This window comes from Pseudonocardia sp. Ae505_Ps2, assembly GCF_001932425.1.
In the GTDB taxonomy this organism is placed as follows: domain Bacteria; phylum Actinomycetota; class Actinomycetes; order Mycobacteriales; family Pseudonocardiaceae; genus Pseudonocardia.
Genome location: NZ_MCIP01000001.1, coordinates 4,262,714 through 4,318,333 on the forward strand (window position 1 = coordinate 4,262,714; position 55,620 = coordinate 4,318,333).

The following is a 55,620-nucleotide window of genomic DNA, read 5'->3' on the forward strand; positions in this document are numbered from 1 at the left end:
GGCTACGAAGGCGAAGCCGACCGGCTCACCGTGCCCATCAAACTCGCCCCCGGCCGCGGGCAGACGGTCAACCAGCGCACCGTCAACACCCTGCACTCAGCCCTTCGTGCTCTGGCCGAACGCGGAAACGCCCTGCTCAAGACCACCTTCGCCGCGTTGCGGCGAGTCACGCTATGTCCCTGGCGCACCGGCGCGATCACCGCAGCTGCGCTCGTACTACTCCACACCGAGTACGACCGCACGACATGATCAACCCGCTACTGAGAACACCTCAGTGAGCGACCGTCACGAGAAGTGTCGGCCGAGATGGGGGTATCAGCAGGCAGCGGCCAGAGAAGGCGGCTCGCGCCGCAGGCCGGTCAGGCTCTGCGGGAACAGCTCGGAAAGATCAACAGACCGAGGAGGAGACGCGACAGAAATCGACGTGTGCGCGCGATGTCAGCGGCAGTCGAATCGTCACGCCGCGACGCTAACCGACGCGCAGTAGTTGGGGCAACCGTCGAGTATGTGCGGCGCGCCTCACCTCGATTCGGTGAAGCTGTTCCGGTGATCGGGCTTCCTGTTCGGTCGGAGTCACCCGAAGATCGGCAGCGGGTATCGCTCTCGGATCACGGGTACCTCGCGGGCCGGGACGGCGACGAGCCACGAGAACTTGTCGGGCGCACCGCGGGTGACAGCGTGACTGCGCGGATGGCACCTCGACGCCCCGGAGGACACGGGATGGTGGGACGGGTCGTCGTGGTCGGGGGCGCCGCGCGGCACCGCTGGCGAACTCACCGCACTCGCGGAGCGGCTGGGAGGGATGTCGGCACGTGGCCGGCTGGCCTGCCGTCCGGACGTCTGCGCCGTTCAGCGAACGGGTCTGTGGGCGGGATCGGCTTGACATCGGGTGCGGCGCGGAGGTTGGGTGAAGTCGTCCATCCAGAGCGGCCGAGAGAACCGGCTCGACGACGCCGCAGCAACCACGTCCCCACGGGCGCAGGTGCTTCCGCCGGAAGCGATGGGGGAGCCGTGCGCCAGTGGATCCGGGGTGTCTGGTCCCGGCGTCGGCACGTGGACTACTGCCGGACGGGGACCGCGCTCTGTCGGTGAGGACCGACCTCGACCCGCCCGTCCTCGGCGAGCTGGTCGTCGCCGAGGTCGCGCACCGCCCGGCCGCCGCGCGGTCCGTTCTGCTGCGGACCCCGCGGGTGCGTCCGGCTGTCTGACTCGTTCCCGTCCTGCCGATCTGTCGACAGACCGGCGGGACACGACACGTGAGGTCGCCATGACCGACACCCTCCCCGTGATCGACCTCTCCCGCTTCCGCGCCGGCCCCGGCGAGCGTGCCGCCGTGCTCGCCGAGCTGCGCTCCGCGGCGCGGGAGGTCGGCTTCTTCTACGTGACCGGACACGGAGTCCCGGACGAGGTCACCGCCGGGATCGACGCGCTGGCGCGGCGCTTCTTCGCGCTGCCCGTCGAGCAGCGGCTGGAGATCGAGAACGTGCACTCGCCGCAGTTCCGCGGTTACACCCGCACCGGTACCGAGCACACCGGCGGCACCGCGGACTGGCGCGAGCAGATCGACATCGGCCCCGAGCGGGAGCCGGTGACCCAGGGCCCGGGCGACCCGGACTGGGTCCGGCTGATCGGGCCCAACCAGTGGCCCACCGCGCTGCCGGAGCTGCGCGAGACCGTGCTGACCTGGCAGGCGGAGGCGCTGCGGGTCAGCCGCGAGGTGCTGCGCGCGCTCGCCGCCGCGCTCGGGCAGGACGAGGGCTACTTCGACGCGTGGTTCGACGAGGAGTCCTCCCTGCACGTCAAGATCGTGCGGTACCCCGGGCGCCCGGAACCGGACTCGGACCAGGGCGTGGGTGTCCACAAGGACTACGGCTACCTCGCGCTGCTGCAGCAGGACGCGGTCGGCGGACTGCAGGTCGAGGGCCCGGACGGGCGCTGGATCGACGCCACCCCGGTCCCCGGTGCGTTCGTGGTCAACATCGGCGAGATGCTGGAGATCGCCACCCAGGGCTACCTGACCGCGACCCGGCACCGGGTGGTCAGCCCGCCGGTCGGGGTGGACCGCTTCTCGGTGCCCTTCTTCCTCGGCCCGCGGCTCGACGCCGTCGTCGAGCCCCTGGAGCTGCCCGCCGAGCTGGCGGCGCAGGTCCGCGGGGTCAGCGAGGACCCGGACAACCCGCTGCACGCCCAGTTCGGGGAGAACGCGGTCGTCGGATGGCTGCGCTCGCACCCGCGGGTGGCCGAGAAGTACTGGTCGGACGTGCTGGCGAGGCGCGCGTGACGTCGTTCGCCACGAGGCAGCTGCACGCGGGGGCGGTCCCCGACCCCGCCACGGGCGCCCGGGCGGTCCCGATCTACCAGACCACCTCCTATCGCTTCACCGACAGCGCGCACGCCGCGGCCGCCTTCGCGCTCGAGGACCTGGAGAGCCACGCCTACACCCGGCTCTCCAACCCGACGACCGCGGTGGTGGAGGAGCGGCTGGCCGCCCTCGAAGGGGGCGCCGCGGCAGTGGCGGTGAGCAGCGGGCAGGCGGCGACGTCGCTGGCGCTGCTGAACCTGGCCCGCGCCGGGGACCACGTGGTCGCCGCGGCGAGCCTCTACGGCGGCACTCATACCCTGCTCTCCTCGACCTTCGCCGACCTGGGGATCTCGGTGACCTTCGTCGAGGATCCCGACGACCTCGACCAGTGGCGGTCCGCGATCACCGCGCGGACCCGGGCCCTGTTCGGCGAGAGCATCGGAAACCCGCTGGGCAACGTCCTGGACCTCGCCGGGGTCGCCGCGGTCGCCCACCAGGCCGGGCTCCCGTTCGTCGTCGACAACACGGTGCCCACCCCGTACCTGCTGCGCCCGATCGAGCACGGGGCGGATGTCATCGTGCACTCGACGACCAAGTTCCTCGCCGGACACGGGACCGCGATCGGGGGGATCGTGGTCGACTCCGGGCGGTTCGACTTCGGCCGCCATCCCGACCTCTGGCCGGGGCTCACCGCACCGGACCCCACCTACGGCGGCCTGTCCTTCCACGCGCAGTTCGGTCCGCTCGCCTACGCCCTGCGGCTGCGGACCCGGCTGCTGCGCGACCTCGGTCCCGCGCCCTCGCCGTTCAACGGGTTCCTGCTGCTGCAGGGGATCGAGACCCTCGACCTGCGACTGGCCCGGCACGTCGAGAACACCCAGGCCGTGGCCGAGTTCCTGGAGGCGCACCCGGCGGTGGAGGCCGTGCACTATCCGGGTCTGCCGTCGAGCCGCTGGTTCGAGGCCGGTCGCCGGTACCTGCCCGCGGGCGCGGGCGCCATCGTGGCGTTCGAGATCCGCGGGGGCCGCGAGGCGGGCGCCCGGTTCGTCGACGGGCTGCGGCTGTTCACCCACCTGGCGAACATCGGTGACGTCCGCAGCCTGGCCATCCACCCGGCGTCGACCACCCATGCCCAGCTCGACCCGGCGGCCCAGCTCGCGAGCGGGGTCACCCCCGGCCTGGTCCGACTGTCGGTGGGCATCGAGGGGATCGCCGACCTGCGGGCGGATCTCGAGCACGCTCTGGAAGGGCGAGAATGAGCACGACGGTCGTCTGGCACCAGGAGTCCCGGCTCGCGGGTCGGCGGGGTGAGCTGCACGTTCACCGCTGGTCGCCCGCCGAGAGCCCGCGGGCGGTGCTGCTCCTGCTGCACGGGCTCGGCGAGCACGCCGGGCAGTACGCCTCGCTCGCCGAGACCGCCGCCGGGGAGGGGATCGAGACCTGGGCCCCGGACCAGGCCGGACACGGTCACAGCGCGGGGGTCCGGGTGCTCGTCGAGTCGGTCGACTACCTGGTGGCGGATGCCGAGACCGTCCTCGCCGAGGCGCGGCGCAGCAGGCCCGGGCTGCCGGTCATGGTGGTCGGGCACTCGCTCGGCGCGGTCGTGGCGGCCCTGCTCGTCGGCGAGATCCGGGGCCGCGGACGCGCCGACCCGGCCGCGGACGTGGCCGGGCTCGTGCTCACCGGATCCGCGCTGCGCGGCGGTCCGAGCCTGCCGCCCGGGATCGACCCGTGGCTGCTGCGCAAGGACCCCGGCGAACTCGTGCGCGATCCGGACCAGGCCGCGCGGGTGCGAGCGGACCCACTGGTGTGGGCGGGCGGGCTGCGCCGCGAGACCCTGTCCGCGCTGGTCGCGGCCACCGCCCGCACCGCGCCGCTGCTCGCCGAAGGCGCGCTCGACCACCTGCCGGTGCTGCTGCTGCATAGCGAGGCGGACGACCTCGCCCCGGTCGCGGGCGCGCGTGAGGTGGCGGCCGCGCTGCCCCGCGGGCGGATCGTGACCTACCCCGAGGACCGGCACAACGTGCTGCACGAGCTCGACCGCGCGACCGTCCACGCGGAGCTGCTGCGCTTCGCGCACAACCTGATCGGAGCATCGCCCGCATGAGACTGGCCCGACTCGTCCCCGCCGCGGCTGCCGTGCTGCTGCTCGCCGCCTGTGGTGGTGGGCCCGCCGAGAGCGCGGCGCCGAGCACGGACACCACCGTCGACGTCCGACTGGTGCTGGAGCCCACCAGCCTCGACCTGACGACGGTGTCGGGCGCGGCCCTCGAGCAACTGCTGCTCGACAACGTCTACCAGGGACTGCTCACCCGCTCGCCCACGGGCGAGGTCGTCCCGCTGCTGGCGCGGGAGGTGCAGACCTCGGCGGACGGGCTCACCTACACCTTCCCGCTGAAGCCGAACCTGACCTTCGCCGACGGCTCCCCGCTCACCGCGGCGGACGTCGTGTGGTCCTACCAGCGGGTCCTCGCGCCGGACTCGAGGAACCCGAACAAGAAGGACTTCGCCGCCGTCGCCGGGGTGTCCGCCCCGGACCCGAACACCGTGGTGCTCACCCTGTCGAAGCGGGACGCCAACCTCACCTACGCGCTCACCAACCGGGCCGGCGCGGTGTACAAGACCGGCACCGACCCGGCGAGCCTGGCCGCCACCACGAACGGCAGCGGCCCCTACACCGTCGCGCAGTGGAACCGCGGCTCCACGATCACCTTGGCGCGCAACGAGAACTACTGGGGCGAGAAGGCCAAGGTCGCCTCGGTGGTGCTGCACTACATCCCCGACCCCAACGCCGCCAACAACGCGCAGCTGACCGGTGAGACGGACGTCGAGACGGCGGTCCTGCCGACCCTGGTGAGCACCTTCGCGGGCCGCGAGGGGCTGCGCGTCGCCGAGGGGATCACGTCGGACAAGTTCGTCCTCGGGTTCAACAACTCCCGCGGTCCGCTCGCGGACCAGCGAGTGCGCTCGGCGATCCGGCAGGCCATCGACAAGAAGGGGCTGCTCACCATCCTCGGCGGGGCGGGCCAGGTGATCGGCAGTGGGGTGGCGCCGACCGACCCGTGGTTCTCCGACCTCACCGCGATCGACCCGTACGACCCGGAGGCCGCCAAGCGGCTGCTGGCCGAGGCGGGCGTGGGCAGCGGGCTCACGCTGTCCCTGCAGGTCCCGAACATCTACCCGGAGACCATCGGCACGTACGTGGCCTCGCAGCTCGCGCAGGTCGGGATCACGGTGAACGTTCAGCCGGTCGAGTTCGCGACCTGGCTGGACAAGGTCTTCACGCAGGCCGACTACGACCTGAGCATCGTCGACCACGCCGAGGCTCGGGACATCGCCAACTACGCCAACCCGCAGTACTACTGGCGCTACGACAGCCCGGTGGTGCAGGACCTCGTGGCCCGCGCGGGGACCGCGGCGAGCGACCGGGAACGGGACGACCTGTACAAGCAGGCGGCCCGGCAGATCTCCGAGGACGCGGCGAGCGACTGGCTCTACAACCCGGGCGCCCGCACCGTGATCCGCGACGGGGTGGAGGGCTTCCCGACCAGCTCGACCAGCTCGCGGCTGGACCTGTCCGCCCTGTCCGCCACGGAATCGTCGTGACGTGATCGCCTTCCTCGTGCGCCGCACGGTGCTCCTGCTGCTGTCGCTGCTGGTGGCGAGCCTGCTCGTGTTCGGCCTGCTACGGCTGCTGTCCGGGGACATGGCGCAGGTGGTCGCGGGGGTGCAGGCCACGCCGGAGCAGGTAGAGCTGCTGCGCCAGGAGCTCGGGACCGACCGGCCCTGGGTGGTGCAGTACCTGGACTGGATCGGAGGCGCTGCGACCGGGGACTTCGGCCGGTCGGCGCTGTCCGGGGTGTCGGTGTCCGCCGAGCTGGGCGCGAAGCTGGCCGTCACGGCGCCGCTCGTCGCGGGCTCGATCCTGCTGTCCGTGCTGGTGGCGGTCCCGCTCGGGGTGCTCGCCGCGGTCCGGCACCGCAGCCGGGTCGGCCTCGGCATCACCGCCGTGTCCCAGCTCGGGATCGCGCTGCCCACGCTGTGGGTGGGGCTCGTGCTGGTGATCGTGTTCGCGGTGCTGCTGGGTTGGCTGCCCGCGCAGGGCTTCCCGACGGCAGGCTGGGCGCAGCCGGGTCGGGCGCTGCGCAGCCTCGTGCTGCCGTGCGTCACGCTCGCGCTGGCCGAGGGCGCGGTGCTGCTGCGGTTCGTCCGCACCGCCACGCTCGGCGTGCTGCACCAGGACTTCCTGCGCACCGCACGGGCGACCGGACTGACCCGCACCGGCGCGTTGCTGCGCCACGGCCTGCGCAACGCCGCCCTGCCCGTGGTGTCCGTCCTCGGGCTGCAGGCGGCCGCGCTCCTGGTCGGCGCCGTCGTCGTCGAGCGGGTGTTCTCGCTGCCGGGCGTCGGGTCGATGCTGCTGACCGACGTGGGAAACCGGGACCTGGTCAAGGTCCAGGGCGAGGTCCTGCTGCTCACCGGTGCCGTCCTGGTCATCGGATTCCTGGTCGACGTCGGGCACCGGCTGGTCGATCCGCGGCTGCGGGTGGCCCGGTGAACGGCCCGGTGAACAGCCCGGTGGACAGCTCGGTGATCCGGCGGGTGCTGCGCGAGCCGGGGGGTGCGATCGGCGCCGCCCTGGTCGGTCTGCTCGTGCTCTCCGCGCTGGTCTCGCTCGTGTGGACGCCCTTCGACCCCACCCTGGTCGACCCGGCTGCGGCGTGGGCCCCGCCGCTGACCGGCGGGCACCCGCTCGGGGCGGACGGCAGCGGGCGGGACCTGTTCAGCCAGCTCCTCGCCGGCGCCCGGATCACGGCGGTGGCGGCGCTCGCCGCGACGGTGGTCGCGGGCGTCGTCGGGGTGGGACTGGCCGCGGCGGTCGCGGTCGGGCGGCGCAGTGGCGACGTCGTCTCGCACCTGATCGACGTCCTCGTCGCCTTCCCCACGCTGCTGCTGGCGATGGTGCTCGCCGCGGTCTACGGCGGCTCGGTGGCCACGGCGGTGGTGGCGATCGGTATCGGCACCGGGGTGAACGTGGCCCGCGTCGGGCGCGCGGAGATGAGCTCGGCGCTCGGGACCGACTACGTCCTGGCGGCGCGGGCGAGCGGCGCCTCCACCTGGCGGATCGTGCGCACGCACGTGCTGCCGAACGTCGCCCCCGTGCTGCTCGTCCAGCTCTCCCTCACCCTGGCCCTCGCCGTGCTGGCCGAGGCCGCGCTGTCCTACCTCGGGTTCGGCACCCCGCCGCCCACCCCGTCGTGGGGCCGGATGCTGCAGGACCTGCAGCAGTACGTGACCGTCCACCCGTGGGCCGTGTTGTGGCCGGGCCTGGCGATCACCGCGGCCGTGCTCGGGTTCTCCCTGGTCGGCGACGCGCTCCGGGACGTCACCGATCCCCGGCTGCAGCGGGAGGTGGTCGTGTGACCCTGCTGGAGATCACCGACCTCACCGTGCGGTTCGGTGACCGTCCCGTGGTCGACGGGGTGTCGCTGCACCTCGGCGCGGGGGAGCGGCTGGGGCTGATCGGTGCCTCGGGGTCGGGGAAGTCGCTCACGGCGTTGGCCGCGGTCGGGCTCGCGCCCGAGGAGGCGGTGGTGAGCGGGAGCGTGCGACTCGACGGGCGGGAGATCCTCGGGCTGCCCGACGGCGAGCTGGCGCCCCTGCGGGGCGGCTCGGTCGGGGTGGTGTTCCAGGAGCCGCAGACCGCGCTGGACCCGTTGATGCGGGTGGGGAGCCAGGTCGCCGGACCCGTTCGGCGGCTCCGCGGCACACCTCGTCGGGCGGCGGCCGAGCGGGCGGTGGAGCTGCTGACCGCCGTCGGGCTACCGGACCCCGAGCACCTCGCCCGCGCCTACCCGCACCAGCTCTCCGGGGGCCAGCGCCAGCGCGTCGGGATCGCGATCGCGCTGGCGGGCGAGCCCGCGCTGCTCATCGCCGACGAGCCGACCACCGCGCTCGACGTGACCGTGCAGGCCGACATCCTCGCCCTGCTGGACCGGCTGGTCCGTGAGCGCGGCACGGCGCTGCTGTTCATCAGCCACGACCTGGCCGTGGTGGCCCAGGTCGCCGACCGGGTCGCGGTGCTGGCCGAGGGCAGGCTCCGCGAGGAGGGTCCGCTCGCCGAGGTGTTGCGCGCCCCCGCGGCCCCCGCGACCAGGGCCCTGCTCGACGCGTACCGGGCGAGTGCCTGGAACCCGCAGGAGGTGCGGCCGTGATCCTCTCCGCTCGTGCGCTGGAACGCCGCTACCCCCTGCCGCGCACCCGCGTGCTCGGGCCCCGCCGCCACCGGGAGGCCCTGCGCGGGGTGGACCTGGACGTCGGCGAGGGCGACGGCAGCACCGGGATCGTCGGGGAGTCCGGCTCCGGCAAGTCCACCCTGGTCCGGCTCCTGCTCGCGCTCGACCGCCCGGACGCGGGCACCCTCATCCACCGCGGCACGCCCGTGGTGCGGGCGGGCCGGGACTTCCGCCGGGACGTCCAGGTGGTCCTGCAGGACCCGTTCGCCTCGCTCGACCCGCGGATGCGGGTGGCCCGGATCGTCGCCGAGCCCCTCGAATGCCTCGACGTCCCGGGCGACCACCGGGCACGGGTGCGGGAGCTCCTCACCGCGGTCGGACTCGGTCCCGAGGCGGCGGACCGCTACCCGCACCAGTTCTCCGGCGGGCAGCGGCAGCGGATCGCGATCGCCCGCGCGCTCGCTCCCGGCCCGCGGGTGCTGGTCGGCGACGAGCCGCTGTCCGCGCTCGACGTCGCCGTCCGGGTACAGGTCATGGACCTGCTGCGGGGACTGGCCGCGGACCTGGGGCTCTCACTCGTGCTCGTCTCGCACGACATCGGCGCCGTGGCGCGGCTGTGCCGGCGGATCGTGGTGCTCCACGAGGGCCGGATCGTCGAGCGCGGGGACACCGCCGAGGTGCTCGCCGCCCCGCGGGACCCGTACACCCGACGGCTGCTCGCGGCCGTCCCGACCCTGCCGGAGCTGCGATGAAGCTGGGCTTCCTCACCCACGTCCACGGCCCGGGCCGGCCCGCGGCAGACGTCTACCGGGACGTCGTGGACACGGTCGTCGCCGCCGAGGAGCTGGGCTTCGACTCCGCCTGGATCGCCCAGCACCACCTGCGCGGGGACTACGGCAGGCTGCCGTCGCCGCTGCTGGTGCTCGCCGCGGCGGCCCAGCGGACCCGGCGGATCCGGCTCGGCACCGCGGTGACCGTCCTGCCCCTCGAACCCCCGCTGCGGCTCGCCGAGGACGCCGCCGTGCTCGACGCCCTGTCCGGCGGCCGCGTCGAGCTCGGGCTCGGCAGCGGTGGCGCGAACCAGGACGCGTTCGGCGCCTTCGGGGCCCGCGTCGAGGACCGGCACGCCCAGTTCGACGAACGCCTCGCCGTGCTGCGCGCGGCCCTGCGCGGCGAGCCGGTGGTCGAGGGGCTCGCCGAGGCGGGCCTGCCCGGGGGCGCGGCGAGCACCGCGGTCCTGCAGCCGCCCGCGCCGGGGCTGGCCGACCGGCTCTGGCAGTCCACGTCGGACCCGAGCCGTGCCGCCGCCGTCGCACGGGCGGGGGACGGGTTGCTGCTCGGCACGGCCACCCACGATCCCGAGACCGTCCAGCGGCCCCTCGCCGAGGCCTACCGGGCCGCGCTCACCGGGCCTGGTCGGGTGGCCGCGGTCCGCGCGGTGTTCCCGGCCGCGGACCGGGCCACCGCACGCGACGACCTCGCCCCTGCCCTCGACGTGCACCGCCAGGCGTTCGTGAGGCACGGGCTCACCGAGCTCGCGGAGTTGACGACCGACCAGTACCTGCGCCGGATCAACGTGCACCTCGGTGCCCCGGACGAGATCGTGCTCGGCCTCGCCCGCGACCCCGGCCTGGGTGATCTCGTGGACGAGCTGGTCGTCGTCGTGTCGCACGAGCGGTCCGAGGTCGCCGCGGACATCGCGCGGCTGGAGGTCGTGGCCCGTGAGATCGCGCCCGCCCTCGGCTGGAGCCCGGCCCGCGAGGCGGTGGCCTGATGCGCCTGGGCTTCCTCACCCACGTCCACGGCGACGAGCCCGCTGGCGCGCTGTTCGCCGGGGTCGTCGAGCTGTTCGTCGCCGCGGAGGAGCTCGGGTACGACACCGGCTGGGTCGCCCAGCACCACCTCCAGCCCCGCTACGGGCGGCTCCCGTCGCCGCTGGTGCTGCTCGCCGCCGTCGCCGAACGCACGCACCGGATCCGGCTCGGCACGGCCGTCAGCGTGCTGCCGCTGGAGGACCCGCTGCGCCTCGCCGAGGACGTCGCCGTGCTCGATGCGCTCTCCGGAGGCCGACTGGAGCTCGGCCTCGGCTCCGGCGGGCCCAGCGCCGCCGAGTTCGCGGCGTTCGGCGCCGTGGCCGCCGACCGGCGTGCCGACTACGACCGGGCCCTGCCCCGGCTGGTGAACGCACTGGCCGGACGCCCGCTGCCCGGCTCCGGCGGCCTCGTCCTGCAGCCGTCCAGCGACCGGGCGGGCAGGCGGCTGTGGGAGTCGTCCACCCGGGTCGACACGGTCGCGGCGGGCGCCGCCGCCGGGCGCGGGCTGCTGCTCGGCGTGGGACCGCACGACCTGGTCCAACGCGAGCTCGCCGAGACCCACCGCGCGCACTGGCGCGGCACCGGCCCCGCGCCGATCGCCGCCGTGCGCGGGATCTTCCCGGACCGCGACCGCCGGGCCGCCCGCGAGCGGCTCGCCCCGGACATCGCCCGCTACCTGCCGCACCACGTCGCCGCGGGCTGGGCCCGCGAGGACACGTCGATCGAGGAGCTGCTCGCGTTGATGAACGTGCAGTACGGCACGCCGGACGACATCGTCGAGGGCCTGGCCGCGGACGCGGTGTTCCGGCCGCACGCCACCGACCTGATCGCCGCGGTGCAGGCCGAGAGCACCTCGCTCGCCGAGGCCCGCCGCGGCCTGGAGGTGCTCGCGACCGAGATCGCGCCGCGGCTGGGGCGGGTGGCGGCGTGAGCCGGCACCTCGGCCTCGGGGCCCTCGTCCACGGCTCCGGCGGGCACATCGCGGGGTGGCGCCACCCCGACGCCCGGCCGGACGGGCAGCTGGACCTCGGGTTCCACGTCGAGCTCGCGCAGACGCTGGAGCGCGGCGGGTTCGACGCGCTGTTCGTCGCCGACGTCGTCGCGATCTGGGGCGAGCACCTCGACTCGCTGCACCGCACGGGGCGGGCCGAGCACTTCGAGCCGTTGACCCTGCTCTCGGCGTTGAGCCAGGTCACCGAGCGGATCGGGCTCGTCGCCACGGCCACCACGACCTACCACGAGCCCTTCCACCTGGCCCGCAAGTTCGCCTCGCTCGACCACCTCTCCGCGGGCCGGGCGGGCTGGAACATCGTGACCTCGGTGGTGCCCCTGGAGGCGGCGAACTTCGGCCGCGACAGCCATCTCGAGCACGGCGCCCGCTACGCCCGCGCGGCCGAGTTCGTCGACGTCGTCGAGTCGCTGTGGGCGAGCCTGGACCCGTTGCGGGACAAGGAGTCCGGCCGCTACTACGAGCCCGCGGGGCTGCGGCTCACCGAGCACGAGGGCGAGCACTTCCGGGTCCGCGGACCGCTGAACGTCTCGCGGCCGCCGCAGGGTCGCCCGGTGCTGTTCCAGGCCGGCTCCTCGGAGACCGGCAAGGACTTCGCCGCCCGCTACGGCGAGGTCGTGTTCACCGGGCAGCCCGACGCCGCCGCTGGCAAGGCGTTCGTCGACGACCTGCACGCCCGGGTCCGCCGGCACGGCCGCGACCCGGACCGGGTGCGGGTGTGGCCGCTGGTGTCCCCGCTGGTCGCGCCCACCGAGACCGAGGCCCGGGCGAAGGCGCGGGCGCTGCTCGACCTGCTGCACGACGACGTCGCCCGCCGCCTGGTGCAGGACAACATCGGCGACGTCGACCTCACCGGGTACGACGTCCACGGCCCGCTGCCCGACATCCCCGACACGAACCGCTCGAAGTCCCGGCGGGACGGCATGCTGGCCCTGGCGCGGCGGGAGAACCTCACGATCCGCGGCCTGGCCGAGCGGTTCTCCGGCGGCACCCTCGCGGGCACCCCCGAGCAGATCGCCGACCACCTCGAGGAGTGGTTCCACGCCGGGGCGGCGGACGGGTTCATGGTGTCCTTCCCCTACCTGCCCGGCCCCGCCGTCGACTTCGTCGAGCAGGTGGTGCCGGAGCTGCGCAGGCGCGGCCTGGTCCGCGACGGGTACGCGGGCACCACCCTCCGCGACCACCTGGGGCTCACGTGATCCACCTGAACGCCTTCCTGAAGCCGCCGGGGGAGTACCTGGCGGCCTGGCGCCACCCCGACTCCCCGGCCGACGGCGGGGTGAACATCGCGCACGTCCGGTCCCTGGCGCGGACCGCCGAGGCCGCCCGGTTCGACGCCGTGTTCCTCGCCGACCTGGTCGGTGTCCCGCTCGCTGACGCGGACGTGCTGAGCCGGGTCTCGGTCGTCAACGACTCCTTCGAGCCCACCACCCTGCTGGCCGCCCTGTCCGCGGTGACCACCCACATCGGACTGGTCGCGACGGCGTCGACCACCTACAACGAGCCCTACCACCTCGCCCGCACCTTCGCCTCGCTCGACCACCTCTCCGGCGGCCGTGCCGGGTGGAACCTCGTGACCTCCCTGAACGACGGCGAGGCCCGCAACTTCGGCCTCGACGCGCACGTCCCGCACGAGCAGCGTTACGCCCGCGCCGAGGAGTACGTCGACGTGGTGCGCGGGCTGTGGGACAGCTTCGACGACGACGCCTTCCTCCACGACCAGGCCTCCGGCCGCTACTTCCGGCCCGAGGCGCTGCACCGGCTCGACCACCGCGGCGCCCACCTCGCCGTGGCCGGGCCGCTGAACATCGCCCGCCCACCGCAGGGGCATCCGGTGATCGTGCAGGCCGGGGCGTCGGAGGCGGGGAAGGCACTGGCCTCGCGGGTCGCGGACGTGATCTTCACCAGCCCCGCGGACGCGGCGGCGGGCCGCGCCTTCCGCGACGAGATCCGCGAGCGCGCCGCCGCCCACGGCCGGGACCCCGACCACGTGAAGATCCTCCCGGCGCTGTCCACGATCACCGGGCGCAGCCGGGCCGAGGCCGAGGAGAAGGCGGCGCGGATGCGCGCGCTGCTGCACCCCCGGGTCGCCCTGGAGGACCTCGGCTACTGGCTCGGCGGGGTCGACCTCACCGCCTACCCGCTGGACGGGCCGTTGCCGGAGCTGCCGCCGTCCAACCAGAGCCGCAGCACCCAGGCCCGGGTCCTGGAGCGTGCCCGCGCCGACGGGCTGACCATCCGGCAGCTCGCCCAGCAGGTGGCGGACGACGACCGGACGCTCGTCGGCACCGGCACGGACATCGCCGACCACATCGAGGAGTGGGTGCGCGCGGGAGCCGCGGACGGCTTCAACGTGATCTTTCCCTACCTTCCGGGCACGCTCGACGACTTCGCCTCGCTGGTCGTCCCCGAGCTCCAGCGACGCGGCCTGCACCGCACGGAGTACCGCGGCCGGACCCTGCGCGACCACCTGGGTCTGCCCCGACCCGCCACCCACCGATCCCGGGAGAACCGATGACCCGCCCCGGCCACCACAACGCGCTCACCGACGTTCCCGGTGTGCTCGTCGGGCACCACGGGCGGGCAGAGGACGGCTGGTTGAGCGGGACCACCGTGGTCGTGCTCCCCGACGGCGGCGCGCTGGCGGCGGTCGACGTGCGCGGCGGCGGCCCGGCGACCCGGGAGACCGCGGCGCTCGCCCCCGGGTTCGGCGGCGCGCGGGCCGACGCGGTGGTCCTGACCGGGGGCAGCGCCTACGGCCTCGCCGCCGCGGACGGCGTGCAGGTCTGGCTGGAGGAACGGCGGGGCACCCCCGACGAGCCGTGGGTGCCGCTCGTGCCGACCGCGGCGCTGTTCGACCTCGGCCGCGGCGGCGAGGTCACGGCCCGCCCCGGCCCGGACTTCGGGCGGGCCGCGGCCGAGGCCGCGAGCGGCGGCCCGGTCCCGCAGGGCACGGTCGGCGCCGGAACCGGGGCGGTCACCGCGGAGATGAAGGGCGGCGTCGGCACGGCCAGTGCGGTGCTCCCGGGTGGCGCCGTGGTCGGGGCACTCGCCGTCGTCAACGCCCACGGGTCCACCGTGGACCCGTGGAACGGGCTGCCGCACGCCGCGGCACTGGGTGCGGACGGCGAGTTCGCCCTGCGCACCCCGGACACGCTGGAACACACGGCCGCCCGTCGGGCGCTCGCCGAGCCGGGCCGGCCCGCCGCGGGACTGCAGCTGCCGAACACCGTGATCGGCGTGGTGGCCACCGACGCCCCGCTCGACCACGTCGCGCTGTGCAGGGCGGCGGAGGCGGGCCACCGGGGGATGGCCCGGGCCGTCCATCCGGTGCACGGCCCGAGCGACGGCGACACGGTCTTCGCCCTCGGCGTCGGTCCCGTGGGCCCCGCCGATCCCGCGCTGCTGGCGGCGGTGACGCACGCGGCGGAACGGACCTTCGCCCGCGCGATCGTCCACGCCGTCCTGGCCGCCACGTCCGTGCCCACGCCGTTCGGTCACATCGCCTCCTACCGTGAGCTCTATCCGCAGGCCACCGCGGCACTGGCGGCGCCCTGAGTGATCGGCCGTCGGCCCCGGATCAGGCGCGCTCGGGGTGCCGGGCGAGCCCTCGCCCTCGTCGTCGCCACCGTGGCGTCGGCTCTCGACCGACGACGGGTCACCGTCGTCTCGGAGGTGTCATGACCAGCTTGTTCGCGGCCGTCGAACTCGACGGCGACGGTGCCCACCCCGCCGCCTGGCGGTGGTCGGGCCGTCCACCCGGCGCCGTCCTCACGGGCCGGGCGCTCCGCGACGCCGTCCACACCGCCGAGTCCGCCGGCGTCGCCCTCGTGACGTTCGCCGACTCACCCCTCCCGCCCAGCAGCGGGCTCGACGCCGCCGGCCGGCTCGAGGCGGGGACCCGGGCCGCGTTCGTCGCCACGACCACGCGGACGGTCGGGCTCGCGCCCACCCTGCACGTCGCCACGACGGAGCCGTTCCACCTGGCCACCCAGCTGGCCGCGCTCGACCACGCGACGCGCGGCCGAGCGGGGTGGGTCGTCGGCACCGCGAACGACGCCGCGTCGGCCGCCACGATCGGCGCGGTGCCCCTCGATCCCGACGCTCTGGCGCGGGAGACCCGGGACGTGATCGACACCGCCCGCGCCCTCTGGGACTCCTGGGAGGACGACGCGGTGATCCGCGACCGGACGAGCGGTCGCTACCTGGACCCGGACCGCGTCCACCACGTCGACGCCGTCGGGGCCCGGTTCACGGTGAAGGGGCCGTTGATCACCCCGCGGCCGCCGCAGGGTCAGATCGTGGTCCTGGCCGCCGCGGAGCTGGAGCTCGGGGCCCGGGCGGACGTGGCCCTGGTCGGGCAGCCGCACCGCGCGGACGCGCCGCTCACCGTGCTGGACCTGGAGGTCGTGCTCGACGCCGACCGCCCCGCGGCGGACCGGCTCGCGGAGCTCGACGCGGAGACCCGGTGGGAGCCGACCGGGCGGCTCCGGCACGTCGGGTCGGTCGACGCCCTGGTCGCACTGCTCCGCGAGCTCGACGGGGTGGTGGACGGCGTCCGGTTCCACCCGGCCGTCCACGCCGTGGACCTGCCGATACTGCAGTCCGAGGTGCTGCCGCTGCTGCGGCGGCCCGCGGGGGCGACCCTGCGCGAGTCCCTCGGTCTGCCCCGCCCCACCAACCGTTTCGCCGGGAGTCGTCCATGACCGGGAACCGGCCCAGGATCCACCTGGGAGTCTTCTTCACCGGCGTCGGCCCGCAGCTGGTCTGGGCGGACGACCGCGCCGCCCCGCAGATGGAGATCCAGACCTTCGTCGACCTCGCCCGGCTGCTGGAGCGCGGCCTGTTCGACGCCTTCTTCCTCGGTGAGGGTCTGCGGGTGCGGGAGAACCGGGGTCGCGTCTTCGACCTCGACGTCGCGGGCCGCCCGGACGCGATCACCCAGCTCTCCGCCCTGGCCGGCGCGACGGAACGCATCGGGCTCGTCGCCACCCAGAACACCACCTACAACGACCCGGCCGACCTCGCCCGCCGGCTGGCCAGCCTCGACCTGCTCTCCGACGGACGCGCGGGCTGGAACATCGTGACCACCGACAACGCCTGGACCGGGGAGAACTTCCGGCACGGCGGCTGGCTGCCGCACGAGCGTCGCTACGAGCGGGCCTCCCAGTTCGTGGAGGCGGCCACGGCGCTCTGGGCCGGCTGGCAGCCTGACGCGATCGCCGGCGGCAGGAGCTGGGCCCGGCCCGGTTCGATCGAGCCGATCGAACGGCACACCGACCTCGTCGAGTTCAGCGCGGTCCCGACACTGCCCGCGAGCAGGCAGGGCCGGCCGGTGTTGTTCCAGGCCGGGGACTCCGAGGGCGGCCGCGAGCTCGCGGCGCGGCACGCGGACGTCGTGTTCTCGGCCCACACCGGTTTCGACGAGGCCGCCGCGTACGCCGCCGACCTGCGGGAACGGCTCGCGCGCCACGGCCGCTCGGCCGACTCGCTGCGGATCCTGCCCGGGGCGAGCGTGGTCCTCGGCGAGACGCCCGAGGAAGCGGCCGACAAGGCCCGCTGGGTACGCGAGGAGCAGGTCACCGGGCCCCGCGCGCTGGCCTTCTTCGAGCAGTACTGGGGCACCGACCTGTCCGGCTACGATCCCGACGGCCCGTTGCCGGACATCGCCGCGAGCGACGCGGAACTCGACCCTTCGCGCGGCACGATCGCCATCGAGCGGCGCTCGGGGAAGCTCGCGCTGATCCAGTCCTGGCGAGACCGGGCGGAGGCCGAGAACCTGTCGATCCGGCAGCTGGCCCTGGCGGTCACTCCGGGCCACCCGGCGTTCGTCGGGACGCCCGGCGCCATCGCCGACGAGTGGGCCCGCTACGCCCGCGAGCGGGTGGTCGACGGCTTCAACCTGCTGCCCTACCTGGTGCCGGACGCACTCGTCGAGATCGTCGACACGCTCGTACCCGCGCTGCAGGAGCGCGGCGTCTACCGCACCGAGTACGAGGGCACCACCCTGCGCCACCACCTGGAGCTGCCATGATCCACGACTCCGTCCTCGACCTGGTCGGCGGCACCCCGCTGGTGCGGCTGGGCAGGCTGACCGCGGGGCTCGGCGCGTCCGTGCTCGTCAAGATCGAGTACCTCAACCCCGGCGGCTCGGTGAAGGACCGCGCCGCGCTGGAGATGGTGCGCGCGGCCGAGGCGTCCGGGGCGCTGCGGCCCGGCGGCACGATCGTGGAGGGCACCTCCGGCAACACCGGCACCGGGCTGGCACAGGCTGCCGCGGCGCTCGGGTACGGGCTCGTCGTGGTGCTGCCGGACACCATCGCCGACGAGAAGGTCGACGTGCTCCGCGCGTACGGCGCCGAGATCGTCCGGACGCCGGGGCGGCTGCCCCGCGAGCACCCCGAGTACGTGGCCAACCTGTCGGCTCGGATCGCGGCCGAGCGACCCGGTGGCTGGAAGGCGAACCAGTACGACAACCCGGCCAACCCGGCCGCGCACCACCGCACCGGAGATCTGGGCGGCCACGCAGGGTCGGGTCACCCACTTCGTCGCGGGCATCGGGACCGGGGGGACGATCACCGGCACGGGAAGGTACCTGAAGGAGGTCGGCGACGTGACGGTCGTCGGCGCCGACCCCGTGACCTCGGTCTACAACGGCGGCGACGGCAGCCCGTTCCTCGTCGAGGCGGCCGGCCACTACCTCCACCCGGATACCGAGGAGGACGTGTGGCCGGAGTCCTACGACCCCGCCGTCGTCGACCGGATCGAGGCTGTCCCGGACCGGGAGTCGGTGCTGACCACCCGACGGCTGGCCCGCGAGGAGGGGATCCTCGTGGGCGGGTCGGCGGGGCTGGCGGTCGCCGCGGCGCTGCGGGTCGCCCGCGGCCTCGGGCCGGACGACGTCGTCGTCGCGCTGCTGCCGGACTCCGGTCGCGCCTACCTGTCGAAGTACCACTCGGTGGACTGGCTGCGCCGCTCCGGCTTCCTCGACGACGACCGCCCCGACCTGCTGGCCGAGCGGGTCGAGGGCGGGCCGGTCGTCACCGTCACCCCGCGGACGACGCTGCGCGAAGCGGTCGTCCTGGCCCACGAGGTGGGCGACGGCCAGCCGGTGCTACCGGTCGTGCTCGCCGGGCGCAGCCCGCGCTTCGCGGCCTCCGCCGCGGAGATTCTCGGCGGGCTGGACACGGCTCGGCTCCGCGCCGGGCTCGTGCCGGGAGACCCGGACGCCCCGGTCGGCGTGCCCGCCGGACCACCGCCGGTCACGGTCGGCACGGGCGAGACGGTCGCCGAGGCGCTCGCCCGGACCGACGGCGCCGAGATCCTCCACGTCGTGCGCGACGGCAGGCTCGCCGGCGTGCTGTCGCGCGCCACCCTCACCGCGGGAGCGTCCGCATGAGGCCCCGCTCCTCGCCGTCCGTCCTCGGCCACTCCCGTGCCCGTGTCGGGATCGCGCGGTGGTGAGGTGTCCATGTGGCGCTCCGGAGCGCGCGCCCGTGGTCGGCCTCGGAGGACGCCGCGGGTCTCGGGTTCGCGACCTGACGTGCGTCCGTCGCCGTCGCCGAACCTAGGCTGGGCCCGTGAGCCGACGTTCTCGATCCACCGTCGCCCACCGGCGGGCCGCGGTCGGCCGCGCCGTCGACGGCGGCGAGGTGCCCGACACCGCGGCGATCGACGACGCTGCGGCACAGATGGTCGAGAAGATCTCGCCGGACACCTCTCGCCACATCGGCGCAGCGCTCCTGGAGCAGGGGGAGGAGCTGCTCCTGACCACGGCCGAGCGTGGGGCGACGGACCCGGACACCGGGCTCCGGTCGGTCCGGCTCCTGGCCGGGGTCGGCGCGTGAGCCCAGCAGACGATCAGGACCTCCCGGACCCGTCGTGGGTGCTGCGCCTGGCCCCTCGCGCACCTGGCGCACGGTCCCGGCCGGGGCCACCCGGGCTCGAGGCGCACCTGCCCGCCGCGGTGGCGGCCCTCGGGCCCGGTCCCGTCGACTGGGGGCTGGAGCTCGCGTCGTCGATGGTCGAGGCGATGCTGGCTGCGGTGCCCGAGCTCGACGTGCCCGACGTGATCCGCGAGCTGGAGCGCGGCAGCGTCGCGGTCGTGCTCGGGTGCCTGCTCGAGCTCCACGCGCGGGGGACGGTGACGGACTTCGAGGTGCCCGAGGTGCTGCTGGGCCCGGCCGAGCTGGTGAGCCGGGGCATCGGCATCGAGCACATGCTGCGCAGCGTCCACACGGCCCACGCGGTCGGCGTGCGAGCCATGATGGACGCGTGCGGGCGGCACGTCCCGGCCGAGCTGCGGTTCCAGGAGAGCCGGCGCGTGGCGGAGGTGCTGCTGGGGCTCACCGACTTCCTGCTGCAGGCCATGACGCAGGAGTTCGCCGAGGCTCAGGTGGCGTGGTCGGCGACGTCCTCGGCGGTCCGCCGCGAGCTCGTGCAGGAGATCCTCGCTCCCGACGGTTCCGGTGTCACGGCCGGTGACGCCAGGACCGTGCTGGGCTACGACCTGGAGGCCCACCACCTGGCGGTCGTGCTGTGGGCGGACGTGACGTCCGAGCTCAGCGCCACGCAGCTGGAGATCGGCGCGCGCTCGTTGCTGCGCGGGTCCGGTGCGACGGGCACCCTGGTGATCCCGGTGGGCCGTCGCCGCGTGTGGGCCTGGGGCTCGAGGGCCACTGCTGCCGGATTCGAGGTGACGGATGCCGACGTCCTCGATGGCGCGCGTTGTGCGCTCGGTGTCGTCGCTCCCGGGCACGAGGGATTCCGGGCCGGGCACCTGCAAGCGCTCGAGGCGGTCCGCGTCGCCGAGCTGGCGGTCCGGAACACGCGGGTCTTCCGGTACGTCGACCTGGAGCTGGTCTGCATGGCCACGCGCGACATGTCCGCCGCCAGAGCCATGGTCCGGCGTGAGCTGGGCGGGCTCGCGACGCTCGACGATCCGACGACGGAACTGCGCGAGACACTCGTGCGCTACCTCGCGGAGGAGCGCAGCCTCAACCGGTCCGCCGAGGCCCTGCACGTGGCGCGCAGCACGGTGGCCTACCGCGTGCGCCGGGCCGAGGAGCTCAGGGGAGACCCGATCGAGGTCCGACGTCCGCAGCTCCAGGTGGCACTGATGCTCGCCGAGGTACTCGGGCACCACGTCCTGGCGTGAGCCGAGGCGCGTGCGGGTGACCGGGAAGGATCCAACGACTCCGGTTCCCTGCTCGAGCTGCGCACAGGGGGAGACACGCCGTCAGTCGCGTCCCCGCCGGGCCTGCCGAGCCACGATCGCTGCCGGGGCGTGCCGTGCGAGCGTGGCCAGCAGCTTGTAGCGACGGCCCGGGATCGAGACCGCGCGCCCGCGATCGAGGTCGGCGAGCGCTGCCCGCACCACCGTCTCGACGGAGAGCCACATCCAGGGCTTGATGCCGCTCATGTCCATCTCGCCCCGCGCGTGGAACTCGGTCCGGACGAAGCCAGGGCACAGTGCGAGGACCCGGATCCCGTCCTCGCCGTAGTGCAGGTTGGCCCACTGCGACAGGTTGACCACGAAGGCCTTGGACGCCGAGTAGGTGCCCCGGGGGGTGAAGGCGGCGAGGCTGGCGACGTTGATGATCGCGCCGCCTCGACCCGCCATGGACTTCAGCGCGGCGTCCATCAGGACCATCGGCGCGCGGACGAGCCGGTCGAGCTGCCGCTCCTCGTCGGCGATGTCGGTCGCGCCGAACCACGCGGCGAGACCTGAGCCGGCGTTGTTGACGAGCAGGTCTACCGGCGACGAGTCGTCGGACAACCGGTCGGCGACGGCTCGGGTGCCCTCGCGGTCGGACAGGTCCGCCACGATCGTCTCGACCTGGACGCGGTGCCGCGTCGCGAGGTCGTCGGACACCGCGGCGAGCCGCTCGGCGTCGCGGGCGACGAGGACCAGGTCCTGGCCGCGGCGGGCCAGCTCGTCGGCGAAGCCGTGACCGATGCCGGCCGTAGCGCCGGTGACGAGGGAGCGAGTCATGCGCCGACCATGGCACGGATCGGGCCGTGAGGTTTCGGTCCGACCGACGCCCTCCGGTCTTGCACTCCAGACCGATGACGGCGCGACCCCCGGTCGGCAGGCTGGGAGGACCAGCTCACGAGCACCCGTCGAAGGGACTTCCGGATGGTCACCCACCTCGCTCGCTACGTCGCCGAGGACGGCGCCGCACCGGCGTGGGGCGTGGTGCACGACTCCGCGATCGCGCCCCTGCAGGGACGGTACGAGACGACCGGCGACCTCATCACCGCCGGCGAGGACGACTGGCGCGCGCAGCGGCGAGACCGGCACGCTGCCCGTGGCGTCGGTGCGTGTGCTGTCGCCGGTCACCACGCCCTGCCGCGTCATGTGCCAGGGCGTCAACTACCGCGAGCACGCCGTCGAGGCGGGCATGGACCCCGACGCCCTGTCCTACAACCTCTTCTTCGACAAGACCGACGCCGCGATCACCGGACCGGTCGACCCGGTCGTGCGCCCGGCCCACGTGCGACTCCTGGACTACGAGATCGAGCTGGCCCTCGTCCTGCGCCGCCGGGTCCGCGAGAACGTGGTCGTGACGCGCGACAACCTCGCCGACTACGTCTTCGGCGTCACGATCGCCAACGACCTGTCCGCCCGTGACGTGCAGCTCCCGCAGGGACAGTTCCTCAAGGGCAAGAGCTACCGCGGCTTCTGCCCCGTCGGTCCGTACCTGGCGGTGCTCGACGCCGACGAGATCGGACTCGTCGACGAGCTCGACCTCCGACTCGAGGTCGACGGTGTGCCGCGCCAGCAGGACTCCAGCGCCCACCTCCTGCACAAGCCGGCCGAGACCCTGACCGAGCTCAGCACGTTCTGCGACCTCGACCCCGGCGACCTCCTGCTCACGGGCACGCCGTCGGGCATCACCGCGAGCTCGCCGCCGGCGATCGTCCGCCGCATCGCGACGGCCCTGCTCAGCGAGCAGCAGCTCTGGCGGGCCTTCGTCGCGCGGCAGCTGAAGCGCCCCTACCTCGAGCCGGGGAGCGTCGTGACGGCCAGCATCACCCATCCCGAGGGCCTGGTCGACCTGGGGACCCAGCGCACCACCATCGTCGGTCCGCCGGCGAGCTGACGAGAGGAACACGATGGACGCCGCCGCACGGACCGACGAGAGGACCCCCGGGGACTGGGACAAGGCCCCGGACTTCGTCGCGCACTGGGTCGTCAAGACCGCGCGGCGCCAGGAGATGATCGACTGGTACGGGAAGGTCTTCGGGGCGAGGGTCGTCCACACCGACGACGACCTGACCTTCCTGACCTGGGACCACGAGCACCACCGACTGGCACTCATCGAGGTGCCCCGCGTCCTGAAGGTGCTCTTCCCCTTCGCCCACCTGCGCCGCAAGATCTACGGGATCGACCACGTGGCGCTCCAGCTGCTCTCGATCGAGAAGCTGCTCGCCCTCTACGAGCGGCTGAAGCCGCTCGGCATCGAGCCGGTGTGGGCCATCAACCACGGCCCGACGACGTCGCTGTACTACGAGGACCCCGACGGCATCCGCCTGGAGCTGCAGGTCGACAACTTCTCGACCATCGAGGAGACGGCGGCCTTCTTCGACAGCGCGGAGTTCGAGCGGAACCCCATCGGGACCAACGTCGACCCCGACTACCTGCTCGCGCGGCTGCGCCGCGGCGACGACCCGGCCGAGCTGCTGAAGCCGGGCGCCGGTACCCCTCCCGGACAGAAGCCGCGCGCGAACAAGAAGACCATCACCTGGAAGACGCTCTGACGGTGGACGGGCACCGTATCACGGTCGTGGGTGCGGGAGCCGCCGGTTCGTCCCTGGCACTCCTGCTCGCCCGTCGCGGGATCGCGACGACCGTGCTGGAGCGGCGGACCGAGCCGCTGCAGCACCCGGCGGCGCACGTCGTCAACGCGCCGACGCTCGAGACGTGGGAGGAGGCCGACCCCGAGCTCGCCCGGGTGGTCGCCGCCCTCAGCCCGCCGCTGGAGGAGATCACGACCATCCGGTGGGCCAGCGAACTCACCGACCCGATCGCGGACCTGGACATCCGGGGCGACGACCCTCAGGACCTCGTGCGGCTGCGGACGCTGAGCCCGTACCTGCGCTCCCACGTCGGCCAGCATCAGCTCATGCCCGAGCTGTGGGCGGCGCTGGACCGCGAGCCGTTGGTCGACCTGCGCCTCGGGGCCGTCGTGGAGGACGCGCGCGCGACCTCTGCCGGCGCGATGGAGGTCCGTGTCGCAGGCGGGACGACACCGCTCGCGAGCCGATTCGTGGTGGCGGCCGACGGCGCGAACAGCGTGCTGCGCGCCCGCGCCGGCATCGAGCTCGACGGACCGGTCCTGGCGCACATGGGCAGCGCGTTCGTCCACGCGCCCGGTCTGTACGCGCCGGGGGAGACCCGACCGCTGCTGACCTGGATCTACCGCCCTGGCTTCACCGGGGTGATGATCGCGCACGCCGATGACCACTACGTGCTGATGACGATCTACCTGCACCCCGAGCAGGAGATCGCGCGGTCCCCTCGCACGTACTGGGAGCGCACCGTGCCGTCGGTCCTCGGCCGACCCGACGCGACGATCCGCTCCACCGGCACGTGGTCCATGACCTCGCAGCTGGCGACCCGGTTCCGCGAAGGCGGGCTGCTGCTCGTCGGCGACGCCGCTCACCGGTTCCCCCACACCGGCGGGTTCGGCCTGAACAGCGGGGTCCAGGACGCCGAGAACCTCGCGTGGAAGCTCGAGGCCGTCCTCGACGGGGCCGCCGACGACTCCCTGCTCGACACCTACGAGGAGGAGCGGCGTCCCGTGATCGAGCGGTTCGCCGACTACAGCGTCACCAACCACTTCCGGCTCGACGAGGTGACCACGCCGTTCGGCGTCTCCAACGCCTCGCTGCTCGTGGCGACGAAGGGCGTGGGGCGTCCGCCGCTGTCGTGGCTGCCGGGCTCGGTCGCGGCGGGCATCGTCGAACGTCTCACGCGCCTGCAGCTCGGCCGGACGGCCGGGTTGCACCCCACGTCGCGGCGCAGCGAGCGGCTGCGCGCCCACGTCCGACGCACCGTCCCGGGCCAGATCGACCACTTCGTCGCCACCGGTCTGGAGTTCGGCTACGGCTACCGGGGACGACTCGTGGCGTCGGAGCCGGGCGGCGTCCCGATCATCGGCGACGGCGTCCGTGAGTACCGGCCGACCACGTGGCCCGGGCACCGACTTCCGCACGTCCCGGTCCTGGTGGACGGCGCCGTCGTCCCCGCCCGCCGGCTCGTGCAGCAGCGCGGACTCACGCTGCTCTCGCCGACGGCGGAGCCGTGGCGGCGGCTCGTCGACGAGCACGCCGACGATGTGCCGGTCGAGCTGGTCGTGCGGTCGATCGACCTCCCGGACGGGCTCGATCCCGAGGTGGCGCAGCGCCTGGAGATCGGCCCGCAGGGTGCTGTCGTCGTCCGCCCCGACGCTCACGTGGTGTGGCGGACCGCCCGAGGACCGCACGACGCCTGGCGGGAGCTGGCCGCCTTCCTCGCCACGTCGTGGGGGCCGTTGTGGCGCCGCACCGCGCGGGCAGCCGGGGGGTGAACACCGCGTCAGACGGTGCGGGTCACCACCCAGCGGTGCGGGGAGATCGGCCGGGTGCGGGTGAACCCGTGCCGCTCGAACACGGCCATCGGTCCGGTGTGCAGGTACGAGCCCGACACCGTGCGGTCGTCCGTCTCCTCCGGGTACCCCTCCACGACCCCGCCGCCGAGGCGGTCGATCTCGGCCAGCGCACCGCCGAGCGCGGTGTCGGCGACTCCGCGCTTGCGCAGCCCCTTCCCGGTGAAGAAGCAGGTGATGCGCCAGTCGGGCAGTCGCGTCAGCTCCTTGTCGTACCGCCGCCGGCTCTTGATCTCGGGCAGCTCGGCCGGGCTGCCGAACTGGCACCAGCCCAGACACGCGTCGCCGTCGAGCACCAGCACGTTGTGAGTGGCGCCCGAGCGGACGAGCTCGCGCTTCTCGTCCCGATTCTGCTGGGGACTACGACCCTTGCCGAGCTTGACGTGGAAGCCCATGCACCAGCACCCGCCCCAGACCCCGTTGTTCGCCTCGACCAGCGCGGCGAACGAGGGCCAGGTGTCCTCGTCCAGCATCGCGACCGTGACAGCGTTCGTCATGGCGGCCACCTTGCCAGCTCCGGTCGCTCCTCTGCCGGGTCCGTGGCCGATCGACGGTGTGATCGTCGTGGCCCTGTCGTCGCACCGCGCACGACTCAGGCGTCGGGCTCGCCGAGGTGCTCGGCGAAGTGGCGCTCGATGGCCCGGTAGAGCCGCAGCTGGTTCTCCGGGTTCTCGAAGCCGTGGCCCTCGTCCTCGGCGAGCAGGTACTCGACCGGGACCCCGCGTTCGCGCAGCGAGGCGACGATGTTGTCGGACTCGGACTGCTTCCCCCGGGCGTCGTTGGCGCCCTGTGCGACCAGCAGCGGCGTCCGGATCCGGTCGACCATCGTGATGGGCGAGCGGGCCAGCAGGTCCGCGTGCTGCTCGGGGTCGTCCGGGTCGCCTCCGTAGCGGTACCAGTTGTTGACCAGGCCGAACCGCGCGAACTCCGGGACCGACCGCAGGAACTCGACGAGGTCGGAGATCCCCACGTAGTCGACCGAGGCCGCGAAGTAGTCCGGCGTGACGGTCACGGCGACCAGCGCCGAGTAGCCGCCGTAGGACCCGCCGTAGATGCCGATCCGCTCGGGGTCGGCGATGCCCTCGGCCACCGCCCAGTCGGCGGCGTCGATCAGGTCGGTGTGCATCGCCCTCGCGAGCTCGCCGATGGCCGCGGTGAGGTGCCGCCGTCCGTAGCCGGTGGCGCCGCGGAACTCGACGTGCAGCACGGCGTACCCGCGGTTGGCGAGGAACTGGGCCTGCGCGTCGTAGCCCCAGGTGTCGTGCGCCCACGGCCCGCCGTGGACCAGCACCACAAGCGGCAGCGCCTCGGGTCGCCTGCCGACCGGCAGGCTCAGGAAGCCGTGCAGCGGCAGGCCGTCGCGGGCCGGGAAGTGGACGGCTCGCATCGGTGCCAGGTCGGCCGCGTCGAGGTGCGGGTAGGGCCGGAACAGCTCCCGGCTCTCGCCCGTCTCGTGGTCGTAGAGCCAGGTCACGGCCGGTTCGCGGTCGTGGAGGAAGGTGGCGATCCAGCGGCGGCCCGCCTCGTCGGAGGACAGCGTGCCCAGCACGCCGTCGGACAGGGTGGCGAGCTGCGCGTAGACCGGGGCGAACTCCGGGTCGAGCACCTCGATGTGGCCGCGGTCGCCCACGAAGCGGGCGGCCAGCACCTCGCCGCTGCCGCGCCGGGTGAACAGGATCGGGGGCAGCCGCGGGTCGAGCGCCCCGAGGGTGTCCAGGTCGTGCCCCGCGACGGCGGCGACGACGGTCCGCTCGCCGGTCGCGTGGTCGAGCCGGATCAGCTGCAGGTCGTCACCGTCGCCGTAGGACCCCAGGAGCAGACCCCGACCGTCCGGTGTGACGTGCTGGGGGAGGACACCCACCGGGTGCTCGGCCCCGTCCGCGGTGTGGATCGGCCGCTGCCGCCCGTCCGGGTCGATCGCGAAGAACTGCCACTCGCCGTCCACCAGCCGGGAGGCGAAGACGGGCAGACCCGCCGGGTCCAGCAGCACCGTCTCCCCCGGACCCGGTTGCTCCAGGTGCAACGTGGTCTCGCCGCTCGCGACGTCGATCCGGAAGTAGTCGAAGTACAGCGGCCGCCGGTTCATCAGCACGAGGATGCTGCCGGGTACGCCCTCCAGGGGATCGACGCCGACGACCCGGGATCCCGGCGGCAACGGGGTGAGGTCGACGGCGGGCTCGTCGGGCGCGTCGAGGTCGACGCGGTAGAGGTGCCAGTCCTCGTTGCCGTCGGTGTCCTGCTCGTACAGCAGCCAGCGCGGGTCGTCGGTCCAGTGGTACTTGCCGACGCCGCGACGGGTGTCGTGGGTGACGCACACGGCGTCGGCGTGCTCCTCGTCGATCCCGCGGACCCAGACGTTGCGCCTGCCGCCCTCCGGGGCGAGGTAGGCGATCCGGGTGCCGTCGGGGGAGAGGCTCGCGCCGGAGAACTCCGGGTCGGAGAAGAACTCCTCGAGCGGGATCAGGCGGGGCTCGGTGGTGGTCACCGGGTGTGCTCCTCTCGTGGGGCGGTGTCTCCAGCAGAACCTGTGCCGTCGCGGCACGGTCAAGGACCTCAGGGAAGTCGGAAGGTCGGGGCGCCGGCCGCGGGGGTGGACGTCTGGGTGAGCCGGTAGAGTTCCATCCAGGGCGCGGGCGTCCCGGGTTGCGCGGTGTCGCGGGAGGGGTCGTCGCGCGCCAGGTCCAGCCGTCCGCCCAGCACCGTGACCCGCTGGTTCGACACCGTCGGCAGCCAGTCGTTGATCATCGGCGCGCCGGGCTGCACCGTCCCGATCTCGACGGCGAGGGCGTGCCCGGCGGGCAGCGTCCAGTCCGTCGACCGCAGCGCCAGCGTCGTCTCGCCGGGCTGGAGCAGGGAGACCTGCTGGTTGATCATGACGGCCTTGCCGTCGGGGGCGACGTCGTGCAGGCGGACCATGACGTTCCCGGTGCCCCGGGTGGTCAGTGACACCCGAGGGAAGCTGGTGAGCCGGGTGGGCCGGGCCACCGGCTCGGACCGCTGGACGTACGACGACGTCGCACCGTCGTCGGTGTACGAACCGCCCTTCAAGGGCACGGACCCGGTGCGGTCGGCCCGCGGCCAGCTCTTCTCGGCCCGCCAGGCGCCGGTGCTGTCCTCGACCAGCACGTTCGGGTAGGCGGTCGTCGGTGCGACACCCTTGAGGTACTGGTCGTAGAAGGAGAACACCTCGTCGAACCAGCCCTCGCGGCCCAGCTCCAGGCGGCCGTCGGCGGTGCGCTCGCCCCCGCGCTTGTGGTCCCACTGCCCGAGCCACGCGCGCTGTGGGCCCTGGTGGTTCGCGAGGAACTCCTGCATGCCCTCGGCGTCGGTGTTCCACTCCAGGAAGCCCTGGGTCACGAACAGCGGTGTGTCGGTGCCCTTTGCGTGCTCTGCCAGGTTCCGGATGCGCCAGGTCTCGGACTCCGGGTTCGGGTCCATGTAGGACGCCGTGTTGAGGATCGTGCACTCCGGGTGCGGCCCGGCGGGCGAGTCCCAGGCGGCGTTGGCGAGGTAGCGGGGGTCGTCGTCGGGCATCTGGGGCTGGGTGGCGAGCTGGTTGTAGATCGAGGGTACGGAGACCGTCGTGGAGCGCGGGACGCCGCCGGAGCGCATGTTGCGCTGGATGTCCCAGATGGGCTCCTGCGCGATCACGGCCTTGAGTGCCGGATGGTCCAGGTTGTTCCCGACGAGTGCGGTGATCCCGTCCATCGACTTGCCGTACATGCCCACCGAGCCCGTGGAGAAGGGCTGCGCGGCGGCCCAGTCCAGCGCCGCCCGGACGTCGGTCTGGTCGGCCTTCCCGCCGATCGCCTCGGTGCAGCCGGTGGAGCCGCCGAAGCCGCGCAGGTCCACCATCACCAAGCCGTAGCCGCGTTCGAGCAGCCTGCCCTCGGTGATCAGGTCGTCGAACCGGGCGGACGGGCCGGTGTGCGCGAAGCCCTCCACGCTCAGCTGGCTGGAGTGACCGAAGTAGGTCCCCGCGGACAGGACGAGGGGCACCTTCGCGTCCGGGGGGAGGTCCTCGGGCAGCAGGACGTCCGCGTGGAGCTCGACGCCGTCGGAGGTCGGGAAGTAGTGCTGGGTCCAGCGGGCCCCCTCGGGGACGCGGTCGTTCTCCGCGTGCGTGACGGACCGGGTGTCCGTGGCGACCGCGGCGGTGGGGGTGGGGGCGGCGCCGCACCCCGCGAGCAGCACCAGGGACAGGACACCGGCGATGAGGAGCCGCTTCACGACAGCACCACCAGACCGAGCGCGAGCGAGTGGCACACCACGTGGGCGACGACGCCGGGCCACACGGACCCGGTGCGCCGCAGCAGGACCGCGGCGATCAGGCCGACGACGACGGCGGACACGACCCCGACCGAGGCCGTGGGGAGGAAGTAGAGGACCAGCAGCGCCGCGGCGGCGGAGAACACCGCGCTGCCCAGCACGCCGACGACCGCGCCGTGGCGCAGCAGGGCCGTGGTCACCACCCCGCGGAACAGCAGCTCCCAGGTCAGCGGCAGCACCAGGCCCAGGATCACCAGGCCCAGGACCGTCGTGTTCGGCGTGGCGGTCCCCGTCGGCAGCCCCAGGCGTTCCAGGCCGAGGGTCGCGCCGACGGTCAGCCCGAGCGCGACGACCCCCAGGCCGGCCCCCGCCAGCAGCGCGGGGCCCGAGGCCCGGCGGATCCCGACGGCGCCGAGGTCGCGGAGCCGGGTCCGGGCTGCCGCGAAGAAGCCGCTCAGCGCGGCGAGGGCGGGCAGCGCCAGCAGGATCGGGTCGTACCACGGTCCCAGCGCGGCGGCCTGCGGCTCCAGCGCGATCGGGATGCGGTAGACCGCGATCCCCATGAGCACCAGGCCCGCGACGATCTCGCCCCACCCGACGAGTCCGCGCTGGCCCCCGTCCGTTCTGCGGAGGAAGGAGTCGTCGGTGAGGGGCTTCGAGGTGGGCGTGACGAGGATCGGATGCTTCATGGCTCCAGCACAGCCCGGCCAGGCGCATCTCGGCAGTCACGAGGTGTCAGTCGAGGAAGTGACACGGCGTCACTGGTGGGGACGGCCTTCTACCGAGAGGATCCGCTGGAACTCTGCCCTTCTCGCACCCCTGCTCGATCCAGCTCCGATCCGCGGCCGCGGTGCCGCACCGGAGACGCCCACTCACCGCCAGGCCGCGGCGACCACCTCCGCCACCTGCCGCGGCTGGGACAGGAACGGGGAGTGCGAGGAGGACAGTTCCACGGTGCGCGTGGCCGACACGGAGACGCCGTCGATGTCGGAGATGATCTTCCGTTGGAGCGCGGGCCGTACCAGGCGGTCGTCCGTGCAGACGAGGTACGTGTGCGGTACGGAGCCGAACCGCTCACGGGTGACCGAGATCGGCTCGGCGGCGATCCCGACCGGCGCATCGGTGCCGAGGAGGCTGATCACCGCCTGCGCGGCCTCGTGCGGGACGTCGGCGTAGAGCGCGGCACGGAGGGCCTCGCGAGAGCTCGGGTCGCCGGTGTCGATGCGCGAGGCACCGATCGCGAACGGATCCGCCTGCAGCAGGGACGTGCCGAGCTCACCCGCGTTGAGCTCGCTCGCCACGTCGGCGCCCGCCGGTCGGCCGGTGACGGGGGCGAACGCCGCGACGTAGACCAGGTGCGACACCAGGGACGGTGCCATCTCCGCGGCCAGGGTGGCGACGACACCGCCCATGCTGTGTGCGACGACGACGCTCGGCTCGCCGGAGCCGATCCTCTGCAGCTGTGCGACGAGCTTCTCGGCGGCGCTCGTCGCGGTCACGTCCGCGACACCGGACCTCTCGGCGGCGAAGGCCGATGCGTCGAACGGGCGCGTCCACCGGGCGGTGGGAGACGCCGCCTCGAGGCCCTGGCCCTGGAGGTCCACGGCCACGGCGGGTACACCGAGCCGGGCGAGTTCCGGGATGACGAGATTCCAGCTCCAGGTGCCGTGCCAGAAGCCCGGGACCAGGACGGTGTACTTCATGTCGATCATTCTCCGGGAAGTCGGGGAGTCGGGTGCAGGGTGTTGCGTCGCCGCTCCTGCCGGCGGTTCGGTCGGTACCGGGCCGCGCCGTGGTCCGGTGTTCCGGGGCACGATGAGCAGCACCTCGTCCGACGACAGGAGAACGGTGGAACGATGGCGCAGCGGACCGTGGGCATCGTGTTGTTCGACGGCTTCGAGTTGCTCGACGTGGTCGGGCCGTTGGAGTTGCTGAGCAGACGCCCCGACGAGTTCGAGATCCTGCTGCTCGGCCCGGAGGCGGGCCCGGTGTCCAGCGGACAGGGCTCGCAGATGGTGGCCGGCCACGGCTACGAGCACGCGCCGACGCCGAGCATCGTCCTCGTCCCCGGTGGCCCCGGGACCCGGAGCCTGGTCGAGGACCAGCGCTTCCTGCGGTGGCTCCGGACCTGGAGCGCCGGTGCAGACCTCGTGACGTCGGTGTGCACGGGGTCGGCGCTGCTCGCCGCGGCCGGACTGCTCGACGGATACCGGGCCACGTCGAACAAGCGTGCCTTCGCCTGGGTGTCGTCGCTGCGCGGCGAGGTCGAGTGGATGCCGCGGGCGCGCTGGGTGCAGGACGGTGCGCGCTGGACCTCCTCGGGGGTGGCCGCCGGGATGGACATGACGGCAGCCCTGATCGGCGAGCTCCTCGGGCCGGCCGAGGCCGAGCGGGTCGCCTGGGAGATCGAGCTCGAGGTCCGGCAGGACCCCACCTGGGACCCGTTCGCCGTCACCGACGACCGGGGCTGACCCGCGACGCCCCGGGCGGGTGATCCGCCGCCGAAGTCCGCTCACGAGCTCGCCGAGTCGCCCGGATGCGGTGGACGGACACCCCCGTAGACCACACGCCGCAGGAGGAACCGTTCCTGGAACACCTGCGAAGCCCGGGTGTGGTGGAGTGCGCGCCCGGTGGTGGTGAAGACGGTCATCACGGTCCCGATCTCGTGCAGGACGGTTCCCCACCGCCGCGTCCGAGGGGTGTACCGCCGTGTCCTCCGCCCGCGCACGGTGGCGAGGACGTTGTGCACCAGGAGCTGTGCTCCTCTGTTCCGCGCCGTGGTGCGCAGAGGATCGGTGGCGGCGACGTCCCCCACGGCCCAGATCCCGTCGTGACCGGGTGTCCGGAGCTCCGGGTCGACGCGCACGAATCCGGCGTCGTCCAGCGTCGACGACGGCAGCCACTCGGTGTTGGGCCGGGCTCCGCCGACCGCGTACAGGACCAGGTCGGCCGGTACCGCTGCCTGTCCGGTGCGGAAGCGGAGCGGGCCCGCGGTGATGCGGTCGGTCTGTCCGGGGGTGAACTCGGCGCGATGCCCGGGATGCAGGCCGACGCCGAGGCGTCGCAATTCTCGTCGGCACTCGTCCCAGACCCGCTCGTGGTGGTGAACGAGGGGCCGCTCGCCCGGGAAGTACAGGTCCACTCGCTTCCCGGGACACGCCTGCGCGATCTGGGCGGCGCTTTCCAGCGCGGTCGGTCCGCCGCCGACGACGGCCAGTGAGGGGGCCGCGATGACGGCAGCGCGGGCGCGGTCGAAGGCGAGGTCGATCTCGGCATCGTCCTGTATCGACGGCGTCCGGCCGAGGCCGTCGCGTACACCGGTGCAGACGACGAGGATGTCGTACCCGTGACGGGCGGTGCTGCCGTCGGCGTGGCGCACCTCGACCTCCCGGGCCCGGGTGTCGAGCGCCACCAGTCGACCGTGGACCGTGCGGACGTCGTCGAGCCGGCGGAACCGGTGGAAGGCGATGCGGTGGTTCTCCTCCCACCGCGTCGGACGGGCGAGCCTGACCCCGAGGTGCCGCCCGCTGAGGTACCCGGGCTTCGGACTGATTCCGACGACGTCGAGGAGACGGCGATGTCGAGCGAGCGCGGCGATGACCTGGATCCCGGTGTCGCCCAGTCCGGCCACGACCACTCGTCGTCGACGCACGGGCGGGCGTGCCTTCCGGTGCGTCACCTCGAGCCCGCACCGGTGGTGGTCCGGGTGGTGGACCGTTCGCGGAGATCCGGCAGTGTCCACGGCCGCACCACCAGGACCAGCGCCAGCCCCGCCAGCGCGACCGACGCGAACATCGCCGTGCCCATCGCCGTCGCGTCGTTGCCGAGCAAGCCGACCACCGGCGAGGTGGCCGCGCCCAGGCCGAACTGCAGGGCTCCGAGCAGGGCCGCCGCGGTCCCGGCGCTGTCGCCGTGTCGGGCCAGTGCCAGCGCCGGGGCGTTGGGCATCGCGAACCCGCCGGCGAGCAGCATCGTCCACACCCCGGCCAGGATCGCGGGCAGGCCGCCGATGCCGGTGATGGTCACGACTAGCAGGACGAGCCCGGCGCCCGCGGCCGCCGCGATGCCACCGCTCAGCACCTGCCGGGGATCGAGACGGCGCAGGAGCACCGGGTTCAGCTGGCTACCGACGACGAGCCAGACCCCTCCGGCGCCGAACAGGAGCCCGAACGTCGTCTGGTCGATGCCGAACTGCTCCTGGAAGACGTAGGGGCCGCCGGAGATGTAGCTGAAGAGCGCGCCCATCGTGAAGCCGGCGACGAGGACCAGGCCGACGAACGTCCGGTCACGCAGGAGCGTGCCGTAGGCGCGCAGGGTCGGGCCCAGCCGCGCGGAGCGTCGGCGGGACGGTGGCAGCGTCTCGGGGAGGCCGTAGGTGACCACCGCCAGCATGACCAGGCCGTACGCCGCGAGGAACAGGAAGACCCCGCGCCACGACACCCAGGTGAGCAGCCCGGCGCCGAGGGTCGGTGCGAGCACCGGCGCCGCGCCCATGACGAGCATCAGCCGCGAGACCATGCCGACCGCCGCGCGTCCGGTGAATAGATCGCGCACGATCGCGAGCCCGACCGCCGTCCCGGCCGACGCTCCCGCGCCCTGCAGGACGCGCAGGACGGCGAGCACCTCGATCGTGGGCGCGACGGTGACCAGCGCGGACGCGACCACGTGCAGTGCCACCCCGGCGAGGAGCAGCGGGCGGCGGCCGTACGCGTCGGACAGCGGGCCGATCAGGAGCTGCCCCAGCGCGAGTCCGGCCAGGGTGCCGGTCAGCGTGAGCTGGACCGTGGCACCGGGCGCGGCCAGGTCCCGGCCGACCGCCGGGAGCGCCGGCAGGTAGGTGTCGATGGTGAGCGGCCCCAGGGCGATCAGCGCTCCCAGGACGAATGCGAGCCGGACCCGGCTCGGTGTGACGACGGCGCCGGCCATCGTTCCCCCTCGTGTGATCGCGCGACGAGCGCGGGTGGTGGGCAGGGTCGTGGAGGCCGTGCGCGACGACCTCCGCGGCGCGGCACCCCGTGACCCCGTGGACGGTACACACATGTCGTAGCTATTGACAGAACTGCGACAGTGTTGTTGTAGTTAAGCCCGTCAGCGACAGCAGTGGGGAGAGAGACGGTCATGGATCTTCAGCTCAGTGGTAAGCGCGTCCTGGTCACCGGTGCGAGCAGGGGGATGGGCCTCGAGATCGTGCGGGCCTTCCTCGCCGAGGGGGCGTCGGTGACGGCGACCGCGCGTCGGACCTCGCCCGAGCTCGAGGCGACCGGTGCCGACTTCGTCGCCGCGGACCTCGCCGATGCGGCGGGCCCGGCACGCATGGTGGCCGCGGTGCTCGACCGGGACCCCCGGCTGGACGTCGTGGTGAACAACGCCGGTGGTGGGGAGATGCCCCCCGAGGGGTTCACCGACATCTTCGACGGGAGCGAGGCGGACTGGGCCCGGACCTTCGCGCTGAACTTCGACGCGGCGCTGCGCGTGACCCGGGCCGCGCTCCCCGCCCTGGAGCGGACCTCGGGTTCGGTGGTCAACATCAGTTCCGACAGTGCGCGGCGGGTCGGGGGTGAGCCCCTGCCCTACCGGGTCGCGAAGGCTGCGCTCAACGCGTTCTCGCGGGGGCTGGCCGAGAAGGCCGCGGCGTCCGGGGTGCGGGTGAACGTGGTGTCGCCCTCGGCCACGCGCACCCCGCTGGTGACCGGGGCCGGCACCTACGCGGCCCATGTCGCCGCCGAGCTGGGGATCGAGCACGAGACCCTGTTGGCAGGGATGCCGAAGCAGAACGGGATGCTCACTGCGGACCTCATCGAGCCCGCCGAGATCGCCCGGGTCGTCCTCGTGCTCGCCTCACCCGTCGTGCCGAGCGTCATCGGCGCCAACTGGGCGGTGGACGCCGGCTCGCTGAAGGCCGTGTGAGAGCCATCGTCACGCGACGCTCCCGGCCCGGGGCCGTGGGGCAGGGCGGCCCGACATGACCACGGTGTTCGTGCACGGTGTGCCCGAGACGTCCGCCATCTGGACACCCGTGCTCGCCGAGCTGGCCGAGCTCGGCCACGACGACGTCGTCCGGCTCAGTCCCCCCGGTTTCGGTGCCGAGGTCCCGTACGGGTTCGAGGCCACCGTCGACGGCTATCGCGGCTGGCTCGCCCGGCAGCTGGCCGGCTTCGACGGCCCGGTCGACCTCGTCGGCCACGACTTCGGCGGTGGACACGCGACCAACGTGGCGATGGAGCATCCGGAGCTGCTGCGCAGCTGGGTCACCGACGTCCTCGGCGTGTTCGAGCCGGACTACGTCTGGCATCCCCAGGCGCAGATCTGGCAGACACCCGGGGACGGCGAGGAGGCCATCGCCCAGCTCGTCGGCGCGCCCGTCGCCGCGCGTGCCGCCGCGCTGGTCGAGCTGGGAATCCCGGAACCCATCGCCGGTGAGGTCGCGGCGGGGCAGGACGAGCGGATGGGCGAGGCGATCCTGTCGCTCTACCGGTCCGCGGTCCAACCCGCCCTCGCCCACCGGGGCAGGAATCTCCCTGCCGCGGCACCGCACGGTCTGGCCGTGATCGCGACCCACGACCACGCGGTCGGCAGCATCGAGCAACGGCGCCGCGCGGCCACCCGGGCCGGAGCACAGACAGCCGTCCTCGACGGGCTGGGGCACTGGTGGATGCTGCAGGACCCGATCCGTGCCGCCCGGGTGCTCCACGAGTTCTGGTCGTCCCTACCGGCGTGAGGCCGGCCCGTCGACGGGCCGGCGCCGCGAGCCGGGCAGGCCCGCCGGCGTCGTACCCCATCGCGCTCCGCCGCGTGTCGCCGCCTCAGCCCCGTCCCGTCGAATCGGGCTCATCGTCACTCGAGAGGTCTGTCATGGTCGCTACCGCCCCCGCTCCCGCCGGCACACCCGGCGATGCGGTCCCCGTCTGTCCGCGACGGCGCCGCTGGTCGTGGATCGTCGTCGTCCTGACCGCGTTGGCCGTGGCCGGCTTCTTCGGAGGCCAGTACGTCGAAGGGCTTGCCGCCGTCGCGGCGCGGACGCCGGACAACGTCAGTGCCGCGTCGCACTTCGGTGCGATGCCCACGCCCATCCGTGTTCTGTTCCTCGTCCATGTCGGCACCGCCTCGCTCGCTCTCGGGATCGGAGCGCTCCAGTTCTCCTCGGCTCTACGCAGACGCAACCCACGGGTCCACCGCGTCGTCGGCCGGGTGTACCTGCTCGCGGTCGGGGCGGCTGCCCTCACGGGGCTGCCCACGTCGCTCTGGAACTCCCTGGGCATCCGAGGGATCATCGGATACGCCCTGCTGGACGTCATGTGGGGTCTGACGGCGTGGCTGGCCTACCGCGCGGCCCGCCGTCGCCGGTTCCGCGAACACCAGGCCTGGGCGATCCGCAACTTCGCCCTGACTTACGCCGCGGTCACGCTGCGCGCCGGACTCCCGGTGCTCATCGCCCTTCAGCTGCCGTTCGATCCCGGGGCCTCGTTCCCGCAGCTGTTCGACAACGCCATGCACACGATCGCGCCGTGGCTGGGGTGGCTGGTCAACCTCGTCGTCGCCGAATGGCTCGTCGCCCGGCGCGGGCTCCCGGGGGTCCGCTGGTCCACGTTCCGGCAGGATCCCGACCCCGCGTCGAGAGCCACGGGGTAACGTTCCGATCTGTATCGGAACGAATCGAGAGGTGTGCGGTGCGCGCAGTAGTGGTGGAGCGCTACGGGAATCCCGCGTCGGTCGCGGTGGTGGAGCGGCTACGTGCTGTGCGGGGCGGCCGTCGCGCCCCACGCGCCGCACTCGCGTGGGCCAAGGCCGCCACCCGGGAGCCGGACCGCGAGCGCAGCCTGCGGCTGGCGGCCCTCGGCCAGCTGGAGTGTGTCCGCGCCACGCTCGGAGTGCCGGGGTAGCGGCAACCCCGTCCCCGAAGTGGGGAGCGATTGTCGCATTTCCGCTGGCTGTGGCACCCTTGTGTTGCAGGTGGAGTGGACGTCCAGAAGCGGAGGTGTGGTGCGGTGACCGGTACCAAGGCGGTCCGTCGAACACGGAGCGACGCCGAACGCAGCACTGCCCGCATCCTGGAGGCCGCGGAGGTCGTGCTCGCCGCGGACGAGACCGCATCCCTGGAGCGCATCGCCGATCACGCACAGCTCTCCCGGGCCACCGTCCACCGGCGTTTCACCTCGCGGGCCGCGTTGCTGGACGCCCTGGCCGAGCAGCTGAGCGAACGCTACCGGCGCGGGCTCGCCGAGGCGCGGGTCGACTCGGCGCCGCCGCTGTTCGCGTTGCGCAGGGTGACCGAGATCGTCTTCGAACTCAAGCTCAGCCACCGTTTCGCCATCCGGCTGACCGCCGCCCTGACCCCGGAGGTGCTGGACGGGCTCGACCGGCTGTTCGTCCGGCTGCGCGAGTCCGGCGCCGTCACCGCGGCCGACCCCGTCTGGTGCCGGCGGGTCTACCTGGCGCTGCTCGACGAGGTGAACGCGTTGTCCGCGGACTCGCCCGGACTCCCGCCGCGCTCCGGACCGGACGAGGACCCGACCCCGGCGAGGATCGACCTTCTCATCCGCACGGTGCTGAGGGCGCTGGGTGGGGACGGGGCGGAACACTAGGCGGCCCCGTACGCGAGGCTAGGCGGTGGGGCAGACTCGTCGGATGAGCGACTCCGCGGCTGACCAGTCCGATGACGACGCCCGGAGCCGGGCCGTCGAAACCGGCGATCAGGCGGCGACGGAGGCTCTCGGTGGCGCTGGTGAGTTGGCGACACTGAGAGAGTTCCTGGGGTACATGCGGGACGGAGTGATCCGGAAGGCGTTGGATGTCCCCGACGGTGCCGGTGGGCGTGCCGGGGTTCCCTCCGGGACGAGTATCGCCTGGATCGTCACCCACCTCGCGGCGTCCGAACGGTTCTGGTTCTGCGGCGTGGCCGTCGACGACTGGGCGGAGGCGTCGACGCCCCCTCCGGGGCGTCCGATCAGCGCCACGGTCGCCGACTACCGGGATGCCATCACCGAGGCCGACACGGTTCTCGACTGCTGGGACGACCTCGACCGTGTGCTGGCGCCGCCACCAGGTGGTGAGCTCAGCGCAACAGCCCGCTGGGTCCTGCAGCACATGATCACCGAGACCGCCCGCCATGCAGGCCACGCTGACATTCTGCGCGAACAGATCGACGGCTCTGTCGGTCGATAGTTCCTCCAAGGAGTGCATCCCCGGATGACCCTTCTGCGGAGAGACTGCGTATAGCTGCTGCCCCGGGCTCCGCACGATGACGAGGGGTGTTCCGAGGAGTTGACGACGAGCAAGCCGCTCATGTCGCCAGCACATCGCAGCCGCACGTATGTCGCGGTCACGATGTGTCAGCCGACGATGTGAGACGGCGCTCAGCCGCCGCCGGGGCCCCCGGCCGCCGGGTGCGGCCGGTCCGGGGCGTCCAGCGTCACCAACTCCTGCAGCAGCCGCCGGGCGGTCGGGGTGTTGGGCACGACCGCCAGCAGCGAGGTGCTGACGGCGTCGTCGGTCGCCGCGGCCAGTGCCCGCTGGGCCCAGCGGGTGCCGGAGCGCAGGTCCGCCATCGCGTCGGTGGTGCCCCCGCTGCAGATCCAGTCCCCGAGCGCCGAGCGGTGCATGCCGTCGATGAGCGCGGCGATCGCCATCGGCTCGAACGTCCGGCTGCTGCTGGGCAGGTGCAGCCGCAGGTGCCGGCGGCTGTGCACCAGGTACCGCTCGTGCTCGAGGATCTCGCGTTCAGCGAGGCGGGGGACCACCCGGGTGAGCCGGTAGCGGCGCAGCACCAGGTCCGGATCGGACAGGAAGTCGGCGAGGGTGTACTCGGTCGCCTCGATGACGTCGCGGACCGGATCGACGCCCCGGCCCGGTGCGGCGAGGAACACCCGCGCCCGCTCCCGGCGCTCGGCGTGGTCGGCGAACGGGATCTCGTCCTTGCTCTCGAAGTGCCGGAACACGGTCCGCCGGGACACCCCGGCCGCCGCGGCGATCGCGTTCACGGTCACCTGCTCGTAGCCGTGCTCCAGGAACAGGCCGAGTGCGGTCCGCGCGATGTGCGTCGTGGTGTCGACCGGGTCCGGCTGCGAGGCGGCGGTCATCGCCGTCCGTCCCAGGCGGTCCGGCGAGCGGGCTCGACGTCGGTGACGACCCGGTCGGCACCGGCGAACTCCCGCTCGTGTCGGTGCTCCGTCCCGTAGGCGGGCCAGCCGGGATCACCGGTGCGGATGAAGGCGACCCAGGCGGCATGCATCTGCCGGGCGAGCTCACGCGGCCGCTCGTCGCCGAGCAGGCCGTGCCAGTCGGGGTGCTCGAGGGCGTCGAAGACGAACGGGAGCTCCACCGCGTGCGCCGCACCCAGGCGTCCGGCCAGGGCCGGTGAGCGCCAGCCGAACCGGTAGAGGTGGGCGCGCCCGTGCGCCTCGGCGAGGCGCAGCGCGGGGATCCGGTAGACCGCATCGGTGAGCACGGCGCAGAACCGGTCCAGGTCGCTGCCGGTGCGCGGGTAGGCCCGCAGTCCGGCACCGAGCCCGTAGCGACGGGCGATCAGCCGGGTCGCCAGCCGGGTGAGCAGGCCGTTCTCGGCGACACCGCTCAGGAACAGCCGGGCCTCCTCCAGGTTATGGCCGATCAGCAGGTCCACGGGGGCGGTGGCCCCGGCACGGGCGGCGTCGATCGGGCGCCGGGGCAGCACCTCGCCGTCGACGACGGGTTCGAACGGCATCACGTTGGCGACGACCTCGGCCCAGCCGCGGCGGAACGGCCGTCGCACGACCTCGGCGGCGAGCCGGCTCTGGGCGGCGACGACCCGCGCCGGCTCGACCTCGGCGACCGCCTCCCGGGTGGCGGGCACACCGAGCAACGCGGCGAGCCGCACGCCCACCCGGTGCGCGCTGTCCGGGGCGAGCGTGTGGTGCCCGGCCCCGGACTGCAGGATCGCCCGCCCGAACAGCCCGCGCGCGGCGGGCATCGCGAGCAGTGCGCCGATGCTCATCGCCCCGGCGGACTCGCCCATCACCGTGACGTTGTCGGGATCACCGCCGAACAGCGCGATGTGGTCGCGGACCCAGCGCAGTGCGGCGACCTGGTCCAGCAGTCCGAGGTTGGGGGTGCCCTCACCGAACCAGAGGAACCCGTCGGCGCCGAGGCGGTAGTTGATGCCGACGTAGATGATCCCGTCGCGGGAGAAGCTCCCGCCGGTGTACCCGCCGACCGCGTTGGAGCCGGTCACGAAGGCGCCGCCGTGCACGAACACCACCACCGGAGCGCCGCTCGCCCCCTCCGGCGCCCACACGTCCAGGTGGAGGTGGTCGTCCCCGGGATCGACCCGGTTCGGGATCAGCTCGCCCATCCCGCCCTGACCGCCCGCCTGCGGCGCGGTCGGTCCCGGACGCGTCGCGTCCCGGACGCCGGTCCACGACGACGGCGCCTCGGGCGGCCGGAACCGGAGCGGGCCGGTCGGCGACGCGGCGTAGGGCAACGCCCGGTAGACGACGCCGTCGCGGTGCCGCGCCCCCCGCACGGCCCCCTGGGGCAGCTCGACGACGGGTGCGGCCTCGTCCTGCTGCAGCATCGAGCCAGTGTGACACGTCGAGGTTCGTTCGTGGCACCGAGTGTCGCTCGCGCTGTCGGCCGTTCACAGGAAACGAACTCCTTGCCACGACGACGCCCGCCGTCCATGCTGGCACTCGGTGTCGCGTCATCGCCGACGCGGTGACACTGAATGTCAGGGGGATCCAGCCATGTCGACCGGCCTCGCAACGCTGCACACCGTCGCCACCCGAAAGGCCATGTACCGGCTCCTGCCGATCATGGGCCTCGCGTACTTCATGTCCTATGTGAACCGGACGAACGTCGCACTGGCCAAGACCCAGCTCGAGGCCGACGTCGGGATCAGTGCCGCGGCCTACGGGCTCGGCGCCGGGATCTTCTTCCTCAGCTACGCGCTGCTGGAGGTCCCGAGCAACATGGTCCTGCACCGGATCGGTGCCCGGGCCTGGATCACGCGGATCGCGGTGACCTGGGGGATCGTCTCGGCCTCGATGATGTTCGTGCAGGGCGAGCTGTCGTTCTACGTCCTGCGGTTCCTGCTGGGCGCCGCCGAGGCCGGTCTCTACCCGGCACTGATGTACATGGTCACGCTGTGGTTCGCCCCGCAGCACCGGGTGACGGTGGTCGGGTTGATCTACACCGCCCCCGCCCTGGCGATCATCATCGGCTCACCGGTCGGGGGAGCGCTGATGCTGCTCGACGGGGCCGCGGGCCTGTACGGCTGGCAGTGGATGTTCCTGGTCGAGGGGCTGGTGACGGTGCTGATCGGCGCCGTCGTCTGGTTCGCCCTGCCCAGCCGCCCGCAGGACGCCCGCTGGCTCAGCCGGGCCGAGGCGGACGAGCTCAGTGCCCGGGCGGGCTCCGGTGACCGGCCGTCGCCGGCCCGGCTGCGCGGCAACCTCGGGTACGCCTTCGGGCGCCCGGTGATCCTGGTGCTGTCCGGTCTCTACTTCCTCAACCAGCTCATCGGCTCCGCGGTGGGGTTCAACGTGCCGTCGCTGATCCAGGCGCTCGGGGTGGACAGCCCATTGCAGATCGGCCTGATCACCGGCGGTCTCGGGATCGGCGCGCTCGCCGGGGTGCTGTTCTTCCCGTGGCTGCACCGACGCCACGTGCACGACGACACCGGCCTGATCGTGCTGTGCGCGGTGCTGGCGACGGTCACGCTGGGCGCGTACCTGACGGTGACGGACCCGGTGTGGCAGATCGTGATGCTCTACGCGACGAACTTCTTCGTGATCGGCACGCTGCCGTTGTTCTGGTCGGTCGCGATGTCCCGGATGTCCGGACTGATGGCGGCCGTCGGCCTGGCCTTCGTGAACATGATCGGCCTGACCGGTTCCTTCGTCGGGCCGTCGGTGTTCGGAGTGCTCGAGGGGCCGGCTGGCGACTCGGCGGCGTCGTTCGTGTTCGTGCTGGGGGCCTGTGTCGCCGGCATCGCCGTGAGCGTGGTGCTGGCGGTGATGGTGCGACGGGAGCGAGTGGCCGGACCGACGGGCGCCGGGTGAGGTGTGGGCCTGCCTGCCTGCCGGACCGAGTGGGAGCACGAGGCTCTGACCACATTGCGAGTCCTGGCCACCTGTCTCGCCCACCACTCGGAAGCGCAACCGGGAGAATGAGTGAGCACGGTCTGAGGACGTCCGCGCTCACGCCGCGGGGTCCTGTAGTGGTCTAAGTGGACCCCTCACCGGCCGGGATGGGCCGGCCAGGAAGCCGTGGGCTGCAGATCAGGATGATCACAATGGCGGCGAAGGTGAACCAGTACAGCGCGTGCAGGCCGGTGAGTGGGTCGTTCGCCCCCGCCGTCGAGACGAGTACTGCGACGGTTGCGATCCCGATCCCGGCGCCCAGCTGGTTGAGGGTGTAGAGCACCGAGCTTCCCTGGGGGACCTGCTGGGGCGGGAGGATCCGGTAGAGCGATCCGATCGTCGGTGCCCCGACGAACCCGAGGCCCACGCCCACGGCGAACGCGGCGACTCCTGCAGCGATCGCGGTACCGATGCCCGGCCCTCCGCCGATCTGGGTGAGCGCCAGTGTGGCCAGCAGCGCGAGCGTGCCACCACCCTGTACCAGGCGCTTCGCGCCGAGTCGATCGCTGAGCCGGCCGGCGATCGGCATGGCCAGCGCGGCCCCGGCGCCCAGCGGCGCGACCAGCAGCCCTGCCGTGGAGGGCGAGAATCCGTGGAGGAGCTGGTAGTACAGCGGCAGCGCGAACAGAACGCTGAACGTCCCGGTCCCGACCAGCCCCTGGACGACGACGCTGGGAGAGAACCCCGTCGTCGCGAACATCCGCAGGTCGATCAGCGGCATCACCCGCCGGGCGTGCACCGCGTGCAGGACGTACCCACCCAGCAGCGCCGCTCCGAGCACGAGGGGAACGAGGACCTGCCAGGCCACGACCGTGTTGGTCTCTCCGATCTGGGTGAAGCCGAGCATCATCCCGGCCAGGCCCGGCACCAACAGGAGGACGCCGATGAGGTCGAGGCGCCCGGCCGAGCCGAGGTCGGCCGGGGCGTCCCGTTGGATCAGTCGCCACGACAGCACGGCGGCGACGGCCCCGATCGGGATGTTGATGAAGAACAGGGCCCGCCAGCCGGCGCTGTCCAGAACCAGACCGCCCAGTACCGGGCCGAGGACCGGACCGAGGGACAGAACGACACCCATCAGACCCATGACGCGCCCGGCGCGGGCGGGTCCGGCAGCGCGGGCCAGCAGGATCAGCACCAGTGGATCGACGATGCCCGCACCGACACCCTGCAGAATCCGGAAGACCAGCAGGCTGGGGAAGTTCCAGGCCAGCGCACAGGCGAGCGACGCCAGCAGGAACACGGCCAGCCCGACGAACCACATCCGGGGGGCCCCGAATCGACTCACCGCCCATGCGGTGACCGGGATCGTCACGACGAGGGCCAGGAGGTAACCGGTCGAGACCCACCCGACGGTGGCCAGGCCCGTCTGGAACTCACGACCGAGTGTCTCCACGGCGACGGCGATCATCGTGCTGTCGAGGATGGCCATGATGCCGCCCAGCAGGACAGCCACGATCAGCATCCGGAGCTTCGGGTCGAGGGCTGTGTCGGTTCGAGTCATTGCAGCGCACCTCAGAGTAGGTTTATCTGAACCTGCGAGTACAGTAGACCTGTCCAGCCAGGATAGTTGAGTCGCTCGCTGGGTATGGTCGAGGCGTGACCACAGACGAACCGGGCGTCCGGACTGCACGGCCGATGTCAGGCCGGATCGACAAGCGGAACGCGATCCTGGTCTCGGCGTTCTCCGTGTTCGCACGACTCGGGTATGCCAGCGCGTGCGTGAAGGAGATCGCGAGCGAGGCCGGCGTCGCGAAGCCGACCGTCTACAACCACATGAACGACAAGGCCACCCTGTTCCGTGAGTCGGTCGAGGCGGCGGCGGAGCGGATCGGGGCGCCGTCGGTGTCAGCCGTACGGGCGCGGCTGGATTCTTCCGTCGGGGATGTCGAGACGACGCTGCTCGGTGTCGGCGAGGATCTTTCTGCTGCGATGCGCGACTCTGAGCTGTGGGCGTTGCGGCGGCTGGCCTGTGCCGAAAGTTCGCAGTTCCCCGAGCTGCACCATGTCGTCACGGCTGCCACTGAGGCGCCGATCAGGCGTGCGCTGGGTGACAAGATTGCGCGCTGGACGCTGCGCGGTGAGCTACGCGCTCAGGACCCGGATGTCGCCGCCGCGCAGTTCCTTGCGCTGGTCGCAGGCCCACTCGAGTTCGACTTCGCCCAGGGCACTCGGATCCCGGCCGACGACCGATCGTCGGCCGTCGTGCGGGCCGCGGTCACCACGTTCCTTCGCGCCTTCGGCCCGGCTCCCACCGACCGCGAGCCGACAGGGTCCTCCTGACTGCCGTTCATCGTGCGTGGGTGCGGTGGCTCCAGTCATGTGCTGTCCCTCCGGCCGGGGCCCCGACCGCTTGAACCGCGGCGCGCCGGTACGGACCCGGGTGGGTCGGTCTATCGCTCGTCGGCACCCGCCCGCGCCTACTCGGATGGGCGCACGTGGTGGTCGAGGATGCGCTGGAGAGTCCCCACCAGTTGGGTGCGGTGCTCCTCGGGCAGGTCGCCGAGCAGCGAGGTCTGCGCCGCGTCGACGGCCTGGGTGATCTGCCGTAGCCGTGCTCGCCCCGTGCGGGTGAGGGTGATGAGGTTCTGCCGTTTGTCGGCCGGGTCCTGCGTGCGGTCGACGTGGCCGTGGCCGGCGAGCTCGTTGAGGGTGGCGACGACGTCGCTGCGGTCGATGTGGCACCGCCTCCCGATCTCTGCCTGGCTGATCGGTCCGAACTCCTCGACGGCGGCGAGGACCGCGTACTGGTAGCGCGTCGCGCCGATGTCCGTGAGGGCTGCGCCGACAAGCCGGTGGGTCAGGGTCGCGGTCTGGGTGATGAGCCAACTCGGGGTCTGGCGCAATCTGTCCGGCTGCGACCTGCTCCCACCCTCGAAGACCTCCGCCATGCCGTCAACCTATCACGATTGTTGGCGCCACCAACGGTGTGTATTGTTGGCTCAACCAACATTGGTTCAGCCAACGAAAGGTCGACGCGGATGCAGGATCAGGCGATGTCGAGGAGGAGCGCACCGACCGCACGCTGGTGGGCGCTGGGATGGATGTCGGCCACGCAGCTGATGATGGTCGTCGACGGCACGGTCATGAACATCGCTGTGCCCTCGGCCCAGGCCGACCTCGGACTGTCCGATGTGCAGCGTCAGTGGGTCCTCACCGTCTACGTGCTCGCCTTCGGTTCGATGCTGCTCCTCGGCGGGCGCGTCTCGGACGTGATCGGCAGGCGCCGCGCCCTGCTGATCGGACTGGCGGGGTTCACCCTCGCCTCCATCGTGGGTGGCCTTGCGCTCTCGGGTGAGATGTTGATCGCCGCCCGCGCGGTGCAGGGACTGTTCGGTGCCCTCGTCACTCCCTCGGCGCTGGCTCTGCTGTCGCTGACCTTCCCCGACGGACAGGACCGGGTCAGGGCGTTCGGCGTCTTCGGGACGATCATGGGCGCAGGTTCAGGGATCGGTGTGCTCCTCGGTGGCATCCTCACCGATTCGTGGGGGTGGCGGTGGGCGCTGCTCATCAACGTTCCCGTCGCCGTCGTCGCCGGTGTCGGTCTGCTTCTCTCGCTGACTGCCGACGCCCGAGGCGAAGGACGCATCGACGTGGTCGGTGGCGTGCTCAGCATCGCCGGGCTCACAGCGCTCACTCTCGGGCTCACCACCGCCGAGACCGCTGGCTGGCGCTCGCCCTCGACGATCGGGCTACTCGCCGCAGGTGTCATCGTGCTCGCGGGTTTCGTGGTCTGGCAGGCGCGCACGAGGAGCCCGCTCATACCGCTGTCGTTGTTCACCGAACGGCTCCGAAGCGCGGCGTTCGCGGCGATGCTGGCCTGGGGCGTCGCGATCCTGCCCGCGTTCCTGTTCCTCAGCGTGTACCTGCAGCAGGTCGCCGGATTCGGTCCGCTCCTCACCGGGCTGTCGTTCCTTCCGTACACCGCCGCGATCCTCGTCACCGTGCGCCTGGTCCGGCCGGCGCTGGCGGCCGTACCTCCCGCCGTCTTCCTCTCCCTCGGCCTCGCCCTGCTCACCGCAGCGCTGCTCGTGCTGTCGCTCCTCCGCCCCGATGCGCCGTACTGGTCCCACGTCCTCCCCGTGTTCGTGCTCCTCGGGCTCGGCACCGGCTGCGTCCAGCCCGCCGCCAACAGCGCCGCCACCCATCGCGCAGGACCTGTCTCCGGCGTCGCCGGCGCGGTCGCCGGCACCGCGCAACAGGTCGGGTCCTCCATCGGACTGGCTCTGCTCGGCACCATCGCCGCGACCGGTGCGGCCGAGGCACTCACCGCGGCACCGGGCAGTAGTGCAGACACCGCGACCGTCCACGGCTACAGCACCGCGAGCCTCGTCGGCGCGGCCGTAGTGGCGGTCGCTGCGGTAGTCGTTCTCGTCCTCGCTGGTCGTGGGTCGGATTCGGAAAGCCGCGATACAACGAGCTCGTAGCAGATCACGCGTCTCGGCAGACGAGCCGTTGTCGGGTACCAGGGGAGAAACGACCAGAATGCGGCGGCCCGACGGCCCAGGAGCAGACCCCGGTAACCTCCGAACCGTCATGGACGCCGACACCGAACGAGCGGCCTCACGGCCGACCCCCACTCATCGGCTGGCCCGTGTACTGACCGAGGTGTTCGCTCCGTCGGTCGTGGTCACCATGCTCCCGCTCGCCGTCGCCTGGGCCGCCACACGGCAGGTCCTGCCGACCTTGAGCTGGGGACTGCTCGTCGCGCTGACCAGCAGCATCCTTCCCATGGTCGTGATCGTCTGGGGAGCGCGGTCCGGGCGCTGGGACGGCCACCACGTGCGCAACCGCGATGGCCGCCTGATCCCGTTCCTCGTGCTCATCGTGCTCAGTCTGCTCGGCCTCGGTCTCTTGGTCGTGCTGTCCGCTCCGTGGCCCGTGATCGCGCTCGACGTGATCATGGTGGTGATCCTCTTCGTCGCCGGCGCCATCACCACCAGGTGGAAGGTGTCCATGCACGCGGCGGTGTGTGGCGGCGCCGCCGTCGTGCTGGTCGTCACCTACGGCCCTGTCTGGTGGCTGTCGCTGCTGGTGGTTGCTGCTGTGGCCTGGTCACGGGTACGGATCAACGACCACACGGCCGCCCAGGTCGTCGTCGGTTCTGTGCTGGGCGCGGTCGTCGGCGGTGGGCTGTTCGCCCTCATCGTCTGACGGTCATCGAGCCGCCGGTCGTGAGCCACGATGCAGCGGTTTCCACGCCGCAGAAGTAGCGACGGCCCCCGGGGCCCTCCTGTCCCCCGGGGCCGGCGTCATGCCCGTAGGGCGGTTGAGCCAGACCTTGCGGCGGTCACACCAATGACGGCAAGGCTTCCGCTACACGGCCGGCACCGTCCTCTGCTCTCACGATCCGCTGCAGCTCCTCGGCTCGACGCCGGTACCGGCCGTCCCGTGTCGCGGCTGTCAGCGCATCGGCGAGACGGTCTGTGCTGAGGTGACGCAGCGGCACTGCGCCGGGCGAGACCCCGACCTCCACCAGGCGGGATGCCCAGAACGGCTGGTCGGCCAGGACGGGTAGGCCCACGGTGGGGACGCCTGCGCGCAGCCCTGCCGCTGTGGTGCCGGCGCCGCAGTGGTGCACGAGGGCCGCCATGTGCGGGAACAGCCACTCGTGGGGAACCTCGCCGATGGTCAGGATGCGGTCGTCGGCCTCTCCGCCGTCGAGGCCGGCCCATCCCGACTGCACGATGCCCCGCAGTCCTGCGCGGCGCAGGCTTTCGCGGACGACCGAGAGCGCGGCGTCGGGATCGGGAAGGGAGCGGCTCCCGAGTCCGACGTACACCGGGGGATCGCCGTCGTCGATGAAGTCCTGCAGTCGCGGGTCGGGTCGCCACCCGTCAGGTGTGGCGGGCCACCACGTCCCGGTCACCTGTGCAGACGGCGGCCAGTCGCTGAACCGCGGCAGGATGGCGCTGCTGAAGCCGTCGAACGCCGGTCATTCCTGAGCCTGCAGTCGGGACCACAGCGAGGCGGGCCGCACGTGGGGAAGGCCGAGCCGAGAGCGCAGTCTGCGGGAGGTCCGGCCGAACGACTGTGCGCCTGCGGCGAGTGCGACCCGGTCCAGAGCCCGGTTGACGGTGCGTCCCAGGCTCGGCAGGCCGAGCGCGGCGGGCGGTAGGTCTCCGGTCGGGTGGACAGGAGAGGGGAAGGCGCCGGCGGAGGGGACGCCGAGGCCCTCGCAGACGTCGTAGCCGGTGAACAGTGCGACGGTGTTGAGCAGCACGAAGTCGGTGCCGGTCCGGACCGCCGGGATGAAGTCCTCGCTGACCGAGTCGACGTAGTTCTGCAGAACGCGCACCATCCGTGCCTGGCCGAGCGGGCCGGTGCCGCCGGCGTGCCAGCGCCTTCCGCACTCACCGGTGTTCCCCGGCTCCGGGTCGCCGCGGAGCAGGCGGAACTCGAGACCAGCGCCGGTGACCATCGAACGGAACCGCTCGTTCGCAGCGATGGCAACGTGGTGACCGCCTTCTCGGAGACGCTGCCCCAATCCGGTGTACGGGGCTACGTCACCTGTCGAGCCCGGAGCAAGGACCAGAACCCGCATGCGCTCTACGGTACGTAGAAGCTGGCTGTCCGGACACAGCTCGGCCGGACGATGACGATGCCCTGGCCCACCACCCGATCAAGAGCCGTTCGGAGCGTCCTGCTGCCGGGCAAGGAGTCGTGTCGTCAGCTCCATACATCGCTTCCTGGCGGGGGAGAAGTCGTAGGGCATTTTGCTCACTGCGTCGACGACGCTCATCCGGGCGTCCCCGTCGTCCGTCGGACCGTCGTCGTGGCTCTCGAGCAGACGCTTCTCGGCCGCGTCCAGCCCGTCCGCCTCGATGGCCTCCATCAGGGCTTCGTGGTGCGCACAATGCTGGGCAGCGAGCTCCTCGACACGGGGGTCGTGGGGGTCGACGCTGTCGTCGAGGTCGGCGTCGGCGGCGTCGAGACGGTCCTCCTCGGCCCGCAGCTCCGGGTGGGTGGCCAACGCGATGAACCTGCTGGCCTGAACGGCGGCTCCCAACGGGCCGAACATCCGTTCCGTCACCAGCAGTGCGTCCAGGTCGGACGAGCGCAGCGCCCCCGTGGGCAGATGGCTGAGTCGGTCCGTCACGAGCGAGGAGAGCAGCCCCAGCGGGCTGCCCACCGCCTTCAGGCGTTGGACCGCCGCGCGCTGTCGTTTGATGTCGGCCTCCTCCTCGGCCAGCGTGTCCGCCAGTCGCCCCAGGGTCTCCTCGATGTCCTGCGATCCGTCGAAGGCGGACCGCATGGTGTGCAGGCTGATCCCGGCCTCCGCCATCTTGCGGATCCACAGCAGGCGGATCATGTCGTCGTAGCCGTAACGGCGGCGGCCGTCCGCGCCTCTTTCGGGCTCCGGCAGCAGACCGATCTGGTGGTAGTGGCGGATCGCGCGCGGGGTGGTACCGGCGAACGTGGCCGCGCCACCGATCGTGACCCGACGGGGAGACATCACTAGGTGAGGCATGGCAGAGCGAACCCCTTCTCTCGGTGTTGCCCCGAGGACATCACATACCGTTACGGCAGGTGCAAGCTCGTCGTGCGTCCCCGCTGCTCCCGCCCCGGTGCCGGGCGGGACCACCCCAAGCGGTGTCGGGAGCGACGTCACGACGGCGTCGACCCGCCGATCGGCGGAGGTCGGGGGACCGGGGGCTGACGGTGCTGCGGATCGTCCCGGTCCTGCTCGCGCTCATCGGCACGGACCTCAGCGGCCGCGAGCGCTTGCTGGCCGGTCTGCTCGGTCCCCGCGGGACCACCACCATCGTGTTCGGGCTGCTGGCGTTCAACGGCCTCCCCGACGGCGACCCGGCCTACACGATCATCACCGGCATGGTCCTGTGCGTGGTCGGCAGTGTGCTGCTGCACGGGCTCGGGGCGGGTCCGGCGATCGACCGCCTCACCGCGGCCGGGAACGGGCGCCGGCAGGCACACGTCCGACCGCCGGCAGGCACCCCGTCAGGGTGAGGGCCGCTCGCGGGTCGGGCCGAGCATCGGTTCGCCGACGGCGCGGGTGTCAGTCGGGCTCGGGGAGTCCGCGGGTGAGCGCCGTGGCGACCGCTCCCGGTTCCAGCTCCGGCGGTGGCGGGTCGGAGGTCGTCTCGCACAACGACGCGGCGACCACGAGGAGCCGGGCCACGGTCCGGAAGACAGGTGGCGTCTCCCCGGAACGGCCCGCGCTGCGCGTGAGGTAGCGGGCCGTCTGCTCGGTGATCGCGGTCTGGGCCGCATGCGCCGCGCGCCGCATGTCGGGGCGACTCAGCATCTCCCGCAGGACGATGCGCTGCAGGGGGTTCGGTGTGCCGAACTCACGGAGCACCGTGGTCCAGGCGAGCTCGACCGCCGCCGCCAGCGACACCGCGGGTTCGTCGGGCAGCAGATCCCGCAGCTCGCCCGCCGTCCGTTCCTCGACCAACGACCGCAGGAGCTCCTCCTTCGTGCGGAAGTGGTAGAAGATCAGGCCCTGCGGGACCTCGGCCGCCGCGGCCAGCGCTGACGTCGAGGTGCGGTCGAAGCCGCGCTCGGCGAACAGCGTCTCCGCGGCGGCGAGGATCCGCTCGCGTGCCGACGTGCCCTCGCCGTCAGTACTCGGTGACACCGGCGTCGGGGGCGATCTCGTGGGCCGTGATGAACCGGGACTCGTCGGAGGCCAGGAAGAGCACGGCGTCCGCGACGTCCTCCGGCTCGATCTGCTCGACGGGCAGCAGGTTGGTGAACATGCCGCCCAGGCGCGGGTAGGTCTGCATGGCCTCGCCGAGCTGTTCCAACATGCCGCCCGAGCCCATGGGCGTGTTGACCCCGGTGGGGTGGACCGTGTTCACCCGGATGTGGTGCGCGGCCAACTCGGCGGCGAACGCCTTCGCCATACCGCGGATGGCGAACTTGCTGGTGGTGTAGGGCACCATGAAGGGCTGGACCTTCAGCCCGGCCGCCGAGCTGATGATGATGATCGATCCGCCACCGGCCTCGACCAGGTGCGGGGCACCCGCCATCACGGTGTTCCAGACACCGCGGACGTTGATGCTGATCGAGTCGTCGAAGATCGTCGGGGTGACCTTGTCCCAGGCCCTGGGCACGCAGATCGCCGCGTTCGCGATGACGACGTCGAGCCGTCCGAGCTCGGTCACCGCGCCGTCGACGACGGACTTCAGGCCGTCCAGGTCCCGCACGTCCAGCTGCGCCGACACGATGCGCCGGTCCAGCTTCTCGACCTCCCGGACCGTCTCCTCCAGGTCCGCGGGCGTCGGCGAGTCGTAGGCGACGCTGGGCAGCGGACCCGCGATGTCCACGGCGATGATGTCCGCGCCCTCCTGCGCGAGCCGGACGGCATGCGCCCGACCCTGACCGCGCGCCGCGCCGGTGATCAGCGCGACCTTCCTCGCGACCCGTCCTGACATGGCGGACTCCCTTCGTCCGGCGTGCGGCCCACTTGACTGAGTGCTCACTCAGCCTACGCCCGGCGAGCCGTGCCGCACCGGCGGCGGCACGACGGTGACGAGGATCGAGAGTCCTGTAGGTGACGGATCCCGGTTCCGGGCTACCTGCTGCACGCGTCCGCGAACTCGGCGACGGGGCGGTCGTCACCGATCCCGAGGACGGCGTTCTGCACGCGGTCGATCACGGCGTCGTCCGCGACGCGACCGACGTTCTGTCGGAACTTGGCGATCACCGCGTCGGCGTCGAGCGGACGTCGGGAATGGCCGCGGTTGATCTGCTCCCGGTGCGAGACCGTCGTCCCGTCGACGGTCTCGATCGCGACGAACCCCGAGTAGGCCTCCGGAAAGGCGCTGTCGGGGTCGTCGACGACCCGGACCTTGCGGGCGGTCGCCAGGATCTCGGGGTCGGAGAGGGCGTCGTCCTCGAGTTCGGCGAGACCGAACCGGCCACGCACCAGGGCGGCGGCGACGACGAAGGGGAGGCTGAACTTGGCGTCGTAGTCGTCCCGTGGCGCCCACTTCGCCTCCGTCGGCTCGCAGACGACCTTGCGCGGAACGGGGTGGATGGCGCACGTGATCGCGGCGACGTCCTCGGGCAGGAGGGCGTGCTGTCGCCGGAGATCGAGGGCGGCGTCGATGAAGGCGTGGTTGAAGTGGCACACCGGGTAGGGCTTGACCGCGGTCGCCGGGAGCTCCCACTCCGAGCCGAGGCCGTCGGCGACGATGTCGGGCCTGACGTCGGTGCGCTGCTGCAGATGGGTGGCGAACAGCCCGAAGCGGCCTTCGAAGACGGCCGGGGGACCGGTCCAGCCGGCACGCGCGTAGAGGGCCGCGGTGATCCCGCTCGACGCCGCCCAGCCGGGGTGCAGGCGCTTGGTCCACGCGCCGTCCTGCAGGAACTCCATCAGTCCGGCGCTGAACGAGCCGGCGATCCCCTGTGCGTTCGCGAGTTGACCGGCGGTGAGGCCGTAGTTCTTCCCGGCCGCGACGGTCGCCCCGAACGCACCGGCGATCGCGGTGGGGTGGAAGCCGACGTCGTGCAGCTGGCCGTGGGCCGCTGACCCGACCCGGGCCATGATCTCCACACCCAGGACATAGGACAGGAGGAACTCGTTCGTCGTGCACCCGGCGTCGAGTGCCGAGGCGAGGGCGGCGGGCAGCACCGCCGAGGACACGTGGGCGACCGCGCGGCTGTGGGTGTCGTCGAAGTCGAGACCGTGCACCAGGATGCCGTTCAGGGTCGCCGCGTCGCGGAGGCCGAGCCGCTCGGCCCGACCCAGTACCGGCTGCTCACCCGGCCCGAACGATGTCGCCGCCCTGGCGGCGACATCGGCGAACCCGAACCCGCTCGAGGCGAAGGCGATCCCGACCGCGTCGAGGATCAGGAGGCGTGCCCGTTCGAGGACCGGTGGCGGGACGTCGGAGATGTCGGTGCGACGGACGACGTCCGCCACGTCGATCGAGAGCGACTTCGCCGGGCTCTGAACGGTCATGTCAACCGCCTCCTCGTACTGGTGACTGTCGTACCGATCGTGCGTCTCCGGAGCCGCGGTGTGAAATGACGGGCTGTGCACCGCATCATGTCCGTGGGGCATAGTCGCTGTGTGGAGATCCGAGAACTGCACTGGTTCCTCGCACTGGCCGAGAGCGAGAACGTCACCTCGGCGGCGGAGAAGATGAACATCTCCCAGCCCACGTTGTCGCGCGCGCTGGCCCGGCTCGAACGGGGTCTCGGGGTGCGCCTGTTCGACCGGCGACAGAACCGGCTACGGCTGAACCGCTACGGCGAGGTGCTGCGCGCGCACGCCGTGCGCGCGGTGACGGAGATCGCCGCCGCCGAGCGGCGCATCGCCTCCCTGGCCGATCCCGAGGGCGGCGTCGTCGCACTGGGGTTCCTGCACTCCCTGGGGGTGTGGCTGGTTCCCCGGCTCCTCCGCGAGTACCGGGCGACCTCGCCCGCGACGACCTTCGAGCTCCGTGGGCGGGCCGCGGACACCGTGCTCGACGATCTGCGCGACCACCGCATCGACGTGGCGCTGACCGGTCCGCGCCCGGCCGACGGCGACCTGGAGTGGACGCCGCTGTTCGAGGAACGCCTCGTCCTGCTGGTTCCCGCGGGTCATCGGCTCGCCGCGCGCAGGTCGGTGCCGGTGACCGAGCTCGCCACCGAGGACCTGGTCAGCTTCCCCTCGGCCTTCGGGATCCGTCAGACCACCGAACGTCTGTGCACCCGGGCGGGGGTCACGCCGCGTGTGGTGTTCGAGGCCACGGAGCTGAGCACCGTGCAGGCACTGGTCGGCGAGGGAATGGGCGTGGCGATCGTTCCGGAGCGGAGCCGGGCGGCGGACACCCGAGAGGGAACGACGGCGGTCTCGCTCGCCGACGACGGTGCGTACCGGTCGATCGGTCTGCTGTGTCGTGCCGGGGGCGCCACCGCACCGGCCGCGCGACGGTTCGCCGCCCACGTCGCCGGCACCGACTATGCACAGCGCGCATGATTTCACAGCACATGCGTCATTTCCGGAGGGGCCGCCGCGAGGCGCACAGTGGCAGGTGACAAGCACCCGGCAGCGGAGAGGATCCCCTCCACATGAGTAACGAGTCGGCTCAGACCCTGCGCGACCTGATCGCGGGCGAGGAGATGGTCGTGGTCCCGGGCGTGTACGACGCCCTCAGCGCGACGCTCACGGAGCAGGCGGGCTTCCCGGCCGCCTACGTCAGTGGGGCGGCGGCGTCGGTGAGCCTGCTCGGACGACCCGACATCGGCCTGATGACCGCGACGGACGTCGCAGCGCACCTCGCCCGGCTCAGCGGTGCGACGTCGTTGCCGCTGATAGCCGATGCCGACACCGGTTACGGGAACGAGCTCAACGTGCGGCACACCGTCGAGACCTACATCAGGGCAGGTGCCGCGGCACTCCACGTGGAGGACCAGGTCTTCCCGAAACGGTGCGGGCATCTGTCCGGGAAGTCCGTGATCGACCGCGACGACGCCGTCTCCAAGGTCCGCGCCGCCGTCCGCGCCCGCGGCGACGACGACCTGGTCGTGATCGGGCGTACCGACGCGCTGGCCACCCACGGGATCGACGAGGCCGTCGAGCGTGGGCGCCGGTTCGCCGACGCGGGTGCCGACATGGTCTTCGTCGACGCTGTCGAGGACCTGGACCAGCTACGTCGTATCGGCTCCGCCATCGAGGTCCCCCTCGTGGTCAACGTCATGGCGAACTCCCGGACACCGGTTCTGAGCCACGCGGAGTACGCAGACCTGGGGTACCGGCTGGCCATCTATCCGATCATGGGCCTCGCGGCGGCCTCGGCGGCGGTGCAGAGCGCCCTCGCCTCGTTGCGCGACACCGGCCTCCCGCCCCTGGACGCCGCCGGGCCGGGTGAGCTCTTCGAGACCGTCGGGATCAGCGAGTGGCTCCGCTGGCCCGACGACGGACCGCGCCCACCGGCCGGTGGGCCGGCGACCGCCGCGGTGTCGGACGTCGCCGCGCCGCGCGAGCACGTGGGGGCACGGCGATGAGCGACCAGCTGTCGGTCCCGCTGGTCCAGATGCGGGGCGGGACCAGCAAGGGCCTGTACCTGCACGCCGCCGACATCCCCGCACCCGGTCCCGCCCGCGACGCGCTCCTGGCGCGGCTGATGGGGTCACCCGACGTCCTGCAGATCGACGGTCTCGGCGGCTCACGCCCGATCACCTCGAAGGTCGCGATCATCGCGCCGTCGGACGCCGCCGACGCCGACGTCGACTACACGTTCGCACAGGTCGACATCGAGACCGGCCTG

Annotated in this window: 54 protein-coding genes, 1 pseudogene and 1 riboswitch (1 of these 56 running past the window's edge); of the genes and pseudogenes, 37 read left to right on the forward strand and 18 right to left on the reverse strand. The window is 72.7% G+C overall.

Features of this window, described 5'->3' with window-relative positions; genetic code table 11:
• From Ae505Ps2_RS31330 to Ae505Ps2_RS20305, 19 genes and pseudogenes are all read left to right on the forward strand, one after another.
• On the forward strand, window positions 1-249 hold a 249-nt coding region (locus Ae505Ps2_RS31330), incomplete at its 5' end, for a transposase family protein (RefSeq protein ID WP_349289833.1).
• Window positions 250-914: 665 nt separating this feature from the next.
• Window positions 915-1,007, forward strand: a riboswitch (SAM riboswitch).
• A gap of 260 nt (window positions 1,008-1,267) precedes the next feature.
• Window positions 1,268-2,281, forward strand: a complete 1,014-nt coding sequence (locus Ae505Ps2_RS20220) for a 2-oxoglutarate and iron-dependent oxygenase domain-containing protein (protein ID WP_075306716.1) — start codon at window positions 1,268-1,270, stop codon at window positions 2,279-2,281.
• Window positions 2,278-3,561, forward strand: a complete 1,284-nt coding sequence (locus Ae505Ps2_RS20225) for an aminotransferase class I/II-fold pyridoxal phosphate-dependent enzyme (RefSeq protein WP_075306715.1) — start codon at window positions 2,278-2,280, stop codon at window positions 3,559-3,561. The genes Ae505Ps2_RS20220 and Ae505Ps2_RS20225 overlap by 4 nt, the downstream gene beginning before the upstream one ends.
• Window positions 3,558-4,409, forward strand: a complete 852-nt coding sequence (locus Ae505Ps2_RS20230; RefSeq protein WP_075306714.1) for an alpha/beta fold hydrolase — start codon at window positions 3,558-3,560, stop codon at window positions 4,407-4,409. Before Ae505Ps2_RS20225 ends, Ae505Ps2_RS20230 begins: the two co-directional genes overlap by 4 nt.
• Window positions 4,406-5,908, forward strand: a complete 1,503-nt coding sequence (locus Ae505Ps2_RS20235; RefSeq protein ID WP_075306713.1) for an ABC transporter substrate-binding protein — start codon at window positions 4,406-4,408, stop codon at window positions 5,906-5,908. The genes Ae505Ps2_RS20230 and Ae505Ps2_RS20235 overlap by 4 nt, the downstream gene beginning before the upstream one ends.
• Before the next feature lies 1 nt (window position 5,909).
• Window positions 5,910-6,860 (forward strand): ABC transporter permease, encoded by a 951-nt coding sequence (locus Ae505Ps2_RS20240; protein ID WP_075306712.1) that lies wholly within the window; start codon window positions 5,910-5,912, stop codon window positions 6,858-6,860.
• Window positions 6,857-7,726 carry an ABC transporter permease gene (locus tag Ae505Ps2_RS20245; RefSeq protein WP_349289834.1) on the forward strand — a complete coding sequence of 290 codons (870 nt, stop codon included), beginning with the start codon at window positions 6,857-6,859 and terminating at the stop codon, window positions 7,724-7,726. Before Ae505Ps2_RS20240 ends, Ae505Ps2_RS20245 begins: the two co-directional genes overlap by 4 nt.
• Complete coding sequence (locus Ae505Ps2_RS20250; protein ID WP_075306711.1) at window positions 7,723-8,517, forward strand: ABC transporter ATP-binding protein; 795 nt, start codon at window positions 7,723-7,725, stop codon at window positions 8,515-8,517. Before Ae505Ps2_RS20245 ends, Ae505Ps2_RS20250 begins: the two co-directional genes overlap by 4 nt.
• 80 nt (window positions 8,518-8,597) lie before the next feature.
• A complete protein-coding gene (locus Ae505Ps2_RS20255) occupies window positions 8,598-9,290 on the forward strand; it encodes an ATP-binding cassette domain-containing protein (protein WP_233147751.1) in 693 nt (230 codons plus the stop codon).
• The gene (locus tag Ae505Ps2_RS20260) at window positions 9,287-10,312 is read left to right on the forward strand and encodes an LLM class flavin-dependent oxidoreductase (protein ID WP_075306709.1); all 1,026 of its coding nucleotides are present in this window, start codon (window positions 9,287-9,289) and stop codon (window positions 10,310-10,312) included. The genes Ae505Ps2_RS20255 and Ae505Ps2_RS20260 overlap by 4 nt, the downstream gene beginning before the upstream one ends.
• A complete protein-coding gene (locus tag Ae505Ps2_RS20265; protein WP_075306708.1) occupies window positions 10,312-11,283 on the forward strand; it encodes an LLM class flavin-dependent oxidoreductase in 972 nt (323 codons plus the stop codon). Before Ae505Ps2_RS20260 ends, Ae505Ps2_RS20265 begins: the two co-directional genes overlap by 1 nt.
• Window positions 11,280-12,560, forward strand: coding sequence for an LLM class flavin-dependent oxidoreductase (locus tag Ae505Ps2_RS20270; RefSeq protein WP_075306707.1), 1,281 nt, complete (start codon window positions 11,280-11,282; stop codon window positions 12,558-12,560). The genes Ae505Ps2_RS20265 and Ae505Ps2_RS20270 overlap by 4 nt, the downstream gene beginning before the upstream one ends.
• A complete protein-coding gene (locus tag Ae505Ps2_RS20275) occupies window positions 12,557-13,879 on the forward strand; it encodes an LLM class flavin-dependent oxidoreductase (protein ID WP_075306706.1) in 1,323 nt (440 codons plus the stop codon). Before Ae505Ps2_RS20270 ends, Ae505Ps2_RS20275 begins: the two co-directional genes overlap by 4 nt.
• Window positions 13,876-14,919 (forward strand): P1 family peptidase, encoded by a 1,044-nt coding sequence (locus Ae505Ps2_RS20280; RefSeq protein WP_075553871.1) that lies wholly within the window; start codon window positions 13,876-13,878, stop codon window positions 14,917-14,919. Before Ae505Ps2_RS20275 ends, Ae505Ps2_RS20280 begins: the two co-directional genes overlap by 4 nt.
• Window positions 14,920-15,041: 122 nt before the next feature.
• Entirely contained in the window at window positions 15,042-16,067 is a 1,026-nt protein-coding gene (locus Ae505Ps2_RS20285) for an LLM class flavin-dependent oxidoreductase (protein WP_075333313.1), read from the forward strand.
• Window positions 16,064-17,395 (forward strand): NtaA/DmoA family FMN-dependent monooxygenase, encoded by a 1,332-nt coding sequence (locus tag Ae505Ps2_RS20290; RefSeq protein WP_075306703.1) that lies wholly within the window; start codon window positions 16,064-16,066, stop codon window positions 17,393-17,395. Before Ae505Ps2_RS20285 ends, Ae505Ps2_RS20290 begins: the two co-directional genes overlap by 4 nt.
• A pseudogene (locus Ae505Ps2_RS20295) lies at window positions 17,392-18,760 on the forward strand (pyridoxal-phosphate dependent enzyme). The gene Ae505Ps2_RS20290 and the pseudogene Ae505Ps2_RS20295 overlap by 4 nt, the downstream one beginning before the upstream one ends.
• 181 nt (window positions 18,761-18,941) lie before the next feature.
• A complete protein-coding gene (locus Ae505Ps2_RS32100; protein ID WP_075306701.1) occupies window positions 18,942-19,208 on the forward strand; it encodes a hypothetical protein in 267 nt (88 codons plus the stop codon).
• Complete coding sequence (locus Ae505Ps2_RS20305) at window positions 19,205-20,518, forward strand: helix-turn-helix domain-containing protein (RefSeq protein ID WP_075306700.1); 1,314 nt, start codon at window positions 19,205-19,207, stop codon at window positions 20,516-20,518. The genes Ae505Ps2_RS32100 and Ae505Ps2_RS20305 overlap by 4 nt, the downstream gene beginning before the upstream one ends.
• An 81-nt stretch (window positions 20,519-20,599) precedes the next feature.
• Here the strand turns inward: Ae505Ps2_RS20305 and Ae505Ps2_RS20310 are convergent, their stop codons facing one another.
• Window positions 20,600-21,355 carry an SDR family oxidoreductase gene (locus Ae505Ps2_RS20310; protein ID WP_075553872.1) on the reverse strand — a complete coding sequence of 252 codons (756 nt, stop codon included), beginning with the start codon at window positions 21,353-21,355 and terminating at the stop codon, window positions 20,600-20,602.
• A 316-nt stretch (window positions 21,356-21,671) separates the two neighbouring features.
• On the opposite strand from Ae505Ps2_RS20310, the gene Ae505Ps2_RS20315 reads away from it, so the two are divergent.
• The 3 genes from Ae505Ps2_RS20315 to Ae505Ps2_RS20325 are packed head-to-tail and all read left to right on the forward strand — an operon-like array spanning window position 21,672 to window position 24,935.
• Window positions 21,672-22,466: a fumarylacetoacetate hydrolase family protein gene (locus tag Ae505Ps2_RS20315; RefSeq protein ID WP_212567651.1), complete on the forward strand. Its 795-nt coding sequence runs from the start codon at window positions 21,672-21,674 to the stop codon at window positions 22,464-22,466.
• Window positions 22,467-22,479: 13 nt separating this feature from the next.
• Window positions 22,480-23,124: a VOC family protein gene (locus tag Ae505Ps2_RS20320; RefSeq protein ID WP_075306697.1), complete on the forward strand. Its 645-nt coding sequence runs from the start codon at window positions 22,480-22,482 to the stop codon at window positions 23,122-23,124.
• A gap of 2 nt (window positions 23,125-23,126) precedes the next feature.
• The gene (locus Ae505Ps2_RS20325) at window positions 23,127-24,935 is read left to right on the forward strand and encodes an FAD-dependent monooxygenase (protein ID WP_075553873.1); all 1,809 of its coding nucleotides are present in this window, start codon (window positions 23,127-23,129) and stop codon (window positions 24,933-24,935) included.
• A gap of 8 nt (window positions 24,936-24,943) precedes the next feature.
• Here the strand turns inward: Ae505Ps2_RS20325 and Ae505Ps2_RS20330 are convergent, their stop codons facing one another.
• The 5 genes from Ae505Ps2_RS20330 to Ae505Ps2_RS20350 form a co-directional block, all read right to left on the reverse strand.
• Window positions 24,944-25,510 (reverse strand): GNAT family N-acetyltransferase, encoded by a 567-nt coding sequence (locus tag Ae505Ps2_RS20330; protein WP_075333315.1) that lies wholly within the window; start codon window positions 25,508-25,510, stop codon window positions 24,944-24,946.
• Between the two features lie 95 nt (window positions 25,511-25,605).
• A complete protein-coding gene (locus Ae505Ps2_RS20335) occupies window positions 25,606-27,498 on the reverse strand; it encodes an alpha/beta fold hydrolase (protein WP_075553874.1) in 1,893 nt (630 codons plus the stop codon).
• Between the two features lie 68 nt (window positions 27,499-27,566).
• Entirely contained in the window at window positions 27,567-29,243 is a 1,677-nt protein-coding gene (locus Ae505Ps2_RS20340) for a CocE/NonD family hydrolase (RefSeq protein ID WP_075553875.1), read from the reverse strand.
• A complete protein-coding gene (locus tag Ae505Ps2_RS20345; protein WP_075306692.1) occupies window positions 29,240-29,971 on the reverse strand; it encodes a CPBP family intramembrane glutamic endopeptidase in 732 nt (243 codons plus the stop codon). The genes Ae505Ps2_RS20340 and Ae505Ps2_RS20345 overlap by 4 nt, the downstream gene beginning before the upstream one ends.
• 183 nt (window positions 29,972-30,154) lie before the next feature.
• Window positions 30,155-30,985, reverse strand: a complete 831-nt coding sequence (locus tag Ae505Ps2_RS20350) for an alpha/beta hydrolase (protein ID WP_075334235.1) — start codon at window positions 30,983-30,985, stop codon at window positions 30,155-30,157.
• A 153-nt stretch (window positions 30,986-31,138) separates the two neighbouring features.
• On the opposite strand from Ae505Ps2_RS20350, the gene Ae505Ps2_RS20355 reads away from it, so the two are divergent.
• Window positions 31,139-31,753, forward strand: coding sequence for a DJ-1/PfpI family protein (locus Ae505Ps2_RS20355; protein ID WP_075553876.1), 615 nt, complete (start codon window positions 31,139-31,141; stop codon window positions 31,751-31,753).
• Between the two features lie 41 nt (window positions 31,754-31,794).
• On the opposite strand, the gene Ae505Ps2_RS20360 is transcribed toward Ae505Ps2_RS20355, so the two are convergent.
• Entirely contained in the window at window positions 31,795-32,913 is a 1,119-nt protein-coding gene (locus Ae505Ps2_RS20360; RefSeq protein WP_212567652.1) for an FAD-dependent oxidoreductase, read from the reverse strand.
• 44 nt (window positions 32,914-32,957) lie between these two features.
• Window positions 32,958-34,208 (reverse strand): multidrug effflux MFS transporter, encoded by a 1,251-nt coding sequence (locus tag Ae505Ps2_RS20365; protein ID WP_075306691.1) that lies wholly within the window; start codon window positions 34,206-34,208, stop codon window positions 32,958-32,960.
• A 192-nt stretch (window positions 34,209-34,400) separates the two neighbouring features.
• On the opposite strand from Ae505Ps2_RS20365, the gene Ae505Ps2_RS20370 reads away from it, so the two are divergent.
• The 6 genes from Ae505Ps2_RS20370 (at window position 34,401) to Ae505Ps2_RS20395 (ending at window position 38,444) form a co-directional block, all read left to right on the forward strand.
• Window positions 34,401-35,189 (forward strand): SDR family oxidoreductase, encoded by a 789-nt coding sequence (locus Ae505Ps2_RS20370; protein ID WP_075306690.1) that lies wholly within the window; start codon window positions 34,401-34,403, stop codon window positions 35,187-35,189.
• A 55-nt stretch (window positions 35,190-35,244) separates the two neighbouring features.
• Window positions 35,245-36,000, forward strand: coding sequence for an alpha/beta hydrolase (locus Ae505Ps2_RS20375; RefSeq protein ID WP_075306689.1), 756 nt, complete (start codon window positions 35,245-35,247; stop codon window positions 35,998-36,000).
• Between the two features lie 134 nt (window positions 36,001-36,134).
• Complete coding sequence (locus Ae505Ps2_RS20380) at window positions 36,135-36,911, forward strand: DUF2306 domain-containing protein (RefSeq protein WP_075306688.1); 777 nt, start codon at window positions 36,135-36,137, stop codon at window positions 36,909-36,911.
• A 38-nt stretch (window positions 36,912-36,949) separates the two neighbouring features.
• The gene (locus tag Ae505Ps2_RS20385; RefSeq protein ID WP_139318737.1) at window positions 36,950-37,162 is read left to right on the forward strand and encodes a hypothetical protein; all 213 of its coding nucleotides are present in this window, start codon (window positions 36,950-36,952) and stop codon (window positions 37,160-37,162) included.
• Window positions 37,163-37,267: 105 nt separating this feature from the next.
• A complete protein-coding gene (locus Ae505Ps2_RS20390) occupies window positions 37,268-37,864 on the forward strand; it encodes a TetR family transcriptional regulator (protein ID WP_075306686.1) in 597 nt (198 codons plus the stop codon).
• A 43-nt stretch (window positions 37,865-37,907) separates the two neighbouring features.
• Window positions 37,908-38,444 (forward strand): DinB family protein, encoded by a 537-nt coding sequence (locus Ae505Ps2_RS20395; protein ID WP_083702333.1) that lies wholly within the window; start codon window positions 37,908-37,910, stop codon window positions 38,442-38,444.
• Window positions 38,445-38,635: 191 nt separating this feature from the next.
• Here the strand turns inward: Ae505Ps2_RS20395 and Ae505Ps2_RS20400 are convergent, their stop codons facing one another.
• Window positions 38,636-39,358 carry a TetR/AcrR family transcriptional regulator gene (locus tag Ae505Ps2_RS20400; RefSeq protein WP_075553877.1) on the reverse strand — a complete coding sequence of 241 codons (723 nt, stop codon included), beginning with the start codon at window positions 39,356-39,358 and terminating at the stop codon, window positions 38,636-38,638.
• Entirely contained in the window at window positions 39,355-40,830 is a 1,476-nt protein-coding gene (locus tag Ae505Ps2_RS20405; RefSeq protein ID WP_075306684.1) for a carboxylesterase family protein, read from the reverse strand. The genes Ae505Ps2_RS20400 and Ae505Ps2_RS20405 overlap by 4 nt, the downstream gene beginning before the upstream one ends.
• 169 nt (window positions 40,831-40,999) lie before the next feature.
• Here Ae505Ps2_RS20405 and Ae505Ps2_RS20410 point away from each other — a divergent pair, with 169 nt between their 5' ends.
• The gene (locus Ae505Ps2_RS20410) at window positions 41,000-42,316 is read left to right on the forward strand and encodes an MFS transporter (protein WP_075306683.1); all 1,317 of its coding nucleotides are present in this window, start codon (window positions 41,000-41,002) and stop codon (window positions 42,314-42,316) included.
• Window positions 42,317-42,479: 163 nt separating this feature from the next.
• Here the strand turns inward: Ae505Ps2_RS20410 and Ae505Ps2_RS20415 are convergent, their stop codons facing one another.
• The gene (locus Ae505Ps2_RS20415) at window positions 42,480-43,898 is read right to left on the reverse strand and encodes a DHA2 family efflux MFS transporter permease subunit (RefSeq protein WP_075553878.1); all 1,419 of its coding nucleotides are present in this window, start codon (window positions 43,896-43,898) and stop codon (window positions 42,480-42,482) included.
• Between the two features lie 95 nt (window positions 43,899-43,993).
• On the opposite strand from Ae505Ps2_RS20415, the gene Ae505Ps2_RS20420 reads away from it, so the two are divergent.
• Complete coding sequence (locus Ae505Ps2_RS20420; RefSeq protein ID WP_249265310.1) at window positions 43,994-44,677, forward strand: TetR/AcrR family transcriptional regulator; 684 nt, start codon at window positions 43,994-43,996, stop codon at window positions 44,675-44,677.
• A gap of 137 nt (window positions 44,678-44,814) precedes the next feature.
• Here the strand turns inward: Ae505Ps2_RS20420 and Ae505Ps2_RS20425 are convergent, their stop codons facing one another.
• Window positions 44,815-45,285, reverse strand: coding sequence for a MarR family transcriptional regulator (locus Ae505Ps2_RS20425; protein ID WP_020626152.1), 471 nt, complete (start codon window positions 45,283-45,285; stop codon window positions 44,815-44,817).
• 90 nt (window positions 45,286-45,375) lie between these two features.
• Here Ae505Ps2_RS20425 and Ae505Ps2_RS20430 point away from each other — a divergent pair, with 90 nt between their 5' ends.
• The gene (locus tag Ae505Ps2_RS20430) at window positions 45,376-46,821 is read left to right on the forward strand and encodes an MFS transporter (protein ID WP_075306682.1); all 1,446 of its coding nucleotides are present in this window, start codon (window positions 45,376-45,378) and stop codon (window positions 46,819-46,821) included.
• Between the two features lie 109 nt (window positions 46,822-46,930).
• Window positions 46,931-47,548, forward strand: coding sequence for a hypothetical protein (locus tag Ae505Ps2_RS20435; RefSeq protein ID WP_075306681.1), 618 nt, complete (start codon window positions 46,931-46,933; stop codon window positions 47,546-47,548).
• A 136-nt stretch (window positions 47,549-47,684) separates the two neighbouring features.
• Here Ae505Ps2_RS20435 and Ae505Ps2_RS30525 read toward each other — a convergent pair whose 3' ends face one another.
• The 3 genes from Ae505Ps2_RS30525 to Ae505Ps2_RS20445 form a co-directional block, all read right to left on the reverse strand.
• The gene (locus Ae505Ps2_RS30525) at window positions 47,685-48,176 is read right to left on the reverse strand and encodes a nucleotide disphospho-sugar-binding domain-containing protein (protein ID WP_084786357.1); all 492 of its coding nucleotides are present in this window, start codon (window positions 48,174-48,176) and stop codon (window positions 47,685-47,687) included.
• A 153-nt stretch (window positions 48,177-48,329) separates the two neighbouring features.
• Window positions 48,330-48,938, reverse strand: a complete 609-nt coding sequence (locus Ae505Ps2_RS30530; RefSeq protein ID WP_084786359.1) for a glycosyltransferase — start codon at window positions 48,936-48,938, stop codon at window positions 48,330-48,332.
• 78 nt (window positions 48,939-49,016) lie between these two features.
• A complete protein-coding gene (locus Ae505Ps2_RS20445) occupies window positions 49,017-49,865 on the reverse strand; it encodes a MerR family transcriptional regulator (RefSeq protein ID WP_075306679.1) in 849 nt (282 codons plus the stop codon).
• 191 nt (window positions 49,866-50,056) lie between these two features.
• Here Ae505Ps2_RS20445 and Ae505Ps2_RS20450 point away from each other — a divergent pair, with 191 nt between their 5' ends.
• Window positions 50,057-50,362 (forward strand): hypothetical protein, encoded by a 306-nt coding sequence (locus Ae505Ps2_RS20450; protein ID WP_175581803.1) that lies wholly within the window; start codon window positions 50,057-50,059, stop codon window positions 50,360-50,362.
• Between the two features lie 49 nt (window positions 50,363-50,411).
• Here Ae505Ps2_RS20450 and Ae505Ps2_RS20455 read toward each other — a convergent pair whose 3' ends face one another.
• The 3 genes from Ae505Ps2_RS20455 to Ae505Ps2_RS20465 form a co-directional block, all read right to left on the reverse strand.
• A complete protein-coding gene (locus tag Ae505Ps2_RS20455) occupies window positions 50,412-50,993 on the reverse strand; it encodes a TetR/AcrR family transcriptional regulator (protein ID WP_075306678.1) in 582 nt (193 codons plus the stop codon).
• Window positions 50,977-51,792 carry a mycofactocin-coupled SDR family oxidoreductase gene (locus Ae505Ps2_RS20460; RefSeq protein WP_075306677.1) on the reverse strand — a complete coding sequence of 272 codons (816 nt, stop codon included), beginning with the start codon at window positions 51,790-51,792 and terminating at the stop codon, window positions 50,977-50,979. The genes Ae505Ps2_RS20455 and Ae505Ps2_RS20460 overlap by 17 nt, the downstream gene beginning before the upstream one ends.
• A 140-nt stretch (window positions 51,793-51,932) precedes the next feature.
• Window positions 51,933-53,324, reverse strand: coding sequence for an MmgE/PrpD family protein (locus Ae505Ps2_RS20465; protein WP_075306676.1), 1,392 nt, complete (start codon window positions 53,322-53,324; stop codon window positions 51,933-51,935).
• Window positions 53,325-53,435: 111 nt separating this feature from the next.
• Between Ae505Ps2_RS20465 and Ae505Ps2_RS20470 the strand changes: the two genes are divergently transcribed.
• The 3 genes from Ae505Ps2_RS20470 to Ae505Ps2_RS20480 form a co-directional block, all read left to right on the forward strand.
• Window positions 53,436-54,329, forward strand: a complete 894-nt coding sequence (locus Ae505Ps2_RS20470; RefSeq protein ID WP_075333325.1) for a LysR family transcriptional regulator — start codon at window positions 53,436-53,438, stop codon at window positions 54,327-54,329.
• 92 nt (window positions 54,330-54,421) lie between these two features.
• Complete coding sequence (locus Ae505Ps2_RS20475) at window positions 54,422-55,357, forward strand: isocitrate lyase/PEP mutase family protein (protein WP_075306674.1); 936 nt, start codon at window positions 54,422-54,424, stop codon at window positions 55,355-55,357.
• A protein-coding gene (locus tag Ae505Ps2_RS20480) for a PrpF domain-containing protein (RefSeq protein WP_075334237.1) crosses the window boundary here: on the forward strand, window positions 55,354-55,620 show its start. The gene runs 882 nt beyond the window's last position; the window shows 267 of its 1,149 coding nt (coding positions 1-267); its start codon is at window positions 55,354-55,356; its stop codon lies off the right edge, out of view. Before Ae505Ps2_RS20475 ends, Ae505Ps2_RS20480 begins: the two co-directional genes overlap by 4 nt.

Excerpts from the sequence above, each read along its gene's own strand:
- Ae505Ps2_RS20220 (WP_075306716.1), top strand. The coding sequence starts at position 1,268 with ATGACCGACACCCTCCCCGTGATCGACCTCTCCCGCTTCCGCGCCGGC.
- Ae505Ps2_RS20230 (WP_075306714.1), top strand. The coding sequence starts at position 3,558 with ATGAGCACGACGGTCGTCTGGCACCAGGAGTCCCGGCTCGCGGGTCGG.
- Ae505Ps2_RS20235 (WP_075306713.1), top strand. The coding sequence starts at position 4,406 with ATGAGACTGGCCCGACTCGTCCCCGCCGCGGCTGCCGTGCTGCTGCTC.
- Ae505Ps2_RS20260 (WP_075306709.1), top strand. The coding sequence starts at position 9,287 with ATGAAGCTGGGCTTCCTCACCCACGTCCACGGCCCGGGCCGGCCCGCG.
- Ae505Ps2_RS20265 (WP_075306708.1), top strand. The coding sequence starts at position 10,312 with ATGCGCCTGGGCTTCCTCACCCACGTCCACGGCGACGAGCCCGCTGGC.
- Ae505Ps2_RS20280 (WP_075553871.1), top strand. The coding sequence starts at position 13,876 with ATGACCCGCCCCGGCCACCACAACGCGCTCACCGACGTTCCCGGTGTG.
- Ae505Ps2_RS20285 (WP_075333313.1), top strand. The coding sequence starts at position 15,042 with ATGACCAGCTTGTTCGCGGCCGTCGAACTCGACGGCGACGGTGCCCAC.
- Ae505Ps2_RS20290 (WP_075306703.1), top strand. The coding sequence starts at position 16,064 with ATGACCGGGAACCGGCCCAGGATCCACCTGGGAGTCTTCTTCACCGGC.
- Ae505Ps2_RS20310 (WP_075553872.1), bottom strand. The coding sequence starts at position 21,355 with ATGACTCGCTCCCTCGTCACCGGCGCTACGGCCGGCATCGGTCACGGC.
- Ae505Ps2_RS20320 (WP_075306697.1), top strand. The coding sequence starts at position 22,480 with ATGGACGCCGCCGCACGGACCGACGAGAGGACCCCCGGGGACTGGGAC.
- Ae505Ps2_RS20330 (WP_075333315.1), bottom strand. The coding sequence starts at position 25,510 with ATGACGAACGCTGTCACGGTCGCGATGCTGGACGAGGACACCTGGCCC.
- Ae505Ps2_RS20345 (WP_075306692.1), bottom strand. The coding sequence starts at position 29,971 with ATGAAGCATCCGATCCTCGTCACGCCCACCTCGAAGCCCCTCACCGAC.
- Ae505Ps2_RS20350 (WP_075334235.1), bottom strand. The coding sequence starts at position 30,985 with ATGAAGTACACCGTCCTGGTCCCGGGCTTCTGGCACGGCACCTGGAGC.
- Ae505Ps2_RS20355 (WP_075553876.1), top strand. The coding sequence starts at position 31,139 with ATGGCGCAGCGGACCGTGGGCATCGTGTTGTTCGACGGCTTCGAGTTG.
- Ae505Ps2_RS20365 (WP_075306691.1), bottom strand. The coding sequence starts at position 34,208 with ATGGCCGGCGCCGTCGTCACACCGAGCCGGGTCCGGCTCGCATTCGTC.
- Ae505Ps2_RS20370 (WP_075306690.1), top strand. The coding sequence starts at position 34,401 with ATGGATCTTCAGCTCAGTGGTAAGCGCGTCCTGGTCACCGGTGCGAGC.
- Ae505Ps2_RS20375 (WP_075306689.1), top strand. The coding sequence starts at position 35,245 with ATGACCACGGTGTTCGTGCACGGTGTGCCCGAGACGTCCGCCATCTGG.
- Ae505Ps2_RS20380 (WP_075306688.1), top strand. The coding sequence starts at position 36,135 with ATGGTCGCTACCGCCCCCGCTCCCGCCGGCACACCCGGCGATGCGGTC.
- Ae505Ps2_RS20395 (WP_083702333.1), top strand. The coding sequence starts at position 37,908 with ATGAGCGACTCCGCGGCTGACCAGTCCGATGACGACGCCCGGAGCCGG.
- Ae505Ps2_RS20400 (WP_075553877.1), bottom strand. The coding sequence starts at position 39,358 with ATGACCGCCGCCTCGCAGCCGGACCCGGTCGACACCACGACGCACATC.
- Ae505Ps2_RS20405 (WP_075306684.1), bottom strand. The coding sequence starts at position 40,830 with ATGCTGCAGCAGGACGAGGCCGCACCCGTCGTCGAGCTGCCCCAGGGG.
- Ae505Ps2_RS20410 (WP_075306683.1), top strand. The coding sequence starts at position 41,000 with ATGTCGACCGGCCTCGCAACGCTGCACACCGTCGCCACCCGAAAGGCC.
- Ae505Ps2_RS20415 (WP_075553878.1), bottom strand. The coding sequence starts at position 43,898 with ATGACTCGAACCGACACAGCCCTCGACCCGAAGCTCCGGATGCTGATC.
- Ae505Ps2_RS20425 (WP_020626152.1), bottom strand. The coding sequence starts at position 45,285 with ATGGCGGAGGTCTTCGAGGGTGGGAGCAGGTCGCAGCCGGACAGATTG.
- Ae505Ps2_RS20430 (WP_075306682.1), top strand. The coding sequence starts at position 45,376 with ATGCAGGATCAGGCGATGTCGAGGAGGAGCGCACCGACCGCACGCTGG.
- Ae505Ps2_RS20435 (WP_075306681.1), top strand. The coding sequence starts at position 46,931 with ATGGACGCCGACACCGAACGAGCGGCCTCACGGCCGACCCCCACTCAT.
- Ae505Ps2_RS30530 (WP_084786359.1), bottom strand. The coding sequence starts at position 48,938 with ATGCGGGTTCTGGTCCTTGCTCCGGGCTCGACAGGTGACGTAGCCCCG.
- Ae505Ps2_RS20445 (WP_075306679.1), bottom strand. The coding sequence starts at position 49,865 with ATGCCTCACCTAGTGATGTCTCCCCGTCGGGTCACGATCGGTGGCGCG.
- Ae505Ps2_RS20460 (WP_075306677.1), bottom strand. The coding sequence starts at position 51,792 with ATGTCAGGACGGGTCGCGAGGAAGGTCGCGCTGATCACCGGCGCGGCG.
- Ae505Ps2_RS20465 (WP_075306676.1), bottom strand. The coding sequence starts at position 53,324 with ATGACCGTTCAGAGCCCGGCGAAGTCGCTCTCGATCGACGTGGCGGAC.
- Ae505Ps2_RS20475 (WP_075306674.1), top strand. The coding sequence starts at position 54,422 with ATGAGTAACGAGTCGGCTCAGACCCTGCGCGACCTGATCGCGGGCGAG.